53 protein-coding genes and 1 riboswitch (1 of these 54 only partly in view) are annotated in these 57671 nt (G+C 40.9%); of the genes, 9 read left to right on the top strand and 44 right to left on the bottom strand.

Annotated elements, in window-relative coordinates:
- From P6N53_RS00610 to ade, 8 genes are all read right to left on the bottom strand, one after another.
- Window positions 1-538, bottom strand: partial view of a hypothetical protein gene (locus P6N53_RS00610; RefSeq protein WP_304540323.1) — the 5' portion only. 236 nt of this gene lie to the left of the window's left edge; the window shows 538 of its 774 coding nt (coding positions 1-538); it begins with the start codon at window positions 536-538; the stop codon falls past the left edge of the window.
- Between the two features lie 153 nt (window positions 539-691).
- A complete protein-coding gene (locus tag P6N53_RS00605) occupies window positions 692-1132 on the bottom strand; it encodes a hypothetical protein (RefSeq protein ID WP_304540322.1) in 441 nt (146 codons plus the stop codon).
- Window positions 1133-1150: 18 nt separating this feature from the next.
- Window positions 1151-2095, bottom strand: a complete 945-nt coding sequence (locus P6N53_RS00600; RefSeq protein WP_304540321.1) for an ABC transporter permease — start codon at window positions 2093-2095, stop codon at window positions 1151-1153.
- Window positions 2037-3134: an ABC transporter permease gene (locus P6N53_RS00595; protein WP_304540320.1), complete on the bottom strand. Its 1098-nt coding sequence runs from the start codon at window positions 3132-3134 to the stop codon at window positions 2037-2039. Before P6N53_RS00595 ends, P6N53_RS00600 begins: the two co-directional genes overlap by 59 nt.
- A complete protein-coding gene (locus tag P6N53_RS00590; RefSeq protein ID WP_304540468.1) occupies window positions 3122-4648 on the bottom strand; it encodes an ABC transporter ATP-binding protein in 1527 nt (508 codons plus the stop codon). Before P6N53_RS00590 ends, P6N53_RS00595 begins: the two co-directional genes overlap by 13 nt.
- A gap of 66 nt (window positions 4649-4714) precedes the next feature.
- Window positions 4715-5743, bottom strand: coding sequence for a BMP family protein (locus tag P6N53_RS00585; protein WP_304540318.1), 1029 nt, complete (start codon window positions 5741-5743; stop codon window positions 4715-4717).
- A 93-nt stretch (window positions 5744-5836) separates the two neighbouring features.
- Complete coding sequence (locus tag P6N53_RS00580) at window positions 5837-7951, bottom strand: xanthine dehydrogenase family protein molybdopterin-binding subunit (protein ID WP_304540317.1); 2115 nt, start codon at window positions 7949-7951, stop codon at window positions 5837-5839.
- A 15-nt stretch (window positions 7952-7966) separates the two neighbouring features.
- Window positions 7967-9733, bottom strand: a complete 1767-nt coding sequence (ade, locus tag P6N53_RS00575; RefSeq protein ID WP_304540315.1) for an adenine deaminase — start codon at window positions 9731-9733, stop codon at window positions 7967-7969.
- Window positions 9734-9901: 168 nt separating this feature from the next.
- A riboswitch (purine riboswitch) is annotated at window positions 9902-10001 on the bottom strand.
- 197 nt (window positions 10002-10198) lie between these two features.
- Between ade and P6N53_RS00570 the strand changes: the two genes are divergently transcribed.
- Both P6N53_RS00570 and P6N53_RS00565 read left to right on the top strand, forming a co-directional pair.
- Complete coding sequence (locus P6N53_RS00570; protein WP_304540313.1) at window positions 10199-10795, top strand: DUF502 domain-containing protein; 597 nt, start codon at window positions 10199-10201, stop codon at window positions 10793-10795.
- 305 nt (window positions 10796-11100) lie between these two features.
- Window positions 11101-12696, top strand: a complete 1596-nt coding sequence (locus tag P6N53_RS00565) for a HAMP domain-containing methyl-accepting chemotaxis protein (protein WP_304540311.1) — start codon at window positions 11101-11103, stop codon at window positions 12694-12696.
- A 59-nt stretch (window positions 12697-12755) separates the two neighbouring features.
- Here P6N53_RS00565 and P6N53_RS00560 read toward each other — a convergent pair whose 3' ends face one another.
- The 9 genes from P6N53_RS00560 to P6N53_RS00520 form a co-directional block, all read right to left on the bottom strand.
- The gene (locus P6N53_RS00560; protein ID WP_304540310.1) at window positions 12756-13097 is read right to left on the bottom strand and encodes a DUF4870 domain-containing protein; all 342 of its coding nucleotides are present in this window, start codon (window positions 13095-13097) and stop codon (window positions 12756-12758) included.
- Between the two features lie 175 nt (window positions 13098-13272).
- Window positions 13273-13947, bottom strand: a complete 675-nt coding sequence (locus tag P6N53_RS00555) for a protease complex subunit PrcB family protein (RefSeq protein ID WP_304540308.1) — start codon at window positions 13945-13947, stop codon at window positions 13273-13275.
- Window positions 13948-14033: 86 nt separating this feature from the next.
- Complete coding sequence (locus P6N53_RS00550; protein WP_304540306.1) at window positions 14034-14768, bottom strand: Rv2686c family ABC transporter permease subunit; 735 nt, start codon at window positions 14766-14768, stop codon at window positions 14034-14036.
- Window positions 14765-15472: a fluoroquinolone export ABC transporter permease subunit gene (locus P6N53_RS00545; RefSeq protein ID WP_304540305.1), complete on the bottom strand. Its 708-nt coding sequence runs from the start codon at window positions 15470-15472 to the stop codon at window positions 14765-14767. Before P6N53_RS00545 ends, P6N53_RS00550 begins: the two co-directional genes overlap by 4 nt.
- The gene (locus tag P6N53_RS00540) at window positions 15469-16323 is read right to left on the bottom strand and encodes an ABC transporter ATP-binding protein (protein ID WP_304540303.1); all 855 of its coding nucleotides are present in this window, start codon (window positions 16321-16323) and stop codon (window positions 15469-15471) included. Before P6N53_RS00540 ends, P6N53_RS00545 begins: the two co-directional genes overlap by 4 nt.
- A 133-nt stretch (window positions 16324-16456) precedes the next feature.
- On the bottom strand, window positions 16457-16762 hold the full coding sequence (locus P6N53_RS00535) for a 4Fe-4S binding protein (protein WP_304540302.1): 306 nt from the start codon (window positions 16760-16762) through the stop codon (window positions 16457-16459).
- Window positions 16763-16780: 18 nt separating this feature from the next.
- A complete protein-coding gene (locus P6N53_RS00530; protein WP_304540301.1) occupies window positions 16781-18544 on the bottom strand; it encodes an adenylyl-sulfate reductase subunit alpha in 1764 nt (587 codons plus the stop codon).
- Window positions 18545-18570: 26 nt separating this feature from the next.
- On the bottom strand, window positions 18571-20070 hold the full coding sequence (locus tag P6N53_RS00525) for an SLC13 family permease (protein WP_304540300.1): 1500 nt from the start codon (window positions 20068-20070) through the stop codon (window positions 18571-18573).
- Between the two features lie 236 nt (window positions 20071-20306).
- Window positions 20307-20963, bottom strand: coding sequence for a Crp/Fnr family transcriptional regulator (locus P6N53_RS00520; protein ID WP_304540299.1), 657 nt, complete (start codon window positions 20961-20963; stop codon window positions 20307-20309).
- Between the two features lie 508 nt (window positions 20964-21471).
- On the opposite strand from P6N53_RS00520, the gene P6N53_RS00515 reads away from it, so the two are divergent.
- Complete coding sequence (locus P6N53_RS00515) at window positions 21472-21969, top strand: hypothetical protein (RefSeq protein ID WP_304540298.1); 498 nt, start codon at window positions 21472-21474, stop codon at window positions 21967-21969.
- 48 nt (window positions 21970-22017) lie between these two features.
- Here the strand turns inward: P6N53_RS00515 and P6N53_RS00510 are convergent, their stop codons facing one another.
- Together P6N53_RS00510 and P6N53_RS00505 are read right to left on the bottom strand one after the other, a co-directional pair.
- Window positions 22018-22812, bottom strand: a complete 795-nt coding sequence (locus P6N53_RS00510) for an FkbM family methyltransferase (protein ID WP_304540297.1) — start codon at window positions 22810-22812, stop codon at window positions 22018-22020.
- Between the two features lie 319 nt (window positions 22813-23131).
- Window positions 23132-24442, bottom strand: coding sequence for an MEDS domain-containing protein (locus P6N53_RS00505; RefSeq protein WP_304540296.1), 1311 nt, complete (start codon window positions 24440-24442; stop codon window positions 23132-23134).
- A 467-nt stretch (window positions 24443-24909) separates the two neighbouring features.
- Here P6N53_RS00505 and P6N53_RS00500 point away from each other — a divergent pair, with 467 nt between their 5' ends.
- The gene (locus tag P6N53_RS00500; protein WP_304540295.1) at window positions 24910-25149 is read left to right on the top strand and encodes a helix-turn-helix domain-containing protein; all 240 of its coding nucleotides are present in this window, start codon (window positions 24910-24912) and stop codon (window positions 25147-25149) included.
- Window positions 25150-25292: 143 nt separating this feature from the next.
- Here the strand turns inward: P6N53_RS00500 and P6N53_RS00495 are convergent, their stop codons facing one another.
- The 6 genes from P6N53_RS00495 to P6N53_RS00470 all read right to left on the bottom strand — a co-directional run bounded on the left by P6N53_RS00495 (window position 25293) and on the right by P6N53_RS00470 (window position 30631).
- On the bottom strand, window positions 25293-26837 hold the full coding sequence (locus tag P6N53_RS00495) for a sensor histidine kinase (protein WP_304540294.1): 1545 nt from the start codon (window positions 26835-26837) through the stop codon (window positions 25293-25295).
- Window positions 26827-27510, bottom strand: a complete 684-nt coding sequence (locus P6N53_RS00490; protein WP_304540293.1) for a response regulator transcription factor — start codon at window positions 27508-27510, stop codon at window positions 26827-26829. The genes P6N53_RS00495 and P6N53_RS00490 overlap by 11 nt, the downstream gene beginning before the upstream one ends.
- A gap of 112 nt (window positions 27511-27622) precedes the next feature.
- The gene (locus P6N53_RS00485; RefSeq protein WP_304540292.1) at window positions 27623-28072 is read right to left on the bottom strand and encodes a DUF4342 domain-containing protein; all 450 of its coding nucleotides are present in this window, start codon (window positions 28070-28072) and stop codon (window positions 27623-27625) included.
- Window positions 28073-28250: 178 nt separating this feature from the next.
- Window positions 28251-28958 (bottom strand): formate dehydrogenase subunit gamma, encoded by a 708-nt coding sequence (locus P6N53_RS00480; RefSeq protein WP_304540291.1) that lies wholly within the window; start codon window positions 28956-28958, stop codon window positions 28251-28253.
- Window position 28959: 1 nt separating this feature from the next.
- A complete protein-coding gene (locus P6N53_RS00475) occupies window positions 28960-29970 on the bottom strand; it encodes a cytochrome c3 family protein (protein ID WP_304540290.1) in 1011 nt (336 codons plus the stop codon).
- A gap of 172 nt (window positions 29971-30142) precedes the next feature.
- A complete protein-coding gene (locus tag P6N53_RS00470) occupies window positions 30143-30631 on the bottom strand; it encodes a sulfite exporter TauE/SafE family protein (protein ID WP_304540467.1) in 489 nt (162 codons plus the stop codon).
- Between P6N53_RS00470 and P6N53_RS00465 the strand changes: the two genes are divergently transcribed.
- Window positions 30630-30758, top strand: a complete 129-nt coding sequence (locus P6N53_RS00465) for a hypothetical protein (RefSeq protein WP_304540289.1) — start codon at window positions 30630-30632, stop codon at window positions 30756-30758. The two genes, P6N53_RS00470 and P6N53_RS00465, sit on opposite strands and share 2 nt — an antisense overlap.
- Before the next feature lie 82 nt (window positions 30759-30840).
- Here P6N53_RS00465 and hpsH read toward each other — a convergent pair whose 3' ends face one another.
- The 6 genes from hpsH to P6N53_RS00435 all read right to left on the bottom strand — a co-directional run bounded on the left by hpsH (window position 30841) and on the right by P6N53_RS00435 (window position 38902).
- Window positions 30841-31743, bottom strand: a complete 903-nt coding sequence (hpsH, locus tag P6N53_RS00460; RefSeq protein WP_304540288.1) for a (2S)-3-sulfopropanediol dehydratase activating enzyme — start codon at window positions 31741-31743, stop codon at window positions 30841-30843.
- An 87-nt stretch (window positions 31744-31830) separates the two neighbouring features.
- The gene (hpsG, locus tag P6N53_RS00455; protein WP_304540287.1) at window positions 31831-34308 is read right to left on the bottom strand and encodes a (2S)-3-sulfopropanediol dehydratase; all 2478 of its coding nucleotides are present in this window, start codon (window positions 34306-34308) and stop codon (window positions 31831-31833) included.
- A 42-nt stretch (window positions 34309-34350) separates the two neighbouring features.
- Window positions 34351-35187: an SDR family NAD(P)-dependent oxidoreductase gene (locus P6N53_RS00450; protein WP_304540286.1), complete on the bottom strand. Its 837-nt coding sequence runs from the start codon at window positions 35185-35187 to the stop codon at window positions 34351-34353.
- Between the two features lie 155 nt (window positions 35188-35342).
- On the bottom strand, window positions 35343-36065 hold the full coding sequence (locus tag P6N53_RS00445) for a GntR family transcriptional regulator (RefSeq protein WP_304540285.1): 723 nt from the start codon (window positions 36063-36065) through the stop codon (window positions 35343-35345).
- A gap of 97 nt (window positions 36066-36162) precedes the next feature.
- Window positions 36163-37515: a TIGR00366 family protein gene (locus P6N53_RS00440; protein ID WP_304540284.1), complete on the bottom strand. Its 1353-nt coding sequence runs from the start codon at window positions 37513-37515 to the stop codon at window positions 36163-36165.
- A 25-nt stretch (window positions 37516-37540) separates the two neighbouring features.
- Complete coding sequence (locus tag P6N53_RS00435; RefSeq protein ID WP_304540283.1) at window positions 37541-38902, bottom strand: short-chain fatty acid transporter; 1362 nt, start codon at window positions 38900-38902, stop codon at window positions 37541-37543.
- A 264-nt stretch (window positions 38903-39166) separates the two neighbouring features.
- On the opposite strand from P6N53_RS00435, the gene P6N53_RS00430 reads away from it, so the two are divergent.
- From P6N53_RS00430 to P6N53_RS00420, 4 genes are all read left to right on the top strand, one after another.
- Window positions 39167-39880 (top strand): DMT family transporter, encoded by a 714-nt coding sequence (locus P6N53_RS00430; RefSeq protein ID WP_304540282.1) that lies wholly within the window; start codon window positions 39167-39169, stop codon window positions 39878-39880.
- 39 nt (window positions 39881-39919) lie between these two features.
- Window positions 39920-40129: a DUF2326 domain-containing protein gene (locus tag P6N53_RS18700; RefSeq protein ID WP_373322963.1), complete on the top strand. Its 210-nt coding sequence runs from the start codon at window positions 39920-39922 to the stop codon at window positions 40127-40129.
- Window positions 40130-40334: 205 nt separating this feature from the next.
- Complete coding sequence (locus P6N53_RS00425; RefSeq protein WP_304540279.1) at window positions 40335-42398, top strand: thioredoxin domain-containing protein; 2064 nt, start codon at window positions 40335-40337, stop codon at window positions 42396-42398.
- 66 nt (window positions 42399-42464) lie between these two features.
- Window positions 42465-43805, top strand: coding sequence for an ATP-binding protein (locus P6N53_RS00420; RefSeq protein ID WP_304540278.1), 1341 nt, complete (start codon window positions 42465-42467; stop codon window positions 43803-43805).
- 37 nt (window positions 43806-43842) lie between these two features.
- Here P6N53_RS00420 and P6N53_RS00415 read toward each other — a convergent pair whose 3' ends face one another.
- The 13 genes from P6N53_RS00415 to acpS form a co-directional block, all read right to left on the bottom strand.
- On the bottom strand, window positions 43843-44226 hold the full coding sequence (locus P6N53_RS00415) for an XRE family transcriptional regulator (RefSeq protein WP_304540276.1): 384 nt from the start codon (window positions 44224-44226) through the stop codon (window positions 43843-43845).
- 144 nt (window positions 44227-44370) lie between these two features.
- The gene (locus tag P6N53_RS00410; RefSeq protein ID WP_304540274.1) at window positions 44371-45099 is read right to left on the bottom strand and encodes a metallophosphoesterase; all 729 of its coding nucleotides are present in this window, start codon (window positions 45097-45099) and stop codon (window positions 44371-44373) included.
- Between the two features lie 102 nt (window positions 45100-45201).
- Window positions 45202-46080 carry a glycosyltransferase family 2 protein gene (locus P6N53_RS00405; protein WP_304540272.1) on the bottom strand — a complete coding sequence of 293 codons (879 nt, stop codon included), beginning with the start codon at window positions 46078-46080 and terminating at the stop codon, window positions 45202-45204.
- Window positions 46081-46189: 109 nt separating this feature from the next.
- Entirely contained in the window at window positions 46190-48400 is a 2211-nt protein-coding gene (locus P6N53_RS00400; RefSeq protein ID WP_304540271.1) for a YcdB/YcdC domain-containing protein, read from the bottom strand.
- Between the two features lie 139 nt (window positions 48401-48539).
- Entirely contained in the window at window positions 48540-48878 is a 339-nt protein-coding gene (locus P6N53_RS00395) for a P-II family nitrogen regulator (RefSeq protein WP_304540270.1), read from the bottom strand.
- A 32-nt stretch (window positions 48879-48910) separates the two neighbouring features.
- Complete coding sequence (locus P6N53_RS00390; protein WP_304540268.1) at window positions 48911-50284, bottom strand: ammonium transporter; 1374 nt, start codon at window positions 50282-50284, stop codon at window positions 48911-48913.
- 178 nt (window positions 50285-50462) lie between these two features.
- A complete protein-coding gene (locus P6N53_RS00385) occupies window positions 50463-51761 on the bottom strand; it encodes an ammonium transporter (RefSeq protein WP_304540266.1) in 1299 nt (432 codons plus the stop codon).
- Between the two features lie 112 nt (window positions 51762-51873).
- Window positions 51874-52212, bottom strand: a complete 339-nt coding sequence (locus tag P6N53_RS00380; RefSeq protein WP_304540264.1) for a P-II family nitrogen regulator — start codon at window positions 52210-52212, stop codon at window positions 51874-51876.
- A 203-nt stretch (window positions 52213-52415) separates the two neighbouring features.
- Complete coding sequence (locus P6N53_RS00375; protein WP_304540263.1) at window positions 52416-52991, bottom strand: ANTAR domain-containing response regulator; 576 nt, start codon at window positions 52989-52991, stop codon at window positions 52416-52418.
- A gap of 19 nt (window positions 52992-53010) precedes the next feature.
- Entirely contained in the window at window positions 53011-54129 is a 1119-nt protein-coding gene (gene alr / locus P6N53_RS00370; protein WP_304540261.1) for an alanine racemase, read from the bottom strand.
- A 140-nt stretch (window positions 54130-54269) separates the two neighbouring features.
- Window positions 54270-55388 carry an alanine dehydrogenase gene (ald, locus tag P6N53_RS00365; protein ID WP_304540259.1) on the bottom strand — a complete coding sequence of 373 codons (1119 nt, stop codon included), beginning with the start codon at window positions 55386-55388 and terminating at the stop codon, window positions 54270-54272.
- A 344-nt stretch (window positions 55389-55732) separates the two neighbouring features.
- Window positions 55733-57283: an NAD(P)H-hydrate dehydratase gene (locus P6N53_RS00360; protein ID WP_304540258.1), complete on the bottom strand. Its 1551-nt coding sequence runs from the start codon at window positions 57281-57283 to the stop codon at window positions 55733-55735.
- A gap of 1 nt (window position 57284) precedes the next feature.
- Window positions 57285-57659 (bottom strand): holo-ACP synthase, encoded by a 375-nt coding sequence (gene acpS / locus P6N53_RS00355; protein WP_441315714.1) that lies wholly within the window; start codon window positions 57657-57659, stop codon window positions 57285-57287.
- Window positions 57660-57671 lie beyond the last annotated feature (12 nt).

The raw sequence follows: 57671 nt of genomic DNA, 5'->3' as shown, positions 1-57671 counted from the left end.
TTCCAAGCCCTGCCAACCAGTTAAATCTCCCAAATATGCTGCGGACACTGGCAGTTGCAACCACCACCAGGGAACTCCAGGCGGCCATATAAATGCTGAGACCGATAATGGCAAGACCTAAATAGGACCCAACCTCCGTTGCGAATAATACTAAATTCCCCGTGCTTACACCTATTTCCTCAGAGATAAAAACAATTGTAAGGTAAACAAATAGGGCATCCACCGCCAATACGGCAAGCATTGCAGCCATTGCCACTACAAGTTTAGCCGAAAGCAGCATCCAGGCCGGATATGGACAATGTAGCCATAGATGGGGCGTTTGCTTAACTTCACCGTTAATACTTTTTAGCATGAGTATTGCCGGCACAAAGGTGGCGGTGATCAATAGCATGGATGCCGGGGCCATAATAATCCCCAAGCTATCACGATTATAAAACATTGCCCAAAGTCCGCCAATAATCAGCATGCCTAACAAAACAGCCACCAGATTTCGTTCCATGCGATATTCTTTTTTTACTAGATTCCACCAGGCGTTCATTTTCTTCCTCCCCACACTGTACTATTGTATTGGTGTTATAGTTGTATAGTACACTAATTCAATATTGCTGTCAAGGAGACAAAAAGACCCTGACTCTTTTGTGGGAGTCTCAGGGTCTATTGCTGTCATCAATTTAATGTTAGGTAACCAAACCTAAAGCCTGCTAAACTTTTCTATGTAAGTTCCATCCACAATATCCTTAAAGGCCTCCACATAATACTTGCCTCCATGGTAGGTTAGATTAAAATGCATTTTTTCACCGGGAAGTCTGGCCGCTACTGTAACAATGGCTTCCCCCCCTTTCCCGTCAGGGGAAAGCTTCACCTCATCCAGGTAAAAATAGAGGGGAGTTAAATAGGGGTAACTTCTTTCTTTCTTAAAGTTCTCTATAAAAGCTTCTTTGCTGATGCCATTTCTCAACTCAGGTGTTAAGTATTTATAAACATCACCAGGCCGGTTTTCATTGACAGCATCTATAAACCCTTGGGTCCGCTTAACAGCCTGCCTTTCTCCAGGCGAAAAGGTATATATACCTCCTGTCAACAGTATAAGCAGGGTAAATATAATAATCCTTTGGAAAGCTCTACACCTCACCGTTCATAACCCTCTTTCTTATCGTTCAGCCCTGGAATAGGGCAATGTATAGGCAGCGGGAAATTCAGCTTTCTTGGAAACACTTATGAGAACCAGGACAGTTAAAATATAGGGTAAGGCAAGCAGCAATTGATGGGGTACCGGTACCCCAATAGCCTGCAGTTTTAGCTGTAGAGCATTGGCACCTCCAAAAAGCAGGGCTGCACCTAAGGCTCTATAGGGGTTCCAGCGGGCAAATATCACCACTGCTACGGCAATAAAACCCCTGCCTGAAACCATTTGGTCCAAAAAGGTATTCATAAGCCCTATGGATAAAAAGGCGCCTCCCAAACCCGCACAGGCTCCCCCTATCATCACGCATAGATAGCGAATTAAGGATACATTGATGCCCTTGGAATCGGCCGCCCGTGGATGTTCGCCCACCGCCCGAACCTTTAAGCCAAAGGTGGTTTTCTCCAGCACAATATAGGTCACAACTACAAGGATCAGTGTTAGATACACAAGGATATTATGTTCAAACAAGATCGGGCCAAATAGGGGTATGTCGCTTAACAGAGGTACCTTGATGGCCTGGAAGGATTCAATTTGAGGCGGTAGTTTTTGCACCCCAAAAATACTGCGGTATAAATAAGCAGACAACCCGGTGCCCAGGATCGTCAGGGCGGTGCCGGCAATTACTTGATTAGCCTTCACCGTTATGCTTAAAAAACCCATAATAAGGGAGAATAAAATTCCCGTAATAATTGCCAGTAAAACACCTACCCACAAACTTCCCGAAAAATATGCACCTACAAAACCACCCAGGGCACCCATAAGCATAATGCCTTCTAAGCCAAGATTAAGTATGCCTGAGCGTTGTGTAAAGATATCCCCCAGGGCAGCCAGAAGAATCGGCGCACTTGTTCTAATTGCTCCTGCCAGTAGACTTATCAGAAACCCCTGTGTTAATAATTCCGACAGCATGCCTATCCCTCCATTGGGTGTAAATTATCCGGCTAATTACAAAGATAATAACCAATCCCTGGATTACATTTACCAAGGAAAAGGGCACCCCCACCATACGCTGCATGGTGCTCCCCCCAACCATCAGGGCAGCAAAGAAAAAAGAGGATACCATGATACCAAGGGGATTTAGTCCCCCAAGCAGTGCCACAACTATGGCCAAACTACCGTAACCGATGGCAATATCATCAATTAATCGGTAATGGATGCCGAAAACTTCACTCCAACCGGCCAGCCCTGCCAAACCTGAAGATATGAACATGACCAGCACGATTGTTTTGGAAATTTGAATGCCACTGTAACTGGCCACATCCGGCCCCTCACCCACCAGTTTGACCCGAAAGCCCAGGGAAGAGCGCCAGAAGAAGTAGCCGGCCAGGATGATTAGTAGAGCTACCAAGATACCTAGATGCAATCTAGTCCCACTTAATAGTATGGGCAGCCTGATGGCTTCACCGATTAGCTCTGTTTGGGGAAAGCCTTGCCCCTTAGGATCAATCATAGGCCCCCGGATGAGCCAGGATAACAAATAAACAGCTATGTAGTTGAGCATTAGGGTGGTAATAACTTCATTGGCATTAAACTTGGCCCTTAAAGCTCCTGCCAAACCTCCCCATAGGGCTCCGCCTAAAAAAGCAGCCATAAAGGAAAGGGGCAGCAGGATTAATGCTGGCATAAAGGATAGATTTAGGGCCACAAATACAGCAAATACCGCCCCCAGTGTAAACTGTCCATCTCCTCCGATATTCCAGAGCTGGCTTTTGAAGGCTATGGATGTGCCCAGAGCCATGATCATCAGGGGAGTCGCCTTCACCAGGGTTTCCGCTATGCGGTTTTTCGACCCAAAGGCGCCCCAAAATAAAGTTTTAAAAGCCTCTATGGGGTCTTGCCCTGTTACCAGTAATAAAAGCCCCCCAGTCATAATAGCTAAAGCAATGGTAATTACTGCCGGGGCTATACTGACCAGGGCACTTTTACTAAGCTTAATTATTTTTTGCATTGCCCAGCCCCACTTTCCACGCCTGCCATCAGCAAACCAATCTCCTCTATGCTAACGTTTTTATTGTCTAAGATTCCTTTGATTTGCCCGTCATATATTACCGCTATACGATCCGATAGCTGCAGAATTTCCTCCAGGTCAGCTGAAATTAATAGAACACTTACTCCTTTGTCCCTTTGTTCTATAAGTTTTTCCCTGACATACATAGTAGCACCAATATCAAGGCCCCTGGTTGGTTGGTTAGCTATGATTACCCTGGGTGAAGAACTAATTTCCCTGGCCAGAATAATTTTCTGCTGGTTCCCTCCCGACAAATCCTTTGCCTTTGCCTCTATGCCACTGGCCTTAATCATATACTCTTTTAACAACCTCTCTGCATTATCCTTGATGGCCTTAAAGTCTAACAGACCCTTGGTTGAAAAACGAGGCCCATTGAATTCTTTGATGATTAAATTAGAACTTATATCAAGGCCCATAGCCAGACCTGTTTTATGCCGGTCCTCAGGTATATGGGCAATTCCTTCCGTAATAAAATCCTTGGTTTTTTTACCTGTCAATTCCTGTCCATCAAGCGCTATTTTACCTGATGAAACAGTTTTAAGGCCTGTTAGTACCTCACACAATTCCTTTTGACCGTTCCCGTCAACTCCTGCCAAGCCCAGTATTTCTCCCGCTCTGATAGAAAAATTAATACCATTTAATATTGATAATTTTTTTTCATTAACTAGGGTCAAATTCTCTACAACCAGCCTGTCCGGGCCAAAATCCGAACTCCTATCTTTAAAGTCAAAGAGCACTTCCCGTCCAACCATCATGTTTGTTAAATGACTTTTAGTTGTTTCACAGCTTATCTTTTCATTGGCCACTCTACAGCCATCCCTTAATACAGTTACCTCGTCACAAATATTAATAATTTCTTCCAGTTTATGGCTAATGAGCACCACGGCCTTACCATCATCCCGCATAAGCTTCAGAATATTGAATAGTTCCTTTGTCTCTTGGGGCGTAAGTACGGCTGTTGGCTCATCAAGTATTAATATCTCCGCCCCCCGGTAAAGAACCGATAATATTTCCACCCTCTGCTGTTCCCCCACAGAAAGGTTTTTAATTAATGCTTTGGGATTTATCATTAAGTGATATTTCCGGGCTAACTCCAGCAATGCAGTCTCAACATTGGCTGTGTCTAAAAAAGGTCCCTTCTTTGAGGGCAGCCCAAGCATAATATTTTGAGTAACAGACAATGGCTTAACCAGCATAAAGTGCTGGTGGACCATGCCAATACCTAAATCCATTGCCTTTGAGGGCTTATCTATTGTGACCTTTGAACCATCTACAAATATTTCCCCTTCGTCCGGCTGGTAGAGGCCAAAGAGTATATTCATCAGGGTTGTTTTCCCTGCCCCATTTTCACCCAGAAGGCCATGTATTGATCCCTTTAACAGCCTGAAGTCTACCTTGTTATTAGCAACTAAACCCTTAAAGCCCTTTGAGACTCCCTGCATTTCAACAGCCACTGATTGCAATTTGCCCTCACCCCTGGTAAAAAATAAAGGGGCCTGGCCAGCAGGCCCCCTGTTTTATTATTTTTCGTACTTAGGCATTTCCACAGCATTCTTAGCTAAAGCTTCCTTAACTTCCGTCAGTTTAGCTTTAACCTCGTCGGGAACGGTGCTATCTAGACCATGGAAAGGAGCCATGGTGATTCCACCATTTTCAACGGTGAGCCAGTAGAATTTTTCATCCCGGTTGGTAAAGTTATCATTTAAAATATCGTCAACAATCTGCTTCACTGCGGGTGTCCAATTATAAACTACCCCGGACAGTACATTGTTTGGCGCTAAAACATTTTGGTCAGCAACGTTGCCCATAACAAGCTGATTCTTTTGTTTAGCTGCCTCCACTGTACCTAAGCCAATACCGTCGCCGGAGTGCCAAATTACATCAACGCCGGAATCATACATGGTGATGGCACCTTCCTTAGCCTTGGCTGCGTCACGCCAATCACCTGTATAAAGCTCCTGGATTTGAACATCAGGATTAACCTGCTTGGCCGCATGTTTGTACGCTTCGTGTCCACGATAGATTTCACTTACATCAGCACCACCAACAACACCAATCTTGTTAGTTTTGGTCATCAGTCCGGCTAGGGTTCCCATGAGATATCCGCCGCCTTCCAGGTGGATATCATATACACAGGTATTAGGCAGTGTCTTATAGCCTGTTCCTAAGGCAAATTTGGTATCGGGAAACTCTCCCGCCACCTTGATAATTGGCTCCATAAATTGGAAACCATGACCAATAATCAAATCATAACCTTCTGACGCATAGTCCCTTAGGGCAGGTTCAATGTTGGAAACTTCATATACTTGTTCGGTATAGGTTAATTCGATTTTGCCCTTGTACTCTTCTTCCAGGGCCTTTACACCCTCATACATGGCCTGGTTCCAGGAAACATCATCAATTTTGCCAGGTAATATCAGGGCTACCTTTAGGGGTTTGGTCTCGCTGCCACCTTCTTGGGGTGCCTTTTCTTCTTTGCTGCCACAACCACTAAATAATAAGCTCATAATCAGCAGGGCTGACAGCAGTATGCTTGCCTTAATTCTCATTACTAAAACCTCCTCCATTTCTGTTCATTAGTTAAAATTCTTTGGAGCCAAGTTTTTTGTCTTCAACCACCTCACATTAAGCTAATCTTTAGGTCATTGCCTAGTTCTATAGAATCTTGCTATTTTCTCCCGACAAACGGGAAGCTCATTAATAGGCACCGCTACAACTTGACTGATGGCCGCGGTGATTGCCGGGGCAATGGCCACTGTACCAACCTCCGCCGCTCCCTTTAGGCCCATGGGGCCAGTTTCTTCATATTCATTTACAGTTGCTGTTTCTATCTGGGGTGAATCTAAGCAAGTAGGTATCAAATAAGTCGCAAGACTTGTATTTGCCGGAATACCTTCCGAAAAACCTACCTGTTCAAAGAGGGCATATCCCACACCCATAGCTACTCCACCTTGGATTTGTCCTTCCAAGGCCATGGGGTTAATAATTTTCCCTGCTTCCGTTACTGCAAAAACATCCAGCAATTTTACTTCCCCAGTCCTGGGATTAACTCTAACCTTTACTGCCTGGGCTATAAAGGTATACATACAGTGAGGTAAGCCAATTCCTAGGTTCGGTTCCTTAACTTCTGGGAATACCGCTTCCCCTATGCCCCTTGACATTTCACCCAATGATTCCTGACTTTTCAAATCCTCTATGGCCGCCAGCAGGGCATTACCTGAAATATAAGTGGTCCGGGAGGCAGCGGTGGAGCCACTATCGTGGGTTAGCCCTGTGTCTCCCATAACAACTTCGATATTCCTAGGAGGAACTCCCAGGGATTCGGCGGCTAATTGAACAAAGGCAGTATTACTTCCCTGGCCAATTTCCACCGTGCCAATTTTTAACTCATACCTTTCACCCGGCAATTTTCTTATCTCTACCTTTGCTTTATCTTCAATGCCTTTACCCATACCGCAACTAAGATAACCCGCCGCCATCCCATAACCAATATTAGGCTCCTTATTGACATATTTCTCCTGCCACAGGGGCGAATTTTCCAATAATCTTAAGGCCTCTCTGATGCCCACAGAATGTTCCATTGGCTGGCCCAGGCTTCCCTCCGCTCCCCTATACAGGGCATTTTTTATGCGAATTTCAACGGGATCAAGATTAAGCTTCTGGGCTGCTCTGTTCAGGATAGTCTCTGTGGCAAAGGCAGTCTGGGGTGCACCAAAACCCCTCATGGCACTGGCGGGAGGTTTATTGGTGTAGCATAGATAGCCATCAATACTAACATTGGGGACTACATAGGGCCCAGCTGCATGTTCAACCCCTAGGCCCAAAACCGCCGGCCCCAGGGCAGCATAAGCTCCTGTATCATAGTAGAGTTTCCCTTGATAGGCCGTGATGAGACCATCTCTATCGAAGCCCATTCGGATATTAACCCTGGCTGCATGTCGTTTATAGGAGGTCCTTAGGGATTCCTCTCTGGAAAAAATCATACGTGCAGGCTTCCCTGTTTTCCAAGTGGCCAAAGCTAGAAACAGTTGTACTGTGTTGCCGTCCTTGCCACCGAACCCTCCGCCAACATTGGCTGTCCTGACTCTGACTTTATCCTCTGGTATATTTAGACACCTGGCTATTTCTTGTTGGTCATAGAAGGGGTTTTGTGTGCCGGCTATAATGTTTAAGGTGCCGGCCTTATCTAAAAAGGCTACTCCCGCTTCGGGTTCCATATACAAGTGGTCTACCATTGGTACATTAAAGGTATCCTGCAAGGCTATAAAACTATCTGCAAAGGCTTTATCGGCATCTCCCTTTTGGAAGGCAATTTTATGCAGCAGGTTTCCCTGACCGTGGATAGGGGTTTCACCTTTTAGAATCGCCTCTTCGGCATCACCTATAACCTTTATGGGCTGGTAGTTTATTTTAATCAGTTCAGCATACCTACTGGCCAAGGCCGGGCTTTTGGCTGCTATTAAAGCGATGGGCTCGCCATAAAACCTTACCTTATCCTCGGCAAATACAGGTTGATCCTTTATTATCTGACCAAAGATGTTTAGCGGAACATCCTTGGCAGTAAAGCAATAGATATCCCTCTGGCCTTTAATGGCATCCATATTGATATCAGCAATAAAGGCGTGGGCTTGTGTAGAACGTACCAGTTTAAGATGCAGCATATCAGGAAAGTAATGATCTCCTGCATAAAGAGCTTGGCCCGTAACCTTGCTTATGGCATCTATACGAGGTAGTGAGTTCCCAACTACTCCTGGCAATTCTCTGACCCCCTCTTAATCAGTCTCAATGACTGTGGGTATAATTCTATGGTTTAATACATCAATCAAGCCGAAATCTGTTAAACCAAGTTCAGGAACCGTGGGCAGGGAAATAAAGGATAGGGTCATAAAGGGCGCGGGCAAATCACAGCCAAGTCCTGCCGTCTTTTCATTCAGCAGCTCAATTTGCTCCATTACTTCATTGGCCGGTAAGGGACTCATCAATCCCCCTATGGGCAGGGGCAATACACCCATCACTTTACCATCCTGCACTGCCACCAGCCCCCCCTGGTGCCTGGCAATCTCCCGGGCGGCTAGATACATATCTTCATTATTAGTACCAACAATGACAATATTGTGGTGATCGTGGGAAACTGAGGCGGCCAAAGCCCCTGATTTCAGCTTAAAGCCACGAACAAAGCCCAATCCAACCCTGCCGTTCTTACCGTATCTTTCTACTACGGCCAGCTTTAATATGTCTTCGACGGTATTGACCTGAACTTCATTGTCGGAAATACCCAGCCATTCCTGTGAGGCATAGTTTATAATCTGATCCGGGTAAAGATTGATAACATTTACTTTACAACGCTGCCCCTCTGCTTTAATGGCAAAGGCATCTGGTGAAAGCTCCGGGGCAAGCTTTATAGTAGAACTTAAAAAATCAGGATATTGTCCAATTTTTGGTTCGTTGATTAACTTTCCTTCTTTAGCAACAATCTTACCCTGCTTAATTACCAAGGCAGGTTTAATCTCCTGCAGGTTGTCGAGGAAAAGAATATCTGCCATTCTCCCTGGTGTAAGTGCCCCGAGTAAATGGTCCACCCTAAAGTGTTTGGCTATATTAATGGTGGCCATTTTAATGGCCTTAATTGGATCTAACCCAAGCTGGATGGATTTCTGAACATTGTAGCTGATGTGACCTTCCCTGGCGATATCATTAACATGCTTGTCATCGGTGCAAAAGAGCAGATTTTCGATAGGCAGGTTGTGCTCTACCACACCCTTAACTAACGCCTCAACATTCCTTTCCGTACTGCCCTCCCTAATCAACGCCTTTATTCCTAGCCTAAGACGTTCAAATAGTTCCTCATAGGTAACTGACTCATGATCATCCGAGAGACCTGCGGCAGCATATACATTTAATTTATTCCAGCTAAGTCCTATGGCATGTCCATTTGTCACTTTACCCTTGTTCCTGGCGCTAATAATCTTGGCCAGGTACTCTTCTTTAACAGAAAGTATCTTTGAGGGATCCAATTCCCCTAAACTTGCCGAAATATTGCTATCCAGCAGCTCACTAACTTCCCCAACCCCTAAAACCCCGCCTGTGGTCTCCAGGCCGGGAGCGGTGGGCACCCTGGAAGATACTTGTATGTAGATTCTATAAGGCAGCTCATCAATATTGTTCAGCAGTGCCTCAACACCGGCTAATCCGGCCACATTGGCAATTTCCATCGGGTCTGCAAAAAGTGTGGTGGTCCCCCAGGGAACAATGACACTGGCAAGGGCTTCGGGGGACAAAAGGGTTGGTTCGATATGGATATGTGCATCCATAAAACCTGGAACTGCAAAGCGTCCCTTACCATCAAGCACCACCTTTGCTTCAACGGGCCAATCAGGATTTATGGCCACAATTTTACCGTTTTTAATTACCAGGGAGCCAGCAAAGATCGATTCCGTATAGACATCCACAATTTTAACATTTCCAATGTACATATCTGCTGCTTCGTGCCCAGAAGCAGCCCTTAATTCCTGGGCCAGCTTAAGAACTTCCCTCTGCATATCTTCACCTCGTGTATTACTTCATTGACTAAAAAAGGATATAAAAATACCCAGACAGATAGATCTCACCAAGAGTGAAACCTACCGTCTGGGCTTTTATCCCTATCGGTGTAGCAAAAACGCCTGTACCGCTCGGACCGAGCCAGCCCCAAGGGGGATGTGGAACCCTAGGTACACTTTCCCTCTCGTAGTCAGGCGATTACGGTCACCCGGTAGAAACACTTGGGCCAATTCCCAAGCATATACGATAATTATTATTTTAAAACATGTTAACAACCCAGGAAAGTTTTGTCAACGACAAAACTATACAAATATTAACAATGTGTAAAGAAGTATTGTTGAAATTTTAGACATAGTGATAGCTTTTAAATAGTTTTTTTACTTTATCACCATAAGTTTTGTTATAATATTTTATGTTGTTCCTTTATTGGTTATTTATTTTTACTTACAAGTGAGGTGGCCTATTTGAAAAAGATTATTAATACTTTCCTGGCAGGAATTTCCGCCATACTCCCCCTGGGACTAACCACCTTTATAATCTACAAGCTTTTTATGTTTGTAGACAGCCTTACAGCCAATCTAATTGCATCATTATTAGGTAAAAAAGTCATCGGCCTAGGCTTTATAACAACGGTTTTAATAGTATTTCTTGTTGGTATGATAACCAAGAACTTTATCGGTAAAAAATTAATCAGCTGGGCAGATAACATTTTCGAACAAATCCCCTTTGCTCAGACCATCTATAAAGCAGCAAAGGAAATTATTAATACTATCCTAAATAAGGATAAGAACTCCTTTAAACAACCTGTATTGATTGACTTTCCATCAAAGGGTTTAAAAAGTGTAGGGTTTTTAACAAACGATAGTGTCATGGTAGATGGAGAAGAGAGATATTTGGTTTTCATACCCACTACGCCAAATCCCACCACTGGATTTTTGGTTTGTGTAAAGAAGTCCGAGGTTGAGCTATTAAATATTTCAGTGGATGAAGCAACAAAGATTATCATATCCCTTGGGGTCATAACTCCGAAGATATTAACACAGGTTGATTTGAAGGAGTAAGCCAAAAGCTATAGTCCTTTGCCCTTTCATATATTAAGCAGTTATTAGCTTTATGGTAATGACTGCTCTTTTTTGTTTCCTGCCTTCTGCTTTAAATGATAGCTTCTATAATAATTAGGAAAATATATGAATTCTCAATATAACTAATCCAAAATATAAACTGATATTGTAAAATTCGACAAATTTATATAAACTAATACAAATATTCTTTTATTACCCAGAAGTTAAATAAAAGGAGGTGAAGCTGTAATTTCAAGAATATTTTGTTAACTATTTCCGATTATATCAAAGATGGAGTGTATATAATGTTAAAAAATTTAAAAATTAGAGCAAAGCTATTATTATCCTTTGCAATTATTGTATCCCTGGTAGTTTTTTTAGGGGCGGTGGGTTACAAAGGAATCTCAGATATCTCAAATAATTTTGATGAGGTCTCCACAATTACTTTACCCGGTGTACAAGCCCTTACCATGTTAAAGGAATCTCAAATCGCCATGTTCAGTACAGAGTTTGCCATGCTTAACCCCAGGATGACAGAGGCAGAGCGGCAAGAACAGAGGGAAAGGTGTAGCGCTGCTGAAGAAATGGGCAAGGAGGCCCGGGCTATTTATGAAAATCTCCCTAAAACAGATGAGGAATTAAGGCTCTGGAACGAGTTTATACCCAAATTTGAAAAGTGGTACAGTGATCATGAGGAATTCCACAGGTTAAATAAATTGGAGAAGAATGACCAGGTTTGGGAAGAGCTCTCCAACCACACACTAAATATTGAAATAATCTCTTTTACTGAATCCAACAATTTATTAGGCGAGCTTGTAAAAACTAAAGATAATCTTGTTGCTTCAAAGAACAAACAAGCTGACGAAATTGTAGCTGCATCAAAAAATTTATTCCTAATAGTTATTGGTGTCTGTATACTATTGGCCATGGGGTTAGGCTATTGGCTAAATCGACTTATCACACTTCCAATTAATCAGTTAGTAGTTTCAGCAAAAAATGCCTCCTCCGGTGATTTAACTGCCGAAGTAAAAGCTAGTTCAAAGGATGAAATAGGTACTCTGTCCGAATCCTTTAAACAAATGATTAGTAATACCAGGGAGCTTGTTAAAAACATTGGGAACAAGGCTATATCGGTATCCGATACCGCCGAGCAGCTTAATGCCAGCGCTCAGCAAACCTCGGTGGGTGCATCTGAGAATGCATCAAGCATTAATCAGATTGCTGTAACCATAGATAATATAACACATATCACCCAGGATGCCTCTACACAAACTGAGTTGGCTTCTGATCTGGCAGACAAGGGGCAGAATGATATAGCTTTGGTAAATAACCAAATGCAAGAAATTGCTTCGGCAGTAAATGAAGTAAGTATTGCCCTAGGTGCCTTAAGCACAGCTACAGGAAAAATAAATCAGTTCGTAGAAATTATCACACAAATTGCCGAACAAACTAATCTCCTGGCTCTCAACGCAGCCATTGAAGCCGCCAGGGCCGGTGAAAGTGGCCGGGGTTTTGCTGTGGTTGCCGAGGAGGTAAGGAAGCTAGCAGAACAATCTGCCCTCTCCTCCACAGAAATTAAACAGTTAATTCAGGACGTTGATGCACAATCCAGCAATGCCCTTCAAGCCATGAACCTGGGTAATCAAAAGGTTGCACAGGGCAGCAATATTGTAACAGACGTGGGAATAAGGTTTGAAGAGATAATTAACATTGTTCGAGAATTAAACGGCAAGGTTCAAAATATTGCCGCCTCTGTACAAGAGGTCAATGCCGGAATTGAAAATGTGGCTGCATCAACCGAGGAGCAAACTGCATCTATGCAAGAGATTTCCGCATCCGTAAGCACCTTGTCTGAGATGTCAACTGAGTTAGAAAAACTGGTTGGGAAGTTTAAAGTTTAGATTAGAAGTGAGAGAACAAAAACAGCACCTCCAACAAACTTGGGCGGGTGCTGTTTTCTTTATAAAAACCTGATGGTAAGGGGGTAACTATAATAATCACCCTTATTGGCCGCCATGGTAGCCTTAATAATGACAACAATATGGAAAATAAAAAGTATACCAATTAGCAGAAAACCAACTAAAACAAAGGCTAAAACAGCAGAAACAATGGCGTATATGAGCATGGAAATATTAAAATTTAATGCTTCCTTTCCATGTTCATTGACAAATGGGTATTCTTCCCTTTTAATTAGCCACAAAACCAGGGGCACAATGATATTTCCCAGGGGTATAAAATAGCCGCAAAATCCACCTAGATGACAAAACATAGCCCAAGTTCTCTCCTGATTTCCCGAAGACATCTGACCCCTCCTCTCTAATGGAGTATATTTAGCGAACCATTTTTCCCATTATATTACTACAATCATGGATATTCTCCTCACACAGAAAATTTCCTCTAAATTATTGCTCATATGAGGAAATTGACCTTTTGATTATTAAAGCAAATAAGAAGGGCTTTTGCCCCCCTTACTTTTGCTAATCAAACTTTTCCAAACTAATCACCATTAACTGCCCATTTTCATTTTTATAGTAACTGATACTAACCCGCTCTCCCTCGCTGATATTTGCCAGCTGGTCTTTTACGTCGTAAATCATAAAGGCCCTGGCCTCACCGTTAACCTCTATTTCAATGGAATTGGAATCTATCTGACCATTATATGTTCCTGTACCCTCAAAAATTTCACCGGGCTTGATCTTGGACTCCGCCGGTTTATCGTTGAGTGTAGCAAATACCTCCCCATCCTCATTAACAATCCTAAACTTACCTGTTGTTCCTTTAAATTTAACAATGACGTATGGGTAGGTTAAGGCGGTGGTATTCATGGAGTCCTTTCCAGGAACGGTTTCCTTTACCAATACTTGAGTAACCCCTTCGCCATCCTCAATGGATTTTATATCAATGTCATATCCGCCTGTGGGTTTTTCCCCTGAGCTTACCATGAGGAAATAATTTTCCCCTTCCTGCCATACTGCATATCCCCTTAATGCCTTGTATTCTGCCACCCTTTCCACGGCATAGGGCACTTCTGAATCGGTGATTTTTTGAAAGCTTATATTAGTATAGGATGGTGTATCTTCTTTCTTGGAACATCCACTAAAGATAGCTAAGCTCATAATAACTATGATCATAAGTGAAATCAGCTTTCTCATAATCATGGTCTCCCTTCTTAAGATTCCTTTCATAAATAAGACGGGAAACCTAAGGATTTGTTTCACATCTATTTCTACATAAATTTCTATAATTGACCTAGTTTTTCTTGAAATCTTCTTGTGAGCCAAACTAAAATCAGGGACATGTAAACAAACCCTGCAGCAAGATAGGGCCAGGATTCTTGACCATCACTGATCAGCCAATAGGCCTTAGCAGGCCAATAACTTGGCAATATACCCAGCAGCAGCTGCCACTTGGAGTCAATGAAATAAGCTGCCACCGGGCCGAGCAAAATAAAGCCCATTCCCTTCATAATGGCCAATCCCTCAACCTTATTGTCAGCCAGGCTTATTAACAGCAGCATAACAAACACTGCAAAAAAACTACCCAACAAGGCCGCTGCTGCAATGGAAAATGACAGCGGTACTTGTGCTAGACCAGTTAGAGGTATTGCTAGCATGATATAGATAATGCTAAGCAAAACAATACTAACAAAACGATATAAGGCATACCCCCCCACTGCAACCGGTGTCACCTGCAGTGCAGTAAGCACCCTATCATCCCTATCATCAAGCAGCAAGAAACCAAAGACCAAACCAAAAATCATAGGTATTTGCAGGATAATAAAAACACCTATTATAAGGGGGTAATATGGTTGAAGGATAAACTGGTAATTACTAAATAGCCATTGCTCAATCACCGGAATCAGGCTTCTCATTAATATGACTAGCAGCCAGGGCATAAAAAGCATAAATAAAAGTAAGGAATCCCGGCCAATATTTTTAAAGTCATTAACCATAAAGGCTTTAAAATAACTCATTTCGCCCCTCCATTTCCGGCAACAATAAACCTTTCAAACATAATCCCTGAAATCCAAATTAATATTACAATCCATAATACCTGATTTAAAAGGGCAAAAATCAACTCCCGGGTTTCCACCGAACCAAAGCTGGCAATCAGAAACACAACCGCCCCCTGGGTGGGCAGTAAATAAAAAAGGGGACTTTTTAATAGTCCAAAATATTCTAAAAGGGGCAAACCCAGAATCATCAAATAAAATTGAGATGGGAGAATAAAGGTGCTGATGGACCTGAAGGGTGCTATGGCAATTGCTCCTACCAGCAAGGAAACTAATGACATGGAGATTACCCCTAGGATAAAAAGGGCCATATTTAAATGCCAACCATAGGTAAATAACAGAACAACCACACTAATGATTAGTGCTAAGAAGGAAAGAGATGCCAATTTGGATGTCAAATAATGCTTAAACTCTATTGGTGTAACCACTAGGGCATAAAGGGTTTTTTCCGTCTTTTCAAAAATTACCTGCCCGGCAATAAAGTAAAAACCAACAATAGCAAGGTCAGTAAATATAGCCACTATAATAGCCATTTCAATAAAAGGCTCCGGTATGAAGTTTAACAGAGCAATCCAGACCAGGGTTATTACCATAGCTGCATAGTAAAAGCCATACCTCCATTGTAATTGAAAATCCATCCTCAGCATTGATGCAAGCGGATTCATATTAATTTCCTCCCGGTAACCTTAATAAAGATTTCCTCAAAGGTGGATTCCTTACTATGAATGGTTTGAATAGCTTCAGTCCTTAATAGCTTAAGAAAATGTTCATTGTTACCCAAATCCTCCATGGGAAAATCCTCGTGGACAATACTTTGTTCCTTCAAGTAGCCTACCGAAACTATCCTTTGTCCGTATTGAATCTTAAGCCTTTGGGGAGAATCCTCCAGTACTATTTCTCCGTCTACTATGAAGGCAACCCGGTCACATAACTCCTCCGCAACATTCATATTATGGGTTGTAAGAAAGATAGTGTTACCTCTGCTTTTTTGCTCTAGGATTAGGTCTTTAATTTTTCGGCCATTAACAGGGTCAATGCCGGAGGTTGGCTCATCCATAAATATTAAATTGGGCCTATGCAAAAGGGCCCGCACAAAGTTCAATCTCATCTGCATACCTTTGGAGAACTTCGCAACCTTTGTGTTGGCATCCCCCCTTAGCCCTACCCCCTCCAGCAATTTTAACGGGTCTTCCGTTCTGACATTATAAAGAGATTGGAAAAACTGTAGATTCTCCAGGGCAGTTAGTTTTTGATAGTGGTTCGGCAATTCAAAGGAAACACCGATTTTTTCATAATAGTTCTTACCCCATTCACCGAGATCCTTATCAAATACCTTTACACTGCCTTGATAGTTCTTTAATAATCCAATTAAGACTTTCTGGGTGGTACTTTTGCCGGCTCCGCTTGGACCTAAGAATCCAAATATTTCACCCTTTTCCACCTGGAAGTTGATATTTTTCACTACCAACCCATGGTTTCCTTTATATTTAAAGCCCAGTTTTGCTACTTTTATCATTTCCCAGCTTCCTTTCAGTTTCTTACTTTAGCCACATTCCCTTTTAGTTAGCAGCCGTATTAGCTAGCTGTAATTATTATTCCTTTTTTAAAAAACAAAAACTCACCATAGGGTGAGCTTTTGAGTAACTTCCTTATTTATTATGGGTTTTAACAATGAACCTTTCGACCTTTCCATTAATGTCTATTAAAGTCCATTCTATCTGTTTATTGCCCATTTTAGGTATCAGCTTGGCTGGATAATATCCCAATTGATAGGGTATTTTTGTCTCTATTGCTCCTGTGGGGCAAGCCTTGGTACAGGCCATGCAATCCCAGCAATCCCTGCTTGTACGACAAAAAGCTTTTTTAGTAGACTCATTTACTTCCATTAAATCACCAGGACAAATTTCACATTTTCCGCAGCCAATACACTTTTCTACATTAATCACGGGTGGCATATTCTTACCTCCTTCTTCCTAGAGCTTTAAGCGATCACCAGGGATAATTTGCTCGTAGGGCCGAGTAAACATTTCCACTTCCCCTGTGTCAGTATTTTTACGGGAATTTACAAAGCAATCAAACTTTTCATCATTCTTTTCGGGAAAATCAGCCCTGGTTTGCCAACCAGGCCATCTGGTCTCCTCACGATACATCAAGTGATGTACCAGTACCTCTGCAACATCAATTCTATCAATTACACCATGGGCTTCCATTAATTCATGAAGATCATTAGCTACAAGATATTTGACCTGTTCCTTTAATATTTTTAGATGTCGCAGTGCATACTGAAGACCCTCCCTGTTCATACGGAAGAACTGGTGTACTCCACCAGCATATTCATCCATTAAGCGTTGCAGCCTTTCCTCCATCTCACCAGGTTTTACCCCTTCGCCTACCAGCATTTGACGAATGCCCGGTGCAAAAATCCTGTCAATTTCCTGTTCAACCTGTTCTTGATTAACATAGCCTGCATCAACTTTGCCAGCTACAAATTCTACAGCGGCTCTAGCTGCCAGTAAGCCCTCCGCCGCACAACCACCCACGAATTTATTAGGTGTTCCTCCAGCCACATCTCCACAGGCGTAAAGTCCTGGTATAGTGGTGGCCCTTTTCACATCAACCCAGTAACCACTGGCGGTATGCCCACCTACGATATAGGGATCGGAGCCGTAAATCTCGATGGGATCCTTGGTCAAGTCCTGAGCCCTGCTGGCTAAAAATAATACGTAACTTGGACGCTCATTTAAATAGTCAACCTTCATATCATGAATTTGTTCAGGTGTCATATTGGTAGTATCTACAAAACAAGGCCCTCGGCCCTCACGCCATTCATCCATAGGCAAATTTGCTCTAATAAAACGTGGAGCTGCATCTCCACCCAGGTGAGCATAACGGGTTTTAAGTATTTCTTCCCCTTTACAATTGATCATAGGGGTCTTGTAGCCTACAGAAATGGTATCGATAGGCCCGTTAAAGTCTTTGGTTCTGGTGGCACACCAACGCATTTCAAAGGTGGTCATTTCTGCTCCGGCGCGAATTCCCATGGCAAATCCTGTACCGACGTTAAAGGGAGAATACCAGAGCTGGTGATGACTGTCGTGACCATCATTTTGATAGGGTTTATATAATCCAGCGGCCCCGCCAGTGGCGATTATAGTTGCCTTAGCCTGTACAATATAAACTTTGCCATCCCTGATTCCGAAACCGATGGCACCAATTACCTTATCCCCATCTAACAAATAGTTAGTAGTTACCACATAGTTTAGCACATCACAACCGGCCTCTAGGGTCTTCTTGGCTAAAATAACCTTCATTTCCGAGCCGCTGATGGTAATATCCCATTTGCCGCGAGTCTTATATTCCTCGCCATCTTCTTCATATTTTATAGGCATACCCCATTCTTCCCATTCTTCTATGGGCTTGTTTAGAACCTCCGCCATAGTTATGGTTAGATCTTCACGCAGCAGCCCACCAGCCTGGGAACGACTCCAGCGAACAAAATCCTCAATGGTTCGACCCTTTTTAATATAGGTATTAATGGCATCCATACCACCGGCCAAACAGCCGCTTCGATCAATGTGGGCCTTTTCCATGAAGGTGACTTTTACCTCCGGGTTGATACGTTTGGCTTCAATTCCTGCAAAGCAGCCGGCATTGCCTGCACCGATAATCAAAATGTCGGTATCGATATAGACCTTTTCAACTTTTTCAATGGACTTAAACAAACTTTCTCTAGCCATATGATCCCTCCTTGTCAATAATCATTTTAGTTAATGGGCACCCAGATGGGATATCCGGTAAAGGCGTACCAGGGAAGCATGATGAGAACATTGTAAAGAATAATCATTAAGGTTAACGGAGCACCAGTTTTAACAAACTCCATAAAAGTGAATTCCTCTGTACCATAAGCAATAAGACAAGCCGTAACCGAAATCGGTAATATGAAAGCGTAGCTATCGATGTTAAGTATCATCATGGTAAAGGCAACTGTGTTTAAGCCTAGTTTTGGTGCCATGGCCGCTACAATGGGAGCCATTAGTGTAACTGCAGCTACGTTGCTTACTATGCCAAGCCGAAGAATTTGAATAAGAATAGCTACGAACAAACAAATGCCTATCCAACCCCAAGCGGGAGCAACACTTGCCAGATAAGAGGCGAGCCAATCATCAACACCCGTCTTACTAAAAGCACTAACCAGAGAGAGAGAACCACACAAGAGCAGCCAGGTTCCCCAAATGGTGTTAGACTGCACTTTCTTCCATGAAAGATTAGTTAGTCCTGGGATGAATAACACCATCACTGCAGCAATAGCTACTATCGCCATTTGATAGCCATGAATACTTTCAGTAGCCCACATCACAATTGCCAGCGAGAAAACTCCAAGTACAATCCATTCAGTCCTCGTCATTTTACCCATCTCATTCCTCTGACGAATGACCTCAGTCATACCTCCAGGCACTTCGATATTCTTGGTTTTTAAAACCCAGTTGACCCAGTAATATATGATTACCAGTACACCTAACAAAGGCCAGTTCATCCAAGCCCAGGTACCCCAGGTAATAACATCCTGTTTGACTGCTTGGTTAATGGTTTGAGCTACAATAACGTTTGACATGTGACTATGCAGGAGCATCACACCGGAGGCTAGGGCAGCAAAGCCGATACCGATCATGGTCATGGCTTTTCTAGCCCTAGCACCTTCCCCGTCCTTTGGAAAAAGGTTGTTTAAACCTTGAATAATCGGTAAGAATACCGCTCCCCGTGCATTTGTTGCCGGGACTAGGATTGCAGTAACAAGATGCGCTCCAATAATACCCCTTAATACACTGCCCACCTTTGGCTTAACCTTAGAAACAATGCCCAGGGCAATTCTCCTGTCTAAACCAGTGGTTTGCATTACAGCTGCTAAGATAAAACACCCTAGTATCAAAAAAGTTACATTGGTAGTAAAGCCATTAAAGGCCTCAGGTATTTTAGGAACGGCGTTAGTCAAAATTAGTAAAAAGGGAATCCCTAAGCCAGAGATACTTAGGGGCAATCCACCCGTTAGCCAAATGGTAGTTGCCCAGCCCATTACTGCTAAAGCAGACCTCCCTTCGGGTTTTAGGGTTTCAGATGTAGGAATTAGAGTTAGAATTGCAAAAAATACAACCCAGGATAGAATGAAGCCAGGGAGCGCCCACTTATTGGTTGCTGCTGCTTCATTATAGGAAGTTCTGTTCAAGGCATTTTTTCCCGATGCCTGTTGGCCCAATTCTGTAGCCATTTTTTCTCCTCCCAATCATCTAGTGTACCAGCCATTTTCGTAAGATCTTACTGATTAAATTCTATCTTTAATAGCGATATGAATACACCAGAGGGGTGACACATCACTGTCGCATTTGCGACAATTGTCTTTTGAATGATAAAAATATGGTCATGGGCAAGACATTTTTTTAGTCTTGTAGATGACCAGAAAAATGTCTTGCCCATGACCATGAGGCTTTGGCCGTATTGTGGCTGTTAACCAATCCAAGCGTTTAGCTTTTTAATATTTAAGGAGACAATCTCTCTACCTTCATATTTTAAACAACCATCATCCTTTAGCAAATTTAGCAAGGTGGAAACCGTCTGTCTTGAAGCTCCAATACAACAGGCTAACTCTTCTTGGGTCACCCGTAGTCTGACGTTAACAATGTCTCCTTTAGCCGATTCACCCGAGCGTTGGGCCATGTTTTTTAATACCAGGGCTAGCCGACCCTGCACCGGATTATTAATGAAATCGTGAATTGTTCTTTGGGACTCCCTCAAGCGATCACTCATTAGCTTCATTATTTTGGCCGAAAAATCAGGATGTTCGCCTAGCATCTTTTTAAAAGAATCTTTCCATAAAATTAGTATTGAAACATTATCCATAGCCTCAGCACTATACTCCCGCTCCTGATCTTCACTCAGGACTTCGGCAAGACCGATAAAATCTCCCGAGTAGCGCAGCGCCACGGATACCTGCCGACCATCAAGGGTTGTTCCAAACACTTTTACCCATCCGTTTTTTATGTAGTATACCTCATTGGTCCTCTGGCCTGCTGCAAATATTATTTGTCCTTTAGGATAATTAACTGTAGATCCAATTGAATCTAAGTAGTCCTTCTCAACATCAGTTAACTCTATTTCGTACAAAGGTAACCCCCCCACCCAGTAGAATGTCCATTTACGTAATGATAAAAAACAACAAAAAATTAATGCTTACGAAAAGATTAATTCCGGCATGAATAATTATTAATTCTGATATATTACGCTATAATAGAGAAAAGAAGCATTAAAGCGAAGTCAGTTGTGTATTGCTAAAATTTATTAGTCATATAATTTAGAGTTATTTTAGCACAATGTACCATATTTTGTAGACATGTGTCTTATATTGTCTTGAGAAATCAGTGTAAACTTTAAAACTTCTTAATCTTGGTCAATATTATACTAGAATTGTCATAAGTTTTAAACTATTCAATATACTTTAACATTAGTTTTATAGCTATTTAAAAAAGTTCAAAAAAGTTTTCAATTCAAAAAGGAATTTATTAAAGGTCTGTCGAATGATGTCATCCAATAACTTTTTCAATTTTGTGCTTTTATGGGACAGTCTGGTATTGTTGCAACTACTTTTTTAAGATTATATGGTATGGAGGTTATTATGATATTGGTAAGCAATTTTAGAGAGGTAGTTGACATTCGCAAATCCTGTGGTGAGGATTTTGAGGCGTGTAGTAATTGTTCCTGTCCATTAAAAGCAAAAGGTACTTTGGGCATGTCCGTCTGCGAATTAGTTACTTCTCATATTTCAGCCGAACCTGAATCCGTTGACATAGTATGTAATTGCCCCTTTGAGGAAGACCCCCTAGGTATTAAGGATTTTTTTGAACATTGCGATAGGGGTTACATCAGACCTACTTCAAGGCAGTTAGATTTTATGAAGCGTCAGGAGGACAAATGTAAAAACTGTCCTGCAAACACCAGGTATACAATGCATCATTCCCGACTAAACATTGAGATTTCTCCTCACCTATGCACTACATTAAAGTCCACGGCTCAAACTATTAGAAATGCTGCTTCGGGAAACTCTTGTTGCATAATTAGCCACCGTCCACCCAAGCTTTCACCCAAAGCCGTATCCAATAGCATAAAGAGATAAAAAACCCTGAATAACAGGGTTTTTTGTTTTTATAATAGCTTTTAATGGCTAAACCATAACTACGTGAGGATGTCCTTGGAGACTTTCAAGTCCCTCAATTGAAATTGGCACCTTTTCTCCCCCATTATTTAATGTGAAAAATTCCTTGTTATAATTATTTCTGAACTGGTTTAACAGCTCAATAAATGGCTTCCAGTCATTTTGTAACATCCCTTTGTTTAGCTCAAAAACTACTGTCTTAATTTTGTTTTGTTTAATCATCCCCTGCATTCCCAGAAATGCATGGTATTCTCCACCTTCAATATCTATTTTTAGGAAATCAACTACCTTATGACCTATGCGATTACTAAGGTGAGTATCAAGATCCACAGCTTGGACTTTAAACTCTTTAAATTGATCTGAATAGTTTTTCTTATAGCTATGATCATGTTCATGAATAGAGCTATTACCCATATAACGATTACAAGCAAAAAAAGATATTTCCTTTGACCTTGAGTAAACTGCCACATTAAACAAATCTGTTCTATCATGCAAATAGTTAATAGATAAATTATCTATCAAATAAGAAAACAAATCAGGATTTGCTTCATAAGCATATATCTTTCCTGTGGGCCCTAATATATATCCTAATAGTACAGAGAAATACCCAACATTTGCACCAACATCAATTATTGTGCTTTCAGGCTTTACATTATCTATGAAAAATTTTGTAAGGGGAGGTTCTATTATGCCGCTTAAAACTAAGTTTGGAGATATACTTAAATCTTGAGAGGGAACTATCATTTTTCCTCCCCAAACCGGCGCAATCAACATTTTGTTATTGCCAATATATACTCCCTTCATAAGACACCTCACATATTTATTACTCAATCCACATGTGAAAATCTATTCCTTGCAAAGTTTCATTATGCCAAAATAGTACTTCGACTAAATAATACAAATTGTTCGAAGGTTAATTATTGTTTGTATATTCCAAACTCCTTAATATATTTAGTTAGTATGTTTGGTAAACTTGGCATACTTATTGGAACCCTGATTTTATACTTTGATATGAACAAGTCTGTTCTTAATAAAACTCAAAACCTACGACACAAGCCCTGCCGGGACAACTTTTTATGTTAGTTTTAGAACTCATTTTCCTAGAAAACCCCTAGACTATTAATCAATTCTCCATTATGAACTTTACAAAAAATGTAGTTCCCTTAGACCCTGTTTGAATATCTATTTTTGCATTATGTCGATTAGCTATACCATAACACACACCTAAGCCAAGCCCAGTGCCATTATCCTTTGTTGATAAGAATGGTGTGCCTATTTTTTCTAATACCTCAGGTTTTATGCCACTTCCTTGGTCAGTTACTGCAAGAACTACACGGTTAGCTTCTTGATATGTTTTTATGGTTAGGTAATTGCCTTCTTCCATGGCTTCTAACCCATTTCGACAAAGGTTTAAAATCAGCTGTCTTATCTCATTTGGATTTAATAACAGGTTTGCTATTTCGTTAATTTCTAATAATAAATATTTATTCTGACTTAGGGCATCTGCTTGGATGAGGGGAACTATAGCATTTACTATTGTATTTAGATTCCCTATTGTAAATTCTGATATTTTATTACTACCCATTGAAAGAAATTCACTGATAATGGAATTAGCACGGTCCAGTTCTTCAATCATTAAGCTAAATTCCTTTTCATATTTGGTACACTCTTTCTTTTTGCTTAATATCTGCAAAAAGCCTCTTACTGTTGTCATAGGATTTCTAACTTCATGGCTTATGCTAGAGGACATTTGAGCTACAGTTTCAAATTTTTCCAGCCTTAATATTTCCGCTTGATAGCACCTTAATTGAGAGAGTGCTTCTTCAAGGCTTCCATTTAAATATATTGATGGGACTTGTGATTTTGTATATAAACTAGAAGTAAATAATTCGGTATCTGTCATAAAGTATTGATGACTCTTCATTAGGTCTATTTGCATAAAAGAAGATAACAGCTTACCATTATATGCACAAACAGTGAAGGTTTTAGCATAACCAACAAAATCATCAGATTCTTTTTCGTGGGTGATCAATCTTTCCAATACAGAGTCATCCTCTTGCCACTCTATATTTGCCCATGTCCTTACAGATATACCGTTATCAACAAAGGACTGTATTGCTTTGGTAAAGGTATTGTTAAGTCTATTAAAATTAACAACATTATTAAATTTATAAAATTCTTCACAATTTGAAAAGATTATACTGTTTAATAATTCCTTATTATAACCTTCTTCCTGTAGTTTCTGTCTGATAAGATTGTACCTTTCATGCTTGTCAATATAAACTACACCCTGTCCCAGCTTTAGGCCATTTGATATGAAATAAACCACCTTATTAATATATATATCTTCTTTTTGATATGTATACAGAATATGTGATCCATTCGTTAGTTCAACATTATTTGCAAATTCTACCCGTGAAAAAGTATTTACCAATATTATGAACCTCCAGGAAAAGATATACTATGTTATTCCTTTATCATTTATTAAGTCAACCGTCCTTCAATTATTAGATTACTACTCACTAAGATGGCAAAGGGGGGTGGCAAGGGGACGTTTCTCCTGCCACCAGCTTCTATCAAACAAAACGACCCTTCTCTCCGTTATAACAACTCGGGATATAACTTATAGTCTACAATATTAACTTTAAAAAACGACACCCCATTGGGAGCCGTTTGAATTAAATATTTGTGTCAAGAAATAGGGCAATTTGTTTATCTACCTAAGATATTATCCAACTATTCCCTTTAATAATTTGCCATATTTTATATTGTCTTAGCTTACAGCTTTTATTTAAAATGCATATTCATGCTCCACGTAACTCATAGTCTGTAGACTCATGGGCTACAGACATTTTATCATTCAGATATCTTAAGGTCAATATAAAGTTGAGGGATAAATAATTGACTGAAAATATAAGAGTTTTATTAGGAAAAAATATTAGAAAAATAAGATCCGAAAAGGGCCTTTCTCAAGAGGAGCTTGCATTTGCCTGTGGTCTACATCGAACATATATTTCAGATATAGAACGTGGTCTAAGAAATGTCTCCGTCGATAATATACATAAAATTGCGACTGCACTTGATATTCTCCCTATGGAATTATTAAACTTCCAATCAATACTAAATGAAACAACAAATTAGAAGCATTACCAAACCATATCTCCGGAATCGTGGTGTGGCAAGGGGACGTTTCTCCTGTGGCAAGGGGACGTTTCTCCTGCCACCTCTTTCTATTTATTCATATGTCAAACGAAACGTCCCCTTGCCACTAATAATTTTAACCGCTATAAGGGTAAAAATATGATTATTCTGGTACCTTCATTTACTGTGCTTTCTACTTCAATGGTTCCCTTATGCTTAAGGATAATCCATCTGGCAATTGCTAAGCCTAACCCCGTTCCGCCGGTCTGTTTTGTCCGGGATTTATCCGCCCGGTAAAATCGATTGAATATATAGGGTAAATCCTCCTTGGGAATACCAACACCGGTATCCTGAATGGTGAGTACAGCTTCAGACTTTAAGGAGTAGCAGTTAATAATTATTTTACCGCCTTGGGGAGTGTATTTTATACTGTTATCGACAAAAACCCTCAAAGCTTCTTTAATTAGTTTACGGTCTGCATAAATAGAAATTCTCTCACAGTGTTTGGTTGTGATATCATGACCGGCATCTATTAGCTTGGTTTCTTTGATAATTTCATCTATTAATTCGTTAAGAGGAAACTTTTCCATATCTATTTTCTGTACGCCTTTATCGCCTCTGGCTAAAAAAAGAAGTTTTTCTATTAATTCTTTCATATTCTCCGCTTCGGTTTTTATTGACCCTACGGACTCCTCCAGCACCGATTGATCATTTTTGCCCCATCTATCCAACAAATTAGCGTAACCTTGAATAACAGCAATGGGCGTTCTTAATTCGTGAGAAGCATCCGAAACAAACTGATTTTGTTGTTCATAGGAACGTTGTATTCTATCTAGCATACTGTTAAAGGTCTCCGCCAATTCTTTAAGTTCATCGTGCGCCCCTGATACATCAAGCCTTGTATCCAGAGCGTTTATGGTGATGTTCTTAACAGTTTTTGTCATCTTATCCACTGGTTGAAGCATTTTTTTGCTTGTGTTAGAGCCAATCATAACGACAACAATTATAACTGCTACTGTTATACTAAACAAAGCAGTAACAAGAATACTTAGAATATGTGTCTCCCTTGATAAATTATCGGTAATTTGAACATAAATATTATCCGAACGCCAATTCATACTTTCATTTAAAACTAAGAAAAACCTATCGTCAGTTACATTATTATAAAAGATATTTGGATTGTAATAGGCAGGATTCTTGTTTATTACCAAAAGGTAATCTTTATAGGGTTTGATAACATGACCACCACTATTTTTATCATAGAACACCAGAGAGGCTTCATCTTTCTTGGTTGTATACAGAGCCTCTTTACTCTCGGCAAATATAGTAATATCAATATTCTTTATCTTTGCAAGTTCATCTATATTGGTTGTGGGAATTGCCGCCCTTTCTCTAAAGTAAGAAGCAATAATTTGATAATCTTTCCCCATGGTCTCTGCAGCGTTGACCCCTAGATAAGCAGCAACTGCAGCACAGATGCCAATGTTAAACAGCAGTAAAATAATTGTAAAAATGGTTGCATATACCGTGGTAATTTTAAACGTTATGGAAAAACGTAGCCTTTTGACTAACCATTTATGCAATGCATTAAATATCATAGGTATGATCTTAATAAGCATGATTAATAGTCTATATAAAACCTTTACCACTTGCATAAATGCTTTAAATATAGACTGCTTATTCTTCATCTTTTAAGAGATACCCCACCCCTCGAACGGTATAAATAATCTTTTTATTAATTTTATCATCAATTTTACTTCTAAGGTAACTAATATATACGTCTACTACGTTTGTATCACCGGGATAATCATATCCCCATACCGCTTCGAGAAGCCTTTCCCTTGTAAGTACAATATTTTTATTTTCTAAAAGATATCTTAAAAGTTCAAACTCTCTCTTGGTCAAGTCAATAGATTCATTGTTTAAAGCAACCGAGTATTTATCCAAATCCAATTTCAGATCATTTGCCCGTAGGATTGAGTTTTTCGTTACCGACACTTTTCTTTTTAAAACTACTCTGATTCTTGCCAACAGCTCTTCAATGGCAAAGGGCTTGGTAATGTAGTCGTCTGCACCGGTATCTAATCCCATGACCTTGTCCATAGTATCATCCTTAGCTGTCAACATAATCACCGGAATATCCGACTTTTTTCTTATTCTCCTTAATATTTCAATACCATTTATAGAGGGCAGCATTATATCCATTAATATTAAATCATATTCCCCACCAAGTGCTTTCTCCAATCCGGTCCTACCATCATAGGCCTGCTCAACCTCATATCCTTCGTGCTTTAACTCTAACTCTAAAAATCTGGAAATTTTCACCTCGTCTTCAATCAAAAGAATTTTTGCTCCGATCATAGGTTTTATCCTCCAAAATAAAATAATAATCTAATTATACCCATTGAGTTCCAGGAAATTATAAAAATAACCTACATCATCTGTAGGTTATTTTTATAATAAGGTTTTCCGGTTATGAGGTAGCTGTATTCTCGCCTTCATCGGCTAATTTCCTTTTGGCAGAGTCTACTGCATCAGAAACTTTATTCAATGCTTCGTTAACTTTCATTCCTTCTCCGTCCAGCCCTTCAAACTTCATTCTGTAACCTGTAACTAGGCCAATTAACAGAAGTGGTATAACAATATAAGAGGCAAATACGGTTATAATGATGGAAACAGTTACAGACATGTCGAAAACGGTCCGGTTTTTCTTATGGATAATAAACCTTGTACTGTTTGCCTTGTGGAAAAGGTTTTTAAATAAACTATAATTTTGTTCCGGTTTAACTTTATTTTGTTTTTCTAAGTATACTAATGCCTCCAGCAAATCACCATTGCATTTTTCCAATGCTTCTTTTGCATCCCCATAGCTAACATTGGTTCTTTTCCTTAACTCATCAATTAAATCTAAGTTTAATGCCATATTCGTTCCCTCCATTTATTTAGCTTGCATCTTTATTATAGGGAGGAAAAACTAGAGAATCCTTAATGAAAAATTAGAATTTAATTAGAAATTAAACTATTACCCCACGATAGTTTGATAAACCAAAGACTCCTAGTGATAAAGGGACAAGGTACCTGTCCCCTTGTCCCTTTACTCATCAATCGCTCCATTTAGGATGATGAAGTTTAATCCATTCTTTGGATACCATACCATGGGTAATTGTCCCGATTGTTCCAGGGTTAGCAAAGCTACCTAAATAAATATGACCTATAACTCCAGCTATTAGCATAACTGCTGAAACACCATGAATAATGGATGCCAATAACACCATGTAGACAGAGAATTGGGCGGGATAAGTTAATAAATAGCCGGAAAATATGATGAAAATGCTTAATACAGTGGTAAACCAGTAAAAAAGTTTTTGTCCTGCGTTAAATTTTCCGGTGGGAATATGGACTTCTTTTTTGGTTAGATACCCCCCCATTACCTTAAACCATTCCCAGTCATATTTCTTAAAGGTATTATCTTTAATCCAGATTAGGATTGATACTAATGAAGAAAGGGCAAATAGTACAGCAAAAAAAAGGTGGATATGTAAAAGAAATTGATAACTTAGTCCAAGGTTATTGTAAACAGCAAAGGCTATACCAGTAATGGCTAAAATGATAGTGCTAGTCATTCTTACAAAATGAGATGATATTTCTAGGAAATTAAGTCTTTGTATTTCCGGCTTTAATTTACCTAAAACTTTTGCATTAGGGCCAATTGCAATATAATGAGCCCCCGCTATAATAAGCGTCCCGACAGTTGCTATTAATATTAATAACCATATATATTGGATATAAAGATTGTTTAGGATAATCATTTTACTCTCCCCCTTTGGATGAGTTCTTGATTGTTTCAATAGCTTCGGGATTAGTTATTTCAATTTCTTTAGTTTCTGGATTATCCCCTAAATCTTCATATAGGAGTTTACCAAAACTATGATCCCGTGTGAAATGACCGCGAGGATCTGTAGGATTTTTCCACATTATTTCATCTTGATTAAATTTCATACGTCCATGACAGGTAGCACAGTTTTCTTTAAAGGAGTCTTGTTTTAGCATGTTCCCCTGTTTATTAGTGCTATGGGGGGTATGACAACTTAAACAATCTAAATAACCGCTGGTGTAATGGTCAGAAATAAACCAATTCCGAACCCCGTAATGGGTATCAGCAATCAAAAAATTCTCATCTTTAGCTTGAGTTGGCTCTCCAAGAGTATGACACTTAATACAGGCATCCTGATTAGCAATAATAGTTTCTGGTTTTTTTGTTTGGGCATGGACAGCGCCAGGACCATGGCAGGTTTCACAACTTAGACCGGATTCAAGGCGGTTTGCTCCTGCTCCTTTAACTCCTAATCCGGGACTATGGCAAGCTACACAATTGGAATAACTTTTGGCAACCCATTCCTTTTCATTCCCATCTTTTAGCTCTAGGGGTTGTAGCTCATAACCAGTACCAGTTTTCTCTAAAGCAGCTACTCTGTGAAAACCTGGAATTCCATTTATCTTACTGACCACGTAGTGATCCAGCATTACTCCTAGGGAGTTTTTTAAATTTAATTTTGCACTTTGGGTTTCTTCCCCCTCGGCAGTAGCCCATATAGTGACATTTTGATCCCAGTTTACAGGATATTTATCTAAACCTGTAAAACTTTGGGCGTGAGTTGTCATAACATAGTGATCGGCGATATTTTGATGGCAACTGATACAGGCATCCGAACCTATATATGAAGCATTTTCAATGATCTTCTTATCAGTAGCACATCCTGATATTATTAATAATCCAAAAACAGTCATTAGAGTTAGAAAAAAAGCCCATTTATGTTTCATATTATTCTCCCTTCAAAATAGAAAAGTTTTTCATTTTTATAACAATTTTGTAGTTAAAATTATTATATCCAGGAGTAATATTTTTATAGCTAAGTTTACTGGCAATGGCAGAGTTCTGGTGGTGGCAGGAGAAACGTCCCCTTGCCACCACCCCTATGGGTTTTTGTTTGTTTCAGCTAGCCCTAATTACCTCTTTTCTTGTATTGGTAGCATTAAAATATAGTGTAAGTGGTACCGCAGGCATACCAATACTCGAGGTGAAAATACCTGCAAAAAAGCCAACTAATAGCTCGCACATATTTTTAGCCCGATCATTTTGAAATTTGACATTTAGTTCTATTGTGGTATCAACCTTATCAGAACTAGTGTTAGTTGCTTTTTTATAATCTTTTAACCACTTGTAAAGCAAGGTACTCGTGATAATTAGTATAACTATACTCACAGTTATTTTTAGAGTTTCCATACTGACATATTTATAAAAAATTAGTCCAATTGGTACACCAAATAAACTTCCCTGGATAAGCTTTTTAAACAAACTTAAATCAACATCATCCTTTATTTTAGTAATCATGAATATAGCAATTAAAAATGGGACAAACATACTTACTTGAATAAAATCGCGGGAATTAAAAACCAAAAGTAATAAAGGAGTAGCAACAATGGCAAAACCAAAGCCAGTTGTTACCTGTAGTATGGAAGCAAATAAAACAATAGCATTTGCTAAAACCCAATCATTAAATTTTCAAATGACTGTACCGTATACACATAATATTTGTGTCAAAAATTAAAACGCCCCGTGTGTTAAAATACTCGGGGCATAGAGATACCTATCCAAACCCAATACAGAGGCATTTTGATAAATAACCTATACTATCCAACAATTAATCTGAGCTTCTTAATTTGTTCCTGTGATAGAGGTTCAACATCCTTTAATAAATACTCTCTGCCTAAATAGGAGTATTTAGATTCTCCGAACCGATGGTAGGCTAGAAGTTCATACTCTACGTTGGGATAAATCTTAACATAATCTCGAATGGCCTTGATATCATCATCCCAATCATTAAAACCAGGAATAACCGGAGTTCTCACGACAACTTGGGTACTAGGAAATTCATTGCATAGTCTCTCGAAGTTAGCAAGGATTACTTCATTAGAAACATTAGTAAACACTTTATGTCTCTCTGAATCTAAACACTTAATATCGTAAAATACTGTATTTGCATATTCAAATACCTTTTTTGTCTTATCCCAATTGGCATAGCCACAGGTTTCAATTGCAGTATTCATTCCTCTGCCTTTAGCTTCCTTAAGCAGCTCGTAGGCGAAGTCAGCCTGCATTAGTGGCTCTCCACCACTTAGGGTTATACCCCCACCGGACCTTGCATAAAAAACACTATCTTCTTCCACAATTTTTAACACTGCGTCTACAGTCATGGTCTTGCCAAAAAGTTCTAGGGCTTTTGAAGGACAGCTTTCAGCACAAAAATCACAGTTGTTGCAAATTGCTCGGTCAATTTTGATACTATTGCTATCAGCTAACTCAGAGATAGCAGCCTTTGGGCAGGCCTTAATACACAGAGCACATTCTTTTATTCCAATACATTTATTATAGTTAAACGTTAATTCAGGGTTTTGATACTGGGATTCAGGATTTGCACACCACTGGCACCTTAAGGGACAACCTTTTAAAAAAACAATTGTTCTGATACCGGGACCATCGTGAACTGAAAACTGCTGTATATTAAAAACTATTCCTGAAACCTTGTTTGTCATCATTTCTCCCCCTTGTCCGGTAAAAAATATGGAGGAAGTCCTGCCCTTAATGGGCAGGACTTTTTACTCAACTTGATATGTGAAACATTAGAAGCTGTGTTCAGTTCTGGCAATGATTTCATCCTGTAATTCAGGTGAAAGATCTACAAAGTAAGCGCTATAACCAGCAACACGCACAAGTAAGTTACGGTATTTTTCTGGGTCTTTTTGTGCTGCCAATAAGGTATCACGATTAATTACGTTGAATTGTAAATGCCACAGTTTTAAGTCGCAGAAAGACCTCATCAAGGATATTAGCTTTTTGCTTCCTTCTTCACCAGCTACTGTGGAAGGACTAAGTTTAATGTTAACCAAACGAGCGGCCCTTTCCTTCTCGCCCATGCACTTGGTATTGGCTATAGACTGTAGGCTTGCACTTGGTCCTCTGGTGTCAGCCCCATGGGAAGGTCCACCACCATCTGCTAAAGGCATACCTGCTTTTCTACCGTTAGGGGTAGCTCCTACAATTTTACCAAGGGGAATGTGGGCAGTAACAGGTACATATCTAGCATCCAGTTCTCCACCAAAGGCAGTGCGATACTTTTTAGCAAAATTTATGGCATGGGCTTCAATGTTAAAGCCGATGGAGTCTGCATACATGTCATTGTTACCGTACTTAGGAGCATTTAACAACATTTGCCTGATTACTTCTTTACCTTCGAAGTTAGCATCTAGCGCTTCAATTAATTCAGCCATGGTAAATTTCTTATCTTCAAAGACTAATTTCTTTATGGCTGCCAGCGAATCAATTACGGTACCAAAGCCTAACAGATCATAGAAACCTAAACTTACGCCACCTTCAATGGGGCCGGAATACAGATCCTTACATTCATTCATGCAAAGATCATGGAGCACTGAGGAAAAGGGTGTTGCCAGATATTTAGATCTTATAACATCAGCTAGGTATTGCTGAATAAAAGTGTGTTTTAAGATAAACCCTTGTTGAGTGGTGTAAGCCTGCCAGAGATCATCAAATGAAGTAAACTCTGTGGGCTCGCCGGTTTGAGGACCAATTTGTTCATTATTTAAGGATTTAATCTTACCGTTGTTTAGGGCCATTTCTAAAACGGCACCCAAGTTAACCCAGGCACAGGGACTGGTAAATGTGTCTCTATTAGGCATTCGTACTTCACTGCATCCGGAGACTGCATAGTCGTTTGCATCTGCAAAGGGAGCACCTTTTGCCAGTAGCAAAGGAATAACTTCCTCATCATTGATTAGTTTAGGGAAACCAGATCCTTCCTTAATGGTTTCAGTAATTTCGTGCATGAATTTTTCAGGGGTTTGGGCATGTATCCTAGCTGCCAAGTCAGGGTAGTTTAGGGGAAATTCTCGTTTAGAACGTAAGATTAAGTAAGATAATTCATTAGTTGCATCTCTTCCGTCTTTGGTCTTACCACCAACGGTAAGTGCTTCCCAGTGGGAATAACCTTCAGTAAAAGCAGCACCAGCGGGAGAAACCTTTAAATTTAAAAATTGAGCCATATTTAACCAAAGGGACTCTAACAACTCAAGGGCAAAATCATCAGTAATGCGGCCTTCCTCAATATCCTTCTTATAGTAGGGATAGAAATATTGATCCATACGCCCGTTGCCTACAACAGCTCCGACGTTCTGCTCTAGTCTGGAAACGATCTGCGCCATCCAGACAGATTGTACTGCCTCTTGGAAGGTTCGAGCAGGGTTTTCCGGAACATAATTGCAAATTTCAGCAATCTGCAGCAATTCTTGCTTTCTTTGTTCATTGGTTTCCTTTTCAGCCATACTAGCAGCGATCTCAGCATATCTTCTGGACAAAATAATTGTGGCATCACATACCATTACAGCAGCTTCAAGGAATGGTCTTTTTTCACAATTATCCTTGGGGTTATTGATGTCAAGGGCTGCCAGTTTCTCCAGAGCTTCTCTTTTGAGATCTTTAAAGCCCCTTTTCACGACCTTTTCATAATCGTGTATCCATTGTAGGGAAGAGCGAATGGTAGCGGTTTGAGTAACAATGTAACGCTGGTAGAAGTTATTTTCTGGATTATAAATGATATTCTTAGTTTCCTCTGGCATGGAGGATGCAAATACTTCATGTAAGGTTTTGCCCTTCCAATAGGGTACAATGTCTTCTTTAATTGCCTTTAAATCATCATCTGATACCTTATATGGTGTTTTGCCCTTCAGCAACATATCAATGGCTACATCTAAGAAAGCACCATCTAACTCAGGGTAAATCAGTCCATGTCTGCCGGGATGACCGTCTGCTCGACCAACGACGATATCATAGTCACCAATATAAACAGCGATGTTTTCACAAATATACTTTAAGGCCTTTGCCCATCTTAAAACCATTGGTTGACCTTCGGTCTGTTTAAAAGACTCGGTCATTAGACGGGCTCTTTCTAGGCTAATTCGAGGAACGTCACCTTTAAAGCTATTTAGTATGTTATATACTCTCTCTCTCCCTTTTTGCATTTCAGCTTGACTCAATTTTTCGTTTAATATTCTTTCTTCTTGAGGACTCAATACACAACAGGTCATTTTTGTTTCCTCCCCTATGACAAATATTTTAAATTCCTATCATTAGTTAGCTGCAATAACAAGACCACCATTTGGACTTATAACTTGACCAACCATATAGTTTCCTTCCTCTGAGGCAAGATGCACAGCCAGTGCTGCATATTCCTCTACTTTACCAACTCGGCGTGTTGGCATAAGCTGCATAAAGCGGGCTCTGGTTTCAGGGTCCATTGAATTAATACCACGCATAAATTCATCGGTTTCAATATATCCTGGGGCTATACAATTTACACAAATCCCTGCTCCAGCAACCTCATATCCTAAAGACCTGGTAAAAGCAACTACCGCTCCTTTGGAAGCCGAATAGTTTGGGCTGTGAGCACTTATTCCAGAAATACCAGCTATTGATGCTATATTGATGATCTTGCCATAGCCCTTATCTTCCATAATCTGTAGTGCTTCACGGGTGCAGTAGAAAAGAGCGTGTACATTTACTTCAAACATCTTCTTCCAGTTTTCATCACTCATGTTCTTGGTAATTCCTAATGACCGAGCAGGGATAGGGGTAGTGACTAAATCTAAGTGATTTCTTCTGTCTTGTACACCAGTATCATCGGAACGGTAAATTCCTGCATTGTTTACCAATATATCTAGGGTACCGAACCTCTTAACGATTTCCGAAAACATAGCTTTTACATCCTGGCTATTTGTAATGTCCACCATAATACTCATACCCTCTGCGCCAAGATCTTCTATTTCTTTTACTACTTGTTTAAGCTTATCTTCCTTCCTTCCACAAACAACAACCTTGGCACCCTCACGGGCAAAAGCTAGGGCTATTCCCTTTCCTAACCCGACATTTCCACCCGTAACCAGCGCAACCCGATCTTTTAATCTCATAGTGACTCGCCCCCTTCTTTACCGGACATCATCATATAATGACGTACGTACCAGTTACCTTACTATTATCATAAATTCCCAAATAATCATTGTCAACTAGTTGACTAAAATTTTGTGAAAGTTTTTTTATTCACAGCAAAACTTGGGGTAATGTTTTAAAGGCTGCCACTCTTACGGGACATTTTAATACAAAATGCATATTTATCTGCCCGATAAGTACTGTGGTTGTATTCCACGATATTGCCTTGGGGATCTGTAGTTAATCGTTCCACTAAAAGAATACTAGCAGATGCTGGTATACCTAATAGTTTATGATCTTCTTCACTTGCTACTGCGGCAGTGATTTTTTGTTCTGCTTCGTTTAATGAGACTCCAATGGACTCGAGTAGTGAGTATAAAGTTACCTCATTCAGGTCATGCTCGGCCAATTTTTGTCCTATTTCCATGGGGTAATAAGTACGTTCAATCGCAATAGGTTCACCATCTGCAAAACGTAATCTTTCAATCGCATAATAATCTTCAACGCCTAGAGTTTCAGCAATTACAGAGTTATTCTGCGTTCCATGATTTATAAGTTGAATTCCGGGCTTCATTCCCATATTTTCAACCGTTTCGGTAAAACTTTTTATATTACCGAGCCATTCGTTAACTTTATGGGTTGTAACGAATGTACCCTTACCATGAATTTTTTCCAATACGCCCTCACGTACCAATGAGGAAACAGCCTCCCGTACCGTTGAACGACTTACCGAGAACATATCCATAAGTTCTCTTTCACTAGGTATCTTTTCGGTATAGCTCCCCTTTTCAATATCCTTTCTAAGAACTTCTTTTAACTGGACATGTAATGGTAGGGGACTTTGAAAATCTAAAGCCATAATGCATTCCTCCAACAGTACTCAAGTTGTTAGCCACTCTTTTTCAATGAAATAAAATTCACATTGCATATCCATTATAGCGTTTGTTGGTTGTAATTTAAACAGGCATTATGGTTACTGCAAAAATAAGTATTATCATAGATGTCAAAATAACTGCACCTAGGTACCTTGCCATATCCGATATCCTAACATTACCAATGCCAAGTAGTGGTGCAAACAAACTAATTTGCAGAAGTTTTGCCCATCCGGCACCATAACTAAATGCCAATAGGGTTGTTGCATTGGAGACACCTAGATTAGCTGCTGCAGTTGTTAAACTGCTACCTTCAATGAGCCACTGACTTCCCGCATTTGGAACTAGTAAGTTAATAAAAGCTGAGCTTAGGAAGGTTACTGCCGGGAATAATGTACTATTTCCAACTGAAGTAAACCAACCTGCAATAACTGTATTTAGTCCTGACAGATCAACGACCCCTTGGACTGCACCATAGAAAACAATCGGGACATAGAATACCCAGCAAACTTGAACACTTTTAATTATATCCTGTTGGTAACTCATAGGTACTTTGCGCAAAACAATACCTAATGCAATTAGCATAAATAGGTATGTCGGCATATTCATAGGAGAAGAGCTCAGATAGCGCACAACATACAGAACTGCTAATGATCCGAAGGCAAGAGACAATATCCAGCTATTTTCAAGTTTAACTGCAAAATTATTATCACCCAAATTATTTTTTACGGGTTGTTGCAGGGGTTCATCTATAACATAATGATTACACTTGGGTTTTTGAACCAAACATAAAACTAATGGTATTGCAACTATTAATAGGAAAGTTACCGCTAAATTTAGGCTGCTAAATACCGTTTGTTGTAGGGTAATAGCACCAATCTGCTCGGCTAGTAAGTGTTTTCCTTGGGTTACGTGAAGAATAGCGCTTCCGGATATTCCATTCTCCCACATAAGTAAGCCAGAAATACCTGCAGTAATGAGTAACGGATAGTTATAATCCACCTTTGTTCTTGCAATATAATTAGCAAGGAAAACGCCACCTACTATTCCAAGGCCCCAGTTAAACCAGGCCAGGGTCATCGATACAATAGCAATTAGAATAACAGCCTGGGTCTGAGTACTAACAAGGTTTGCAAATTTAGATAACATTTTTTGAAATAGAGGGGTAATCGCAAGGCCATAGCCAAGAACAAGTAAAAGTACAAACTGCATACCAAAACCAAAGTTATTTACGAAACCTTGCCCCCAAAATTTCAAAATCTCTTCCATACTTTTTTCTGTTAGTGTCAAGGCCATAAAAATTGCAAGAATGTTTACAAGAAAAACAAGTGCCACTGGATGTGGAATATAGTTTGTTATTTTTTCTAGAGCACTTACCTCTTGTGCTTCTATAGCTCTATCTGTTTTTTTAATAATATTCCTTTCAACTACACTCATGTACAATCCTCCCTTTGTATCTTTATTACCCTGGGAACGGAGCGAACATTAACCCTAAAGCAATCACTATAAAGGAAAAGACTAGGATTACCGCACAATAGCCCATAATATCCCTGATTTTTAGGCCAGCAAATGCCAATAACGGAAGAGTCCAAAAGGGTTGCAATAGGTTAGTCCAAGCATCACCGTTAGCAAATGCTGTAACCGCCCTTGGTATTGATACACCTAGTTGTTGAGCTGATTCAACAATAATTGAGCCTTGTACAATCCATTGTCCACCGCCGGAAGGAACAAAGAAGTTAACAATCCCTGCACCGATGAAGGCTAAGACTGGGAAGGTTAGTGGAGTAGAAATAGCAACAAAAAAGTTGGCAATTACTGCTACTAATCCGGAGGCGACCAAAATTCCTAAAATACCACCATAAAACTGGAACTGCAGCATGATCGGAATGGCAGTTTTTACTGCATGTTTAAGGCATTTAATATAGCTGGACATACGCCAGTGAAGGATAATGCTTGCCATCAGCATAATCACTATAAAGGTATTGATATCAAATGCACCGTTCCATTTGTAAAACCAGTGATATAGAAAGGTCACGCCTACTAGGGTTATGAGAATAGGAACTAATGGTGAATTATTTAGGAAATATGCCAGGGTACCTTTTTGTCCCGCATCAAAATTCTCTTCACCAGTACTAAATTCTCCTAGTTGGTCAGTTGCCGGACTAACATAATCTTTTTCTTCTGGTATCATCATGTAAGTAAGAATAGGTGTAAGAATAATTAATGCTATTGCAATCATGAGGTTTCCTGAAGAAAAAATTGTTTGGCTAATAGGTATTATTCCAATTTTTTCAGCCAGGAAGTGATTTTCAGTTGCAATTAATAGTTGGCTTGCACCTGAAATCCCATTGTGCCAAGCTACCGTACCAACATAGGAACCAGCTACTAACAAAGGATAGTGTAATTTGATGCCTTTTTTAGCTGCTTGCCGTGCAATTTCTAGGCAAATAATACCAGTAGCAACTGCACCAACACCCCAATGAAAAATCCATAGGCCAAGAGAACATAACGTTGCCAAAACTATTGCTTGACCATGTGTTCTGGGTAATCCCGCTATCATACCAAGAACTTTCTTAAACGGTGGTGCACTAGATAGAACATAACCACCTACCAGGGCTAAAGAACTCTGCATTGAAAATACTAAAATACCCCAGAAGCCATTGCCCCACATATCTACCACTTCAAATAATGACTTGCCTGTAATAAACATTGCTCCAAGCATAGCTACAAAGGTTAACAATAAGCAGAAAATATAGGCATCTGGCATTACTCTTTGAATGATCGACGTAAAAGTGTTTCCCATTCCTCTAATTATTGCTTGCACAATTAACACCCCCAATAATTAATAAAACTTCCTATCCAATCTTCTTAACAACACACACTCATAGAACCACCCCTCTTTTAAATACCTATTTAGCTAGTTAAAAACCAAAAACTAAAAGATAGTTCACACAAGCACATTCTTTTGTAAAAAAAATTCGTTCTAGGTTGTTACGTCACCACGTCATGATGTTATAATGTTATTATTAGTAAATATATCTTACAAAAACATTACTTGTCAATAGTTCAAGGTGAAATGGGTGCCAATATGTATTTTTTGAAACGTGATGTGATTTTGCTATCCTGTACAGGTGTCGCTGGTTTCAGTTCGTTACTCTATGTTGCTTTGCAATCGACTAGTTCAATCAATGCATCCATAGTTAACTCAACTTCCCCTTTGGTCATTGTCCTATTGGCCCGAATCTTCCTACGTGAAAAATTATCCAACCTACAATATCTTGGTACAATAATCTCATTTCTAGGTGTGATTTGGGTTATTAGCCAAGGAAATATTAACGTTCTGATGAATTTTCATTTTAATAACGGTGACCTCTTAGTCATTGTTGCTGTGTTGTTCTGGGCACTTTATTCCCTATTAATTAAGACAAAGGGTGCAACTTTACCAAAAAGGGCAACTTTCTTGACAACACTATTACTAGCTATAGTATTTTTGCTTCCTTTTTGTTTATGGGAAAGCAGGCATTATTCATTCAATATTGGGGATATATCAGTAAATATGGTCCTAGCAATAATTTATTTAAGCATCTTTCCGACACTCATATCCTTCATCTGTTGGAACGAAGGTGTAATTAGAGTGGGGCCGACCATCTCCTCCAACTTTCTGCATTTAATCACTGTTTTTGCCGGGCTATTCGCAATACTCATTGGAGAGAAATATACTACCACCCACTTCCTAGGTGCCTTATTAATTTTGGGGGGAGTACTAATTGTCTCTAACCCCAAGTTCTCGCAAAAACGATAGCCGATTCTTTAAATTCGTATATCATAATGGAAGTCTTGAATCATTTCTTATACCAAAAAAATTACATACCTTAAAACACTAAAAGACATTTGTAATAACTATGGAATTCAATATATTTTCACAGCCTTACAAGATGACATTCCTCTAAATTCTGATGATACATATTTTGGAATTAAAAGTGAAAATATTGCTGTTACTCTAGATGAACGTGACGATAACACAGGACATTTATTTGGTTTTGAGTTTTAGATATCATCTGTTTATTAAAGATAGTATTATTCCAAACTTATTTTTCATTGTCAGCCTTATGGCTGAATTTTATTTATTATCTTTATGTAATATGTAAATAGTAATTATTTTTTGATGTATACTAAATCAAAACTCTCACACTCTACAGCATGACATTGAGTTTAAGTGTCATGTTGTAGATCATCTCTGAACTGGAGGTCATTGTTTGAATAATAATAGAAAATCTAATAGACTTATAAACGAAAAAAGTCCTTATCTTCTCCAACATGCCCACAATCCAGTGAACTGGTATCCTTGGGGTAAAGAGGCTTTTGATATAGCAAATCAAAGAGATTTGCCCATCTTCCTCTCTGTGGGATATTCTACTTGCCATTGGTGTCATGTAATGGAGAAGGAGTCCTTTGAGTCGGAGGAAGTTGCTGAAATCCTTAATAAAGACTTTGTATCAATCAAGGTTGACCGGGAAGAGAGGCCGGATATTGATCATATTTATATGAATGTTTGCCAAGCCCTCACCGGGCAGGGTGGGTGGCCTTTAACGATCATTATGACACCGGAGCAAAAGCCCTTTTATGCCGGCACCTATTTCCCTAAGATGTCCAAGTATGGTAGGCCAGGTATCATAGATTTATTGGTGCAGATATCAGGCTTATGGAAGAGTGATAGGGATCGATTGTCTGCCATTGGTGAGGAATTAACTGCAAAACTTCACCAGGAATCAACTAATTCCCCAGGTAACTTATCAAGGGATATCTTGGATAAGGCTTTCCGGCTGTTTGACAAGACCTTTGATCGGACCTATGGAGGTTTTGGTACTGCTCCAAAATTTCCAACACCCCATAATTTAATGCTGCTCCTTAGGTATTGGAAAAAGACTAAAAATGTTCAAGCCCTGGCCATGGTTGAGGAGACCCTTGATTCTATGCATCGGGGTGGGATCTATGACCATATTGGTTTTGGCTTCTCCAGGTATTCTACTGATGATAAATGGTTGGTACCTCATTTTGAAAAAATGCTGTATGATAATGCCCTGCTGTCCATTGCTTACCTGGAAACTTATCAAATAAATAAGAACCCCCGCTTTGCAAGGGTTGCCAGAGAAACATTCACCTATGTTTTAAGGGATATGACTTCACCCGAGGGAGGCTTTTATTCAGCGGAGGATGCTGATTCTGAGGGTGTGGAAGGAAAATTCTATGTTTGGCATCCAGATGAAATTATAAAAATACTGGGCAAGGTGGATGGAGAATTATATTGCCGATATTATGATATCACTAAGGGAGGTAACTTTGAGGGTGCCAGTATTCCCAATTTAATCAATCAAAACCCCTTGGAATTTGCAGATAGCTTGGATATTTCCCTGGAGGATCTTGTTGAAGGCTTGGAGAAATGCAGGCAAATGTTATTTGAAGCCCGTGAGAACAGGGTGCATCCCTATAAGGATGATAAAATTCTCACATCTTGGAACGGATTGATGATCGCTGCACTGGCCAAAGGTGCCAAAGTGTTGGGAGATAGTACATATAGCCAGGCTGCCGAACAGGCCCTGGAATTTATCATGACTAAGCTTCGCCGGGAGGATGGACGACTTCTGGCCCGTTATCGGGAGGGTGAGGCTGCCTACCCAGCTTATCTGGAGGACTATGCCTTTGTCGTCTGGGGTTTGCTGGAGCTTTACGAGGCAACCTTTAATCAAAAATATATTGCCCTTGGATTGGAACTCACCGATGATATGATTGAACTGTTCCATGACCGGGAGAGGGGCGGGTTTTTCTTCTATGGTAGCGATGGGGAGAGCCTAATAGCAAGGCCTAAGGAGGCCTATGATGGGGCCATTCCCTCCGGCAATTCAGTAGCAGCGGTTAATCTCTTACGGCTGGCTAGGTTAACTGGCAATGAAAACTACCAAAAATTAGCAAATAATCAATTAGAAACCTTTGCCAAAGATTTAGAACACTATCCCCCTGGCTATTCCTACTTCTTAATGGCAGCTTATTTAGGACAAGAACCAGCAATTGAAATTATTCTAACTGGTTCAAAGGAAGATGTACTTCTTAAGGGCATGTTGAAGGGTGTACAAGGCAAATTCCTACCTAATGCTGTTATTATGACCAGGTTTTCAGAAGATAGCCAAGCCCATAAACTACTGCCACCTTTGGTTGGTAAGGAGACAGTCGCTGGGAAACCAACAGCCTATGTATGTAAAGACTTTGCTTGTCAGGCCCCAGTTACCAACCTCAGGAGACTTGAGGAATTAATATCTGATTAAAATAAGCAGGTTTCAATGATTTTAAATAGAAGTATTTCCGGTATGAAACATACCGGAGGAGAGATTATGACAAAAGCTATTCAGCCCAAAGAAATATCCCAGGCTCTTGCTGGCTTAACTCTATTTAGGGGCATCAAATCGGACCCAGTATTAGAGTGTTATACAGGCATTATTAAAGCCTACCTGGCTGACGAGGATTTGCTTGATGAGTATCACCGTCTGGTCATGCTGTTATTAGATAAGGCCACAAGTAGCAATCTGCCCCAGGTTGGTGACCTTTGGCAAGATTATATTCTAGACCTATTATTATTGGATAACAATTTGTTTTGCAGAGAAGCAGCCATTCCTAAGGACATTTCCCAGCCCATAAGGGAAGCCTGTATCCATGATTTATCCAGGCTTCAAATTATCTGCCAACAAGGCCTTGAGGTAATAAACTCTATTTTTGAAACACTTCCCCATTTTAAACTCGCTGGGTTAAGGTCTAACGAAACCAACCTTGATGAAGGAATCCTGCAACAATATAGCCCCATCAAAAGTCTTAAACTGACCCTGTTGAATTCTAACAACTGGACAGGTAATATTGGGGAACTAGTTTCCTTCTACCGTTGTAACGGCTTTGCTCAGTTTGCCCTATACCGGGCCTTCCGCTGGGAGGAAATATCCTCGAGCTTTGAACTTGTTGGTATCGAGAAGCCTGATCCCATAACCTTAGAGCAACTATTTAGTTACGAACGCCAAAGGGGGCAGGTGTTGGATAATACCGAACGCCTGCTAAGGGGTCTGCCAGCTCAAAACCTGATTCTTTATGGTGACCGGGGAACAGGGAAATCTTCTACGGTTAAGGCCCTTGTGAACAGATATGGTGGGCAAGGTCTTCGCCTGGTGCAAATGTCCAGGGACAGTATTCATGGATTGCAAAGGGCCATGACCTATTTGGGAAAGATACCCCTTAAGTTTATTATTTTCATTGATGATTTATCCTTCGAGGAGAATGAGACCCACTATAAGATATTAAAAACCCAAATGGAAGGTAGCATAGAGCAGCAACCAGCTAACATTCGTATCTATGTAACTTCAAATCAGAGAAATTTAATTAAAGAATACTTCACGGATCGCAAGAATACCTTAAACTCTAATGGGGACGTACACCCCGGAGACACTATGCAAGAGAAGCTTTCCTTGGCGGATCGTTTTGGCTTAAAGATTACTTTTATTGCCCCGGATCAAGCAAACTTCTTAGCCATTGTTCGGGAGATGGCCGATCTGGAAAAGCTTCAGGTTGATCAAGAGACCCTGGAAAAATTAGCCCTAAAGTGGACTCTCTGGCATAATGAGCGTTCCGGCCGTACCGCCCGTCAATTTATTGACCATTTAAAGGGTCGCAAAAACTTAAACTTTATCTAATAAAAAACGGCCCTTACCATAGGTAGGGCCGTTTTTTCTATAACTCCTGGTGTTTTTCCTGTTCAAGCATTACCTGGATAAGTCCATCCAACTCCTCATCACCAATCCCTTTCTCCCCTTGCTTTACACGAAGAAAAGGCACCAATTCACCATTCATAATCCTTTGTTGATCAAAAACATTTAATCTTGATAATATTCTCTTAGGTCCTATCACATCATCGGATAAAAAATAGTAGGCATTTATGCCCATGGCCATGGAAATGGCCTGAACTATAGCCACCTGAGCTGTTTTTTTAGGGTTAAATTGCTTAAGCCCTTCTATATCGGATGCTTCAAGCATAGTTCTACGTGCCAGTTCTTCAGTAGAAATTTTCCTCATTTCCATAACTTCCTGAACTTTTGGTAAGATATTTTTTGCCAAGGCCAGTCCTCCTCATAATAAGTACCTTTCTATATTTAACCATGGACCTAGTTTTTACCTTCCCTGCCAACATATTTAGCTTAATTTTGTCCGAAGATACTTTAGTCCATGTACAGTGTGCCATTGTTTATAAAATATTCTGATTTAATGACAGGCAATTAGAATAGGCCTAAAGTTCACAAAATCTGCACTGACAAGGTGGAATTTTAGTCCCCATAGCTCATCGGGCAGGCGATAGTTCCTTGCCCGGTCATGTAAATGACCATAGACCACCCTGTCTACACCATACTTTAAAAATAGATCAATAAAACCCGATTTATCATGCTGTTCATTGGTGGGCATAAAATGCATCATGGCTATAATTTCACGGTGTTTACCCTTAATACTAGAGAGGGAGTTTTCTAAACGTATAAGCTCCCTATTATATATTTTTTCATCCTGTTCAGTAAACTGAAAACTGTTGGGGCAAGTCCAACCTCTGGTCCCACAAATTGCTATATCCTGGATCAGGATATGATCATTTTGAATTAGCCTTACATTATGGGGAACCAGCTTCCTGGTCTTTGAAATACCCTGCCACCAATAGTCATGGTTACCAGGGACCATCAGTACAGTTCCTGGTAACTTACCTAAATAATCTACATCATTGGAAACCTCCTCTGGCTTGGTGGCCCAGGAGAGATCCCCCGGCATCAAAATAATATCTTCATTTGTTATGATATCATGCCAATTTTCATAAATCTTACGGTGATGCTGATGCCATTCATTATTAAAAATATCCATTGGTTTATATAGCAATGCTTTTTCCCAATCGCACGGGTCTATAGGTTCAGTTAAGGAAAGGTGCAGATCGCTGATGGCATATATTCTCACATTAATTTCTCCCTTAATTCCACTGTATCCTATGTCTTAAGATATCTATTAATTTTTCTTCTTAGGGTATCTTATTTCACCCGTTGAAGGATTGTCAACCATTTACAGTTTAATGTTAAACTTGTTTAGAAACCAGTTGTCATCAAATTTCCTTTTGGCAAAATACTTCTCCCTCTGTAGCAAGGCATCACTATCTAAAAATACCTTGGCAATAAGATGACCTATATTTGATATCCCTTTAAAAAGCCCAATGACTCTACCAACACGCGCAGAATTAAAGTGACTTACAGCCATCCTGACGGCATTATAGGTGTAGTCGGACATGGTTATCGGATATGGGTGTCTAGTCCTAAAATGATGTTTAATAATTACTGAGGGGTCTACCTCCACCCTATAACCAAACAGCCACAGCTTTAGGGAAAACTCAGCATCCTCATAGCCGTAAACACTAAATCCCCTCTCAAACCCTCCAACATCATTAAAGGTTTCTCTGCTTACTGCAACACACCCTCCAGGGGCAAAGGGAACTTCCACAATATTTCCTGTACTGGGAAGCCATTTAGCCTCCATTTCTCTGGTCCAGGTAAATCCATAGCCTATGGCACCCACTGTATCCATGGTGGCAATACCCGGCGACACCGCTCCCGCTTTCCGGTCAGTAATTCCTTCTTTTAATATATCTAACCAACCTTGCTCAACCGTAATATGGGCATCACAAAATACCAGAACATCTCCAGCAGACTGCTCCGCTCCTAAGTTTCTAGCATTGGCTGCGCCAATTCCCGTTGTGTTTATTAGTCTCACCCTTGGGAAGGTTTTTCTATTAGTTTGCAGGAAAGAGCAGCACCCATCGGTTGAACCATCATTGATCACTGTAATGTCATATGGAGTTTGGGTTGGTGTTTCCAAAATAGATTCAACCGTTTCTTGTATTAGCTTTCCTTCATTTTTACAAGGAATAATGATTGATACTAATGACACCTGTATTCCTCCCCGACTCATATTTGGCCCAATATATCCTATGTTGTAAATCTTAGTTTTTTGTCCAAGAAAATAAAAAAAATCCCGGACCAGCCGGGATAATTTTTTGCTATTTTTTAACGTTTAGCATTCTGACAATGGATGATGCAGCATAACCTCGGGATACCTTTTCTTCAGGCTGATACTCGCCATTAATTTCTAATTGAAGGCCTAGGCCTAAGCTCAGGGCAGCATAGCCTTTAAGTTCGGGTGAAACCAGTTTTTCATCCTTTGAACTAAGGTTGTAGATATTGGATAATTTAGCAGCGCCATCGTAGTCTAGGGTATTGATCATAAGCCTGGCCAATTCTAGTCTAGTAAGCTCCTGTTCAAGTTCCCCTGTTTCATTACTTTCGATAATCCCTAAGTTAATGGCCGAATTAATTATCCTAGTTTTTCTTTCCTCCGGGTTTTCCCTGGTCAAGAGAGTAGGTGCAGTATACCATCCCCTGGACTTAACCAGCCATTCAATGGCCTCCAGTTTTGTAATATTGCTATCTGGCCTAAACTGTCCCTCCATAGTGCTTAATACCTTTGCTTGAACCAGGAGCTTAATATCATTTTCAGCTGGATGACCGGCAATATCATTAAAATCTACATTTTGTTTTGAAGGAATAGGTTGCCCAGTCCAATCAATAGCAGCTCCACTTCTAGCATCCAGCATATAGGAAGGATGGTTCTTTAGAGAATATACCAGATTGGTTTCTGTCTCTTTCCCCTCATTGTAGAAACGCTGGTAATATAGTTTTAGTTGTGAATCAGTTAGAAAATTGTCAATAGCCTTGTCCTTATCCATTAAGCCGGTTGGTGCGGGGAAGGATAACCCCCACCAGATTAAGCGATAATTTGTTACCTCCCCGGTATATGGATCAACTTGTACGCTAAAGCCATTGCCTGGGAAGGGAATACCATTGATCAATCTAGTGTAATTAAAGGTATAGTTTCTAGGTAGAATTTTTTCTCTCAAGGGAACGTAGTCATTTGTCCCCTGGTTTTCTAGACGAACTTCAGCAAACTTTCCTGCCTGCTGTTTTTTGATAAAGTTCTCAGCAATTTGCCTGGCCTGCTCAGCATTATACTTTGGTTGGCTGGCTTGCATTGTATCATAGGGTTTATTCCAGAGATTAAAGGAAATCACTTCACCAGTTGCTGCATTTACACTGGCATCAAGACTGTAGTATACCGTCTCCCCCTGACCGCTCCAGTAAAAATGCCAAAGCTTTTGTTCGGGGTACTCATAATCTTGAACTAAGCGATTTTCCTGTTGTTTTATACCTGCAGGGATTGTAACTACCTTTTTCACTTCTTCCAAGGCCTTTTCTGCACTAATTAAATTTGATATTTTGCTGACCTCTTTCTGTTCCAAAGGGGATAATTCCTTGTTCTCCCTACTTGATGTAGGCTCTCCCCCCATGCCCATTTTGTCAAAAGACTGGTAGCCAAGATCCCCGATAATCTTTCCGGAGAATGCATCAATAAATAATCGGGAGCCATTCTTCACTCGGTAGATAAGTTTGGCCTGGTTATTTCTTGTTTCAGAATTTTGGGGTCGGAAATAGACAAGTTCAATATTATCACCAAATACCTTTTTCGCTTGCTCATCGGATATTACACTAGTAACTGACGGAAAACTAAGTCTTTCATCCCAATTGAGATTAAAACTTAATATTTCACCGGTATCTCCGTTTATTCTAATGGACACACCATTCTCCTCAAAGGGTATGTTATTAATAAGTCTATGGAAGCTAAAATAATACTCAGCCGGCCCCCTCTCGCCTAAACCATAAAAGGGCTGGTGTTCAGGCTGATTTGGCGAAAGCTCCACCTTGGAAGAATAGCTTGGCAGCAGCTTTTTTACCCAGTCCTGGGCTATCTTGGCAGACTGTTCCAGGGAGTATTTAGGGACGCCGCTGTACTTCTGGCCCGGAGCTGGCTCATCCCAGCGATCCATCCCCATAACCTCACCTGTCATGGCATTAATCCTCACTGATAAATTAGCTCTAGGCTCCTTTGATTTGGACCAGCTTAGATTCCACATCACCATTCCTTCATAAGAGTTTATTCCACTTTCAAAGCGGTCAAAATCATTAGGAACGGAAAATATTTCTTTGGCCTTTAATACGGCCTGTTCCAGGGAGACATTAGTTTTTATAACATCTGAGGCCATTTCTGCTGAAACCTTCGAAACCGTATCCTGGTTTGCCAGTGCTGCTACTGGGTTAAGCATTAAACATCCAGCCAAACATCCGATAACAACAGAGCTAATTAATTTATTAGCCAAGTAAATTCCTCCCTTAGGTAATTCTTACCTATAAAGACGTTGAGATTTTGTTTCTGTAACACCAGTAAATAAAAAATTGCTCCGGGGATTAACCCGGAGCTATAAAGAGGTATTTTGGAGGAGCTGTTGTTACTGGTTATTAAATAGCGGTTTCACCTTGCTCACCTGTTCTAATGCGAATAGCATTATTTACAGGGTATACGAATATTTTCCCATCACCAATTTCACCACTGCGGGCAGCGTTGCTAATTGCCTTAATACACTCTTGCTCCCTCTGATCATTGACAACTATTTCAACCTTTACCTTAGGCAGGAGATTTATACTATACTCTGCACCCCGGTAAACCTCTTTGCGGCCCTTCTGGTGGCCACAACCAATTACCTGGGATACTGTCATGCCACTTACACCTATTTCATTTAAGGCATCTTTAACATCCTCTAATTTTCCTGGACGGATAATGGCTTCAATCTTAATCACGGTTATTCCTCCTTTGGAATTACTCTACCAAATTAATACGATTGTTTAAGGGCTGAGCCTGCTGCTGCGGAGGGGGATTTAACCTCTCTAGTTAATGACCCACCAAAGCTGTCAGCATAAGCATAGGCATTCTCACCATGTACGGTAACATCAAGACCTATTACTTCATCATCCGCAGATACTCTTAAGTCTGTAAAGATGCTAATTACTTTTAAGATAATGAAGGTAGCCAAGCCTGCAAAGATTATAGTTGCCACAACACCGATCAACTGGGTAGATAGCTGGGCAGCATTACCGTAGAACAAACCATTGGCACCACCCTCATTAACTGCTGTGCTGGCAAATAAGCCTGTGGCAATGGCGCCCCAGGTACCACCGATACCGTGGATACCAAAGGCGTCTAAAGAATCGTCATAACCAAATTTGGACTTAATAACTGCAACTGCAAAGTAGCAGAGGGGACCAACTACCAGACCCATGATAATGGCCGGCATAGGTGCTACAAAGCCTGCTGCGGGAGTAATAGCAACCAGACCAGCTACGGCACCAGACACACAGCCAAGGGCAGTGGGCTTGCCATGGTGAGCCCATTCAGCAAGTACCCAGGATAAACCACCCGCTGCGGCAGCAATATGAGTTACAGCAAAGGCGCTAGCGGCAATACCATCTGCAGCCAATGCACTACCTGCATTAAAGCCAAACCAACCAAACCACAGTAGGGCAGCACCAAGAATGGTCATGGGCAGGTTGTGGGGAACCATGGGCTCACTACCATACCCTTTTCTTTTGCCAATAACCATGGCTGCAACCAAACCAGCCACACCAGAACTAATGTGTACAACGGTACCACCAGCAAAGTCTAGGGCTCCCAGTTCCATTAACCAACCGCCGCCCCATACCCAATGGCAGAGGGGAGAGTAAACAATGGTAACCCAAAGAACGATAAATGCGATAAAGGCTGGGAATTTCATTCTTTCTGCAATGGACCCGGAGATAATGGCTACAGTGATTAGTGCAAACATCATTTGGAATGCCATAAAGATAAAGTGAGGAATGGTACCACTAGGCTCCTGGCCTACTCCTTGTAGCCCCACATATTCCAAGCCACCGACAATGCTCTTAATATCTGTACCAAAGGCTAAAGAATAGCCATATAATGCCCAAATAATACTAACTACACAGATAGTTATAAAACTTAACATAATAGTGCTAAGAACGTTTTTCCTTCTAACCATACCACCATAGAATAAGGCCAATCCGGGTGTCATAATCATAACCAAAGCTGCACAAATAATAATGAAGGTGGTGTCTCCGGTATCAATGGCTGCTGCCTCATCAGCCCAGGCAATGCTGGGCAGTATTAGTAATACCAGCATTGACAGTAATAATGTTTTTAGTCTAGTCATTTTTGTAACCTCCCTGAAAAAATTTGTTTTTTATAGAGTTCCCTACGGTTGGGTACCGTCAACTATAAGAAACCCGTTAAAAGCTAAGGCGCTCCACCCAAGGGTAAATAACTAATTACCCTTGAATCAAGCGCCTTCGCTAATAACACTACGTCGTGTTGATATTAAGCAGCCACCCTTAGATGGCTATTTTTTGACCGGATGGTGATGTCCCTCCAAAGTCTGGAGTACTTAAGCTATTGACATTCTGTCCGCCGTAGGCCGGAATACCATGTTCAACCATGTCTAGTCCTTCCATTTCCTCATCGGCAGATACCCTTATACCCACAGTTTTCTTAATTAAATAAAATACCAGGTAGCTCATGGAAAATGCCCAAATTGAAACTGCCAGCAAACCTAGAGCCTGAACTCCCAGCAGCTGCAATCCACCGCCATAGAGCAACCCGCCTTCTTCGGCGAATATGCCTACCGCCAGTGTGCCAAAGGAACCACATACACCGTGCACCGCAATGGCACCAACCGGATCGTCAGCCTTTAATCTATCAAAGAAGGGGACTGCTAATACTACCAGGACCCCTGCTATGCCTCCAATAATCACTGCACTCACCGGACTTACAAAGGCAGTACCGGCCGTTATGGCTACAAGACCTGCCAGGGCACCGTTAATGGCCATACTGGGGTCCGGCTTACCATATCTAAACATTGTAAACAGAGTTCCCATGGTTCCCCCGGCAGCGGCAGCCAGGTTTGTTGTTACCGCTATGCGGGCGATATTGCCATCAAGACCGGAAAGGGCACTGCCCGGGTTGAAGCCAAACCAACCAAACCATAAGATAAAAGCTCCTAATGCAGCTAAATGCATGTTGTGGGCTGGCAATACATTTACCGAGCCATCAGAGTTATATTTACCTAAACGGGGACCTAATACCAGTACAGCCGCCAGGGCGCTCCAGCCACCTACCGCATGCACTGCTGTGGAACCTGCAAAGTCCATCATTCCCAATTGGTATAGCCAGCCATCGGAGGACCAAATCCAGTGTCCTGCAATGGGATAAATAATTGCACAAACTACAGCAGTATAAATGATATAGGGTGCGAATTTCATCCTTTCGGCCACCGCCCCGGATACAATGGAGGCCACTGCAACGGCGAAGGCCGCTTGGAATATCCAGTAGGCATAGACTGGAATATCTAAGCCCAGATGACTAAAGTCACCCTTTAAAAAGAATCCACTGGTGCCAAAGAATCCTGCCTTATCTAGTCCATACATGAGGGCAAAACCTATGGCAAAATAACTTAGCATACCTGCTGTACAGTCCATAAATACCTTCATCACAATATTTAAAGAGTTTTTAGCTCGAATAAATCCTGCTTCAAGGAAAGCGAAACCAGCTTCCATAAAAAACACCAGAGCTGCACATAATAAAACCCATACTGTGTCAATACCAATCGCCAGTGATTTGACATCCATCTCCATTGAAAATTTTGACCTCCTCGTCATAAGAAAAAATGCCCTCTGGAATAAGGTTAAAGGTTAACCTTATTCTAGAGGGCATCTTTGCCCAAAAAATTAATATTCAACTAAAATACTACAGTGCATCACTACCGGCAGCATTAGTGCGAATCCTAACTGCATTATCTACCGGACTAACAAATATTTTGCCATCCCCAACTTCACCGGTGCGGGCAGTTTTTACGATAAGCTCCACTACCTCATCCACCTGATTGTCAGCCAAAACAATTTCCATCTTTATTTTCGGCAAGAGGTTAATGGTATACTCCTGACCCCTATAAACATTAACCCTACCTTTTTGTTTACCGCAGCCCATCACCTGAGATACGGTCATTCCCTGTATGCCATATTGGCTTAGGGCATCTTTAACCTCTTCCAATTTACTGGGTCGTATAACTGCCTCAATTTTTTTCATTTTTTACCCTCCTACGTTAACAATTTAACGCGCAGGGAGTGGCAGAATAAATAAAAGCCCAATGTCCGCATTTGGTACATTGGGCCCTCATTGGCCTCATGCTTTGGGGTACGCCTTTGTCCCCTGCTGCTAATGTTATTATATTTACTTTACTTGGTTTTGACAATGCCCAAATTAAAGGAATTTTGTATACTTGGGTTCTTTTATACTCCCATTTCGTGGGCGGTGATTATTGATTCGGCAACGGACTTCATAGTGGTGCGCTTTTTCATGGCTGTATGCTGAATGGCCTTGTAGGCAATCTCCTCGGACATTCCCCTCTGTTTCATCAGTATGCCTTTGGCCTTTTCCACCAATTTTCTTGACTTTAATGTCTCTTGAAGTTCACTAAGCTGCTGCTGGAGCTGTGAATATCTTTTGTGGGCTGACACTGCCACCTCTACCGCCGCATAAACCTGATCATCCATATAGGGCCTCAGCAAAAAGGCCGAAGTAACGTCCTTGGCCCTTTCCACCAGGGAATTATTACCCTGGGATACTATTAATACTGCTGGTGCTATATTTTCTTCCGTTAAAATCTTGGCCACCTGCATGCCATCCAATACGGGAAGGCGATCATCAAGTAACACCACATCCGGCATGGTGGTTCTAACGGCTTTAAGGGCAGCCATTCCATTTAATGCTTCAGCTACAGTCCGATAACCATATCGTAAGCCAACATGTTTTAATTGCTCCAACTCTCTCTGGTCGCCGCTGGCCAGGACAATGCGTCTCTGCATATCTTAATCACCCAGTTATCTATATATATATACGTGGAACTCTACTTCCCACCAAACAAACTACTTCATAGTTTATTGTTTTTAACCAAAGGGCAACCTCTTCCACCGGAAGGTACCCTTGGCCCTTTTTCCCAAAAATCAATACCACATCATTAATATTTACACCAGGTATGTGACCCACGTCTACCATGCACTGGTCCATGCAAACCCTACCAATCACCGGTGCCCTTTGACCTAATATCATTACTTGCCCCACGGAAGACAATAGCCTGGGATAGCCATCCCCGTAGCCTAAGGGCAGGGAGGCAACAACAGTTTCTTTATTTACGGTATAGGTACATCCATAGCTGATTTTTGTCCCTGGTACAACTTTTTTAATATGGGCAATTCTGCATAGCAAGCTCATGGCAGGCATTAAGTCAACATTAGACTTATTAACTTCTTCGGAGGGATATAATCCATACATCATTATACCCGGCCGGACCAGATCCAAGTAGCTTTCAGGAAAATCAATTATCGCCGCACTATTAGCACTATGTTTAAGTTTAAAGGTTATGCCTTTTTTTTCAAGGGCACCGACCAAGGATAAAAATCTATCCAATTGCCACCTGCTATAATCTTTATTCGTTTCATCAGCAGCAGCAAAATGGGTATAAATCCCTTCTAGATCTAGATTACTTAAAGCCTTAATCATTATTATTTCTGAAACTGCATCTTCTTCGGCCTTAAAGCCAAGGCGCCCCATACCTGAATCAACCTTAAGATGTATGGTAGCTTTCTTGTCTATTTTTTTAGCAATCTGGTCTATTTTTATGGCCATATCCAATCTGTATATTGTAATTGTTATATCCGCAAGTAAGGCTAATTCTATTTGTTCCTCCGGTATAAAACCAAAAACAAGCACCGGGCATCTGATACCCTCCTGGCGAAGAGCCTGGGCTTCGTTAAGCCTTGCCACTGCAAGCCTGGAAGCTCCTGCTTCTAAAGCCGCCCTAGCCACCCTGGTCATTCCATGACCATAACCATTTGCTTTAACCACTGCCATAATTTCCCTATGGGGTCCAACAAGTTTCCTAACTTCACCCAGGTTATGTTTTATAGCCTTGAGGTCCACCTCGGCCCAAACAGGCTCAACCATTTACTGAACACCTTCCGCCAATTCAAAATAGTTGCTTTAATATTTTAGCATAAATATGAAAAAAATGCTTGTTTGTGAAAACATTAGGTGAAAATGAAATACCCCCACAAAGTGGGGGTATGAAAAAGGAATGGTATTTATTAACCTATAATTCTTGCTAAAGGTGTATACTCCAGATTAAGGGAATCTGCCACCGCTTTAAAGGTACACTTGCCGTCAACAACATTGACTCCCTTGGCCAGGGCACAATTATCTTTTACAGCCTGCAGCCAGCCCTTGTTGGCAAGCTGAATTGCATAGGGTAAAGTAACGTTGGTTAGGGCGAAGGTAGAGGTTCTGGCAACAGCCCCTGGCATATTGGCCACTGAATAGTGAATTACACCATGCTTTTCATAGATTGGCTCACTGTGGGTAGTTACCCTATCAATTGTTTCAATGGACCCGCCCTGGTCAATGGCCACATCTACAATTACCGAACCCGGCTTCATGGTCTTCACCATTTCTTCGGTCACCAGACGAGGAGCCTTGGCCCCAGGTATTAATACCGCACCCACCAGCAAATCAGCTTTTTTAACTGCACTGGCAATATTATAGCTGTTTGACATTACAGTATTGATTTTCCCACCAAAGATATCATCTAAATAACGCAGGCGATCTACATTTAAATCTAAAATTGTAACGTTGGCACCTAGGCCTATGGCCATCTTGGCTGCATTCGTACCAACTATACCGCCACCGACAATTACCACATTAGCCGCCGGTACCCCGGGGACACCGCCAAGCAGCACCCCTAACCCACCATAGGTTTTTTCAAGATAGCGGGCACCAATTTGGATAGACATACGACCGGCAACCTCTGACATAGGGGTAAGTAAGGGCAATGCTCCATTTTCCAACTGAATGGTTTCATAAGCCACACCGGTAACTTTCTTTTTCAATAGGGCTGCTGTAAGCTCAGGCTCTGGGGCAAGGTGCAGGTAAGTAAACAGTAATTGCCCCTCCCTGAATAATTCGTATTCAGCAGGAAGTGGTTCTTTAACTTTCATAATCATATCTGCCTGGCTAAATACTTCTTGGGCTGTATCCAATATGGTTGCCCCTGCCTTGATATAATCTTCATCAGAAATACCACTGCCAAGCCCAGCATTTTTTTCTATTATCACCTGGTGCCCGTTATTGACCATCGCCATTACTCCTGCGGGAGTTATGGCAACACGATTCTCGTTATTTTTTATTTCCTTTGGTACGCCTATTAACATGAATTGTCGCCTCCTAGGTATTTGCTACCTAAAAGCTATAGCAATTATCATGCCAGCTTCTAAACCCCTTAGATTTGGCCCTTTTTTACAGGATTGGCAGGAAAAAAGCATTAATTTGGAATATATTATTTCCACTTATAATAATTCATAGCAATATTGGAAAGTTTTATTTCCGTAATGTAAATTTATCTTTCCAATTAATAATTTAATTTAATCTTTACCCTATCTCAATGCAAAATTAATATTAAGCAGTTATACTAAAGATGGTTTTTCCGGCCAACAACAATTTCATATTCTCCTTAAATTTCTTGTTTTTCCTGCCTCCGACCGGGCAGGTTATTTTTTTATTTGAACACTTCCCTTAGGGCCTCTGGTAAATACTTAAGTATATCACCTGCCAGGGTACTCATTTGTCCAAGCTGCCTCACAGCTAAATCTCCCGCCCGACCATGCAGATAAGCACCGGCTGCTGCAGCATGCTCCGGCGCAAGCCCTTGGCCTAACAATCCGGCGATAATACCTGTCAGTACATCACCACTTCCCCCGGTGGCCATGCCTGGATTTCCAGTGGGATTGATATAAACATTTCCTCCAGGTGAGGCGACAATTGTCCCGGCTCCTTTCAACAGTACAGTCAGATTCCATTCTATGGCCGCTACCGTTGCATAATTAAGTCGATCATCTTGTATCTCATGCACTGAGATGTTAAGCAATCTAGACATTTCTCCTGGATGTGGTGTAATTACCAATGGCACTGTGGTATTACCTAATATATCCGTTGATTCGCTTAAAGCATTTAGCCCATCTGCGTCAATTACTGTTGGTATTGTTAATTTGGGCAATAGGGTCCGAATAAGTTTTACAGTTTCCGGGTGGGTGGTAATTCCCGGCCCTAGGGCTAGCACATCCGCTTGCTTACAATATTCTAAGAGCATATCCAGGGCATCTTCAGAAAATGTGCCTTCTCCTGTCTCCGGTAAACCTTTGGTCATTGCCTCATCCAGGGATGCAGCGGCCACCGGCTGAACACTCTCAGGAACCGCCAGGGTCACTAGACCCGCCCCTGCCCTTAGGGCTCCCTTGGCTGTCAACCTAGCCGCCCCCACCATCCCCCGGGAGCCTGCCAAAATCAAGACTCTGCCGTAGCTACCTTTATGTCCTTCGGGGGATCTTGGACTAAACCAGGCTGATATAGTTTCTAATGTTAACAATTGTTTGCCTGACCCGCTTAGATCAGTTAATTTACCTGGCAGTGATATATCCACCACGTGAATCTCCCCGGCAAAACTTGCTCCCGGTTCCATCACCAGACCCAGTTTAGGCAGGCCAAAGGTAACAGTATGATTGGCCCTAATACATGCCCCCAGTACCTTTCCACTGTCAGCCAATACACCCGAGGGAATATCAACGGAGATTATTGGCCGGTTACTGACATTTACCAATTCAATAACCTTGGCTACTTTTTCTTCCACTTCCCCATGGAAGCCCGTACCATATAATGCATCAACAATGATATCTGTACTTAATAGGGCTAGCTTTAGGATATTAATACCGGTGGTCTGATTTATCTGGTAAATGGGCTGTCCCATTTTTTCCCATATGTTTAGATTTACTTTAGCATCCCCTCTAAAATCCGATGGGTTAGCCATAAGCAGCACTTTTACCTGGGCTCCCTTATTATGAAGGTGACGTGCTATCACCAAGCCATCCCCGCCATTATTGCCTTTACCAACTAATACTGAAAACACTTTACCCCGAACATTCTGGATAAGCTCTTCGATAACCCTTACGACACCAATCCCGGCATTTTCCATTAGAACTACTCCAGGAATACCATACTGTTCCATGGCATCTTGATCAATCTGTCTCATTTCTTCTGCTGTTACTACCCTCATCTTACCCTTCCTTCCCCACTGCCACTGCAAAGGCCACCGCCCTGCCCCTGTCATGGGATATGCTTACCATAATTTTGTCTATACCCAAATCTGCAGCTAACTCCAGGGCACTGCCTGATAATTTAACTTCAGGCTTGCCCTGGTAGTTTGGTAATATCTCAATGTTTGTCCAGCGCAGACCCCTCAGCCCTGTGCCAAGGGCCTTTAACACAGCTTCCTTGGCAGCAAATCTGCCGGCCAGGCACTGTACCTTACCCCCACAATAACTTTGTTCTCCAGGGGTGAATACTCTATTTAAAAACTCTTGTCCCGAACGGCTTATAGCCAGTTCTACCCTCTCGATTTCTATAATATCCGTTCCAATCCCCTTCATCATCCCACCTCCAGG

Origin of the sequence: Desulforamulus aquiferis (assembly GCF_030577015.1) — a bacterium.
Lineage (GTDB): Bacteria > Bacillota > Desulfotomaculia > Desulfotomaculales > Desulfotomaculaceae > Desulfotomaculum > Desulfotomaculum aquiferis.
The sequence above is the reverse complement of the archived record's forward strand: the minus strand, read 5'-3'. Positions and strand labels throughout refer to the sequence as shown.

Excerpts from the sequence above, each read along its gene's own strand:
- P6N53_RS00600 (WP_304540321.1), bottom strand. The coding sequence starts at position 2,095 with ATGCTGTCGGAATTATTAACACAGGGGTTTCTGATAAGTCTACTGGCA.
- P6N53_RS00595 (WP_304540320.1), bottom strand. The coding sequence starts at position 3,134 with ATGCAAAAAATAATTAAGCTTAGTAAAAGTGCCCTGGTCAGTATAGCC.
- P6N53_RS00585 (WP_304540318.1), bottom strand. The coding sequence starts at position 5,743 with ATGAGAATTAAGGCAAGCATACTGCTGTCAGCCCTGCTGATTATGAGC.
- ade (WP_304540315.1), bottom strand. The coding sequence starts at position 9,733 with ATGCAGAGGGAAGTTCTTAAGCTGGCCCAGGAATTAAGGGCTGCTTCT.
- P6N53_RS00565 (WP_304540311.1), top strand. The coding sequence starts at position 11,101 with ATGTTAAAAAATTTAAAAATTAGAGCAAAGCTATTATTATCCTTTGCA.
- P6N53_RS00560 (WP_304540310.1), bottom strand. The coding sequence starts at position 13,097 with ATGTCTTCGGGAAATCAGGAGAGAACTTGGGCTATGTTTTGTCATCTA.
- P6N53_RS00555 (WP_304540308.1), bottom strand. The coding sequence starts at position 13,947 with ATGAGAAAGCTGATTTCACTTATGATCATAGTTATTATGAGCTTAGCT.
- P6N53_RS00550 (WP_304540306.1), bottom strand. The coding sequence starts at position 14,768 with ATGAGTTATTTTAAAGCCTTTATGGTTAATGACTTTAAAAATATTGGC.
- P6N53_RS00545 (WP_304540305.1), bottom strand. The coding sequence starts at position 15,472 with ATGAATCCGCTTGCATCAATGCTGAGGATGGATTTTCAATTACAATGG.
- P6N53_RS00540 (WP_304540303.1), bottom strand. The coding sequence starts at position 16,323 with ATGATAAAAGTAGCAAAACTGGGCTTTAAATATAAAGGAAACCATGGG.
- P6N53_RS00535 (WP_304540302.1), bottom strand. The coding sequence starts at position 16,762 with ATGCCACCCGTGATTAATGTAGAAAAGTGTATTGGCTGCGGAAAATGT.
- P6N53_RS00530 (WP_304540301.1), bottom strand. The coding sequence starts at position 18,544 with ATGGCTAGAGAAAGTTTGTTTAAGTCCATTGAAAAAGTTGAAAAGGTC.
- P6N53_RS00525 (WP_304540300.1), bottom strand. The coding sequence starts at position 20,070 with ATGGCTACAGAATTGGGCCAACAGGCATCGGGAAAAAATGCCTTGAAC.
- P6N53_RS00515 (WP_304540298.1), top strand. The coding sequence starts at position 21,472 with ATGATATTGGTAAGCAATTTTAGAGAGGTAGTTGACATTCGCAAATCC.
- P6N53_RS00510 (WP_304540297.1), bottom strand. The coding sequence starts at position 22,812 with ATGAAGGGAGTATATATTGGCAATAACAAAATGTTGATTGCGCCGGTT.
- P6N53_RS00495 (WP_304540294.1), bottom strand. The coding sequence starts at position 26,837 with ATGAAGAATAAGCAGTCTATATTTAAAGCATTTATGCAAGTGGTAAAG.
- P6N53_RS00490 (WP_304540293.1), bottom strand. The coding sequence starts at position 27,510 with ATGATCGGAGCAAAAATTCTTTTGATTGAAGACGAGGTGAAAATTTCC.
- P6N53_RS00485 (WP_304540292.1), bottom strand. The coding sequence starts at position 28,072 with ATGGCATTAAACTTAGATTTAATTGATGAGTTAAGGAAAAGAACCAAT.
- P6N53_RS00480 (WP_304540291.1), bottom strand. The coding sequence starts at position 28,958 with ATGATTATCCTAAACAATCTTTATATCCAATATATATGGTTATTAATA.
- P6N53_RS00475 (WP_304540290.1), bottom strand. The coding sequence starts at position 29,970 with ATGAAACATAAATGGGCTTTTTTTCTAACTCTAATGACTGTTTTTGGA.
- P6N53_RS00465 (WP_304540289.1), top strand. The coding sequence starts at position 30,630 with ATGGCAAAACCAAAGCCAGTTGTTACCTGTAGTATGGAAGCAAATAAA.
- hpsH (WP_304540288.1), bottom strand. The coding sequence starts at position 31,743 with ATGACAAACAAGGTTTCAGGAATAGTTTTTAATATACAGCAGTTTTCA.
- hpsG (WP_304540287.1), bottom strand. The coding sequence starts at position 34,308 with ATGACCTGTTGTGTATTGAGTCCTCAAGAAGAAAGAATATTAAACGAA.
- P6N53_RS00450 (WP_304540286.1), bottom strand. The coding sequence starts at position 35,187 with ATGAGATTAAAAGATCGGGTTGCGCTGGTTACGGGTGGAAATGTCGGG.
- P6N53_RS00445 (WP_304540285.1), bottom strand. The coding sequence starts at position 36,065 with ATGGCTTTAGATTTTCAAAGTCCCCTACCATTACATGTCCAGTTAAAA.
- P6N53_RS00440 (WP_304540284.1), bottom strand. The coding sequence starts at position 37,515 with ATGAGTGTAGTTGAAAGGAATATTATTAAAAAAACAGATAGAGCTATA.
- P6N53_RS00430 (WP_304540282.1), top strand. The coding sequence starts at position 39,167 with ATGTATTTTTTGAAACGTGATGTGATTTTGCTATCCTGTACAGGTGTC.
- P6N53_RS00420 (WP_304540278.1), top strand. The coding sequence starts at position 42,465 with ATGACAAAAGCTATTCAGCCCAAAGAAATATCCCAGGCTCTTGCTGGC.
- P6N53_RS00390 (WP_304540268.1), bottom strand. The coding sequence starts at position 50,284 with ATGACTAGACTAAAAACATTATTACTGTCAATGCTGGTATTACTAATA.
- P6N53_RS00385 (WP_304540266.1), bottom strand. The coding sequence starts at position 51,761 with ATGGAGATGGATGTCAAATCACTGGCGATTGGTATTGACACAGTATGG.
- P6N53_RS00380 (WP_304540264.1), bottom strand. The coding sequence starts at position 52,212 with ATGAAAAAAATTGAGGCAGTTATACGACCCAGTAAATTGGAAGAGGTT.
- P6N53_RS00375 (WP_304540263.1), bottom strand. The coding sequence starts at position 52,991 with ATGCAGAGACGCATTGTCCTGGCCAGCGGCGACCAGAGAGAGTTGGAG.
- alr (WP_304540261.1), bottom strand. The coding sequence starts at position 54,129 with ATGGTTGAGCCTGTTTGGGCCGAGGTGGACCTCAAGGCTATAAAACAT.
- ald (WP_304540259.1), bottom strand. The coding sequence starts at position 55,388 with ATGTTAATAGGCGTACCAAAGGAAATAAAAAATAACGAGAATCGTGTT.
- P6N53_RS00360 (WP_304540258.1), bottom strand. The coding sequence starts at position 57,283 with ATGAGGGTAGTAACAGCAGAAGAAATGAGACAGATTGATCAAGATGCC.
- acpS (WP_441315714.1), bottom strand. The coding sequence starts at position 57,659 with ATGATGAAGGGGATTGGAACGGATATTATAGAAATCGAGAGGGTAGAA.